A 53,351-nucleotide genomic window follows, 5' to 3' on the forward strand; every position below is an offset into this window, starting at 1 on the left:
ACGCCGAGTGGAGAAGAGAACGCAGAATAGCTGCTGTCATGTCCTCAGATGCATACAGCCTTTACGAAGGTTCTAAAGGTTACATAGGAAAACGACATACTTGGGTTAAGATGTCCAACCCCTCTTTAGAATCAATCGTTCAAGCCTTCTTGGATTGCGAACGAATTTCATTGAGTCCAAATAGTCCTGACGAAGATGTTAGGCACGATAAGTTTGTCTCTCTTTCAATTGAAAACGTTGCCTTCCTAGATGATCAAACAATCCATTTCTCCCCTAATTTAAATTGTATTATCGGAGGTAGAGGTTCGGGAAAATCATCAATTCTTGAATACATCAGGCTCGCAGCATCTCATAAGCAAGATTTAAAAGAAACAGAACAAATTCAAAGAGTACGGAGAACACTGCCTCCATCATCACTAGTAAGACTCACTTGGGAAGGCACAAATGGACTGACGGATACCTTTGAATACGATACTGCATCTCAAACTGCAAGAATTACAAGCAGAGAAGTACAAGACCCTGCAACTGTCTTACGGAACTTGAAAGTTCAAGTATATAGTCAGCGAGAGATATCTGAAATTGCACAAGAACAGAAAAGTTTATCAACATTAATTGACACAATTGCTGGCTCTGAACTTGATAGGTTAAAATCAACTGAAATCGAATTGAAATTGACGATTCAAAGTTTATTTCAAACAAGAAAGATCATTGAGCGACTCAAGAATGAGCGAAATACACTTCTTCAGGAAATAGGCGAGATTCAAAGACAATGGGATGCATTCATATCAGTGCAAGCGGAAAACGAACGCAGGAATAAAGCTATTGTTGCTGAAAACTACATCCGTGAAGTCGTTGAAGAAACTAAGCAGTTCGTTACCTCCTGGAATGAAAATATTAAATCGTTTACGATAGAGCATGCCAATCTTGTAAAACAAGACTGGTTAGATGATCCTTTCTTTGATGATTTAAACATAGGTCTAAGCGCGGCGAAAAAAGAATTAGAAAAGAATGTAGAGGCTGCGTTAATAAAATATTCCGAAACGGTTGATGGACTCACGGAGAAACATGAAAAGTGGGAAACAATATTAAACGCTATTCAGCAAACAAAATCCGATTTTATTGCCGCATGTAATGAGAAAGGTGTACATCCAGATCAACTTGAAGTGATGAAAGGGCTAGAGCAAAGTATTCGAATAAAAGAACAAGATTTGGATGACAGAGAAAAGAAGTTAACCAACTCTTCACAGGAAATTGAAAAACTATTTACAAGTGTAGGAACTCTCCATGATACTTGGTTTGAACAGACAACGTTAAAAACTGCAAAAATTAATTCAATTTTGGCATCTGGATCTATTCCTTATACAAGGCAGGCTTCTCCATTCATATCCGTTGAAATCTTTAAATGTAGAGATCAGGAACATTTCAAGCAGATTTGGAGTACGAATCATAACATTCGCGGGAACACTCGGTTAGGAAGGAATTGGGATACACTTGGCGAGCAACTGTATCAAATATTCGAAGCAAGTGAGGAACTGACACCATGGACAATACTCTCACAGTGGCTAGAGAACCCAGAACTAATGCCTGCTGAGTTAAGAGGACACCATGGGGATCTTAACACGTATCTCACTGGGGAAGGCATTGGATTCTGGGAGACAATGCAAATTACTCGTGTTAATGACAGAATTAATATCACATTATATCGGGATGACGGAACTCGAGCTGGCTCCCTTGATGACGGTGGGCTTTCAGATGGACAAAAGAACACTGCGATCTTAGCGTTGCTGTTTGCTCATGGTACAAATCCAATCCTGATTGACCAACCAGAGGATGAACTGGATTCAGATTTTATTTATAATCAACTGGTTCCATTACTAAGAAGAGTTAAGTACAAGCGTCAAATCATACTTGCCACGCATAACGCCAATATTCCAGTCAACGGAGATTGTGAATTGCTCTATGCATTAAATACAGAAATGGGCAAAGGAATCCTAAAAGCTGAAGGTGGACTGGAAAAACCACTTGTCAAAGAAGCGGTATTAGATATTATGGAAGGATCCAGAGAAGCATTTAAGCGCCGACAAGAGAAATATAACTTCTAGCGACTCCTCTTCATAAGTATGTAAATATACAATCAACCACACGAGAAATGCAGATGTCAGATTAATTTGACATCTGCATTTCCTATTTCCCTGATTTATTTAAGTGATGAAATAAGAGTGATTAGTCCAAAAAACCAATAAAATCAACGCTCCCCCCACTTACAACAAGTTGTATTTCAAACCACATCTCCTTGGAAATGTGGTTTCGAACTGTTTTTTCGCTGATAAATAATAAGCCAGCGATATCACGAGTCGTTTTGTCCTGCACGAGAAGCTCAAAAACTTCGCGCTCACGATGAGTCAACAGAAATTTGCTGTGGTGTTCGTTCCCCTTCAATGGTGTGAACACCGTGTGTTTGTGCGTATTTTATGCTCCCTCACCATCCCCTATAATTCCCTTAAATTAGCGTCAGCAAAGGGGTTATCCTTATTTTAATCCTTCGTAGTTTTTTGGTATCCCTTTAAATATTCTAAAGTTTAGCACCAGAATTAACACCAATTCCATCTCTTTAATAACTAGTTCATTTGGGCTTAAATAATTGATTAACTTTTAAAATGAAGGGGATAGGGAACCTTTGTAGAATTCATTTTTCATAGAATTTTTTATTGATAATTTTCATCACAAATATTATTTATAAAAGAAGGAGAAATTATGGGAATATCATTTGTTTCACAGGAAGTTGAGTATACAGTCCGAAAAATACTAACATTCTGCAAACTACATGAGATTGAAGTTCAATTTTATGATATTGAGGATCTAGAAGCTGAATATGATGAGGAAGTAATAATTACATATGATACCGAAATAGAAATAAGCCTACCTCGTACAGAAGACTTTCATGACCCTCTGTCAATTAAAGAATTAAACAACCTTATAGAAAACTCAATAAATTCAGAACTGATTGATGAATGTAAATTATTAAGTCCTACTTATAACTTGATATCAATAAGTTGTGATAACACTAACATATTTGATGAGAAGCTGTTTGATTATTGTCTGACTCAAAAGTGGAATGGAAAATATATATCAATTAAGTTCTTAAAGGGGTTAAGCAGTTACAATATAAAACTTACAATGGAAAACCTTTATGATAAGTATAACCCTCCGATGGGAGACAGAGATTTATTTATCGAGCTCGCTTCAACTGAACCATTAAGTATTAAGGAATTTGATGACATTTTAGAATCCTTTATTTATGAATGCGCAGCTTCACTCAATTTAAATATCTATGTTTACCCTAGGCCAACAACCTTAATGTATTGGGAAGACAACGATCCAAAACTCCCTGATATACGATTAAGACCATTAATGCAGGGAAGAGGTATTTCGGAAGTTTTGCGCATATATAATTCCTGTAATCAAATTCATGATGCTGAATATCTCATTTTAAATTACACAAAAGTTATTGAATATATATCTCAAACTGTATTACGAAAGGAAATGTTAGAATCTATTTCAAGAAAACTATATAGCCCTAAAACCCTAACCCCAGATGCAAACTACATTTTAGAACTCGAAAGGCTATTTGCCGAACACCGAAATAATCAAAAAGATAACCAGGCAATTAAACTAACAGTTTCGACATGTTGCGATATCATGGATATTGTAGTTTCAGCACCAAATTACTTGAAACGTATAAAGAAGTTAACATTGTCTAGTAGCCGAGAAGAACGAGCTAATTGTTTAGATGACTTAGCCAGTGCAATTTCTGATACTCGAAATATGATAGCTCATGCTAAGACAAACTATAATATAAAAGGCAAAGAGTGTCCCGACGATCAGCTTCATGATTTTGCTGATTGCTTAAAGGTCGTTGCAAGTCAGACAATTAGATGGTTTTCTATGCAACATGAAGACAGCAGAATCGTATAAAAAAAGCAGGGGCTAATTACCCCTGCTTTTCTACATTATCCCCCAAGAACCAATTAACGAATGGCTCCTTTGGGATCTTTATTGACCTTCCAATTTTGACGACGTGGAATTGCCCTGAATTGCATAAATCATAAGCTTGGTTTCTACCAATGGTTAGAAACTTCTGTATATCTTCTACCTTAAGAACTGGAGGCAGATCATCTATATTCAGCGTGCTCATATCATCACCTCAATTTATCATACTCTCAGAAATGGTTGTCTTATGACTTCTCTTTCCTTGAAGTACTCTTTAATCCCGATACTTCTTTAATAACTTGTATATTAAGGTTTAGCGCTAACTTGTAGAACGCCTTCCACTTTAGATGGTAATATGTCGCTTCACTTATTGGTCTTTCAAATGCGTTGTTATAAACGACATAATCGAAATCACAATCAGTATTTAGGTAACGCTCAGTAATCAATATGCGTTCGCGTCTCGGGAGTAACTTCACAGCCTCCTCGATCCTTTTGCAATACGCTCGGCGGGCTGCAGGTTCGTCGACATTGTAGGCAGCTATATTTCCTGTCTGGTCACTTGTCACGCCCGTATTACTCCTGGGAGTAGCAGACCATTCAGCCGTTGTTTTTACTTCTCTCTCTTCGAACAATGTTGACTTATATATCCGGTATTTCTCAAGCGCCGCATCTACTGCTGCCCGCGTTGACTTCCTGTCAAACTCAGGCAGCTCAAATGTCATCTGTGTCACCATATCACCTCAATCTGTGTAAAGAATCCCCCGACCGAAGCCGGGGCGTATATCATCTTAAAACGGCAGATCGTCTTTATTCTCAGGAATTACTGGACCATCTGTATCGTCCAAAGTGACTTGATTAGGGTCATCCAATTCAATCGTGCCGTCTGGATTAACCTTGCCTCGTACGCCTTCTCTTGGCTCTTCATGATCCTCTTCTTCGTCATCACCTCTGAACTCCTCAATGCTCATTTGAGATTCAGCGATTTCCAAGACTACATCTGATCCAGCCTTCCGGTAGAATTCATAGGAGTTTTCAGAGGATGTGTCACCCTTGACGATGAACTCCAGTACTGTCTTCTTGGCATCCTTCGTACTCTTACTGAACTCTGTAGTCAATGCCTGTTCTACGCCGTCAATGTTCAACACAACCACCGATCTCGTCATAGCATTAAGCTCAGGCTTCTTCTCGTCATCACCCTTTACGTGGAACTGTACAAGTTCCTTTTTGGAATCCTTCGTTTGCTTATTGAAATGCGCTGCTATTTGAATTTTCATTTATAATTACTCCTCTCAAATTTGGGTTTTATGAAAAAATAACGACTGCAGCTAGTGCCAGAATCCCTGCAATGCAGATTGCAGCCATATGCATGCTTCTTTCTCTGTTCCAGTCATTTTTGTCTATCGGAAATCCTAAAGATACTATGATTACAATTGCAAAGATGATCTTAATCCACATTGACGTCAGTTCCTTCCTCAATCACTTGATTACATGGACCGCAAAGCCAGATGTTAGCCTGACTCGGATGGGGTATGAGGTTCTGATTGTCACACTTAGGGCAATGAACAATTGAAGCTTCCTCCTTGGGTGCTGAGGTATCTGGGTAAAGGGTGGATAACATTGCGGATAAGTACGTGATAGGTTCTGTATGATCTACAACTTTTTGTGCAGCCTCTTTCAGTTGTTGTTCCCGTGCCTCTGCTGCGTCTGCGCGGTCTTCTGTTGCTGTCAGTTCATCATTGAGACCTCCCATTAAGCTACGAAGTCTTAGCAATTCTCTACCACGTCCCGACACGATCTCTTGGAGTTCTTTGGCTTCTTGGAGCCAGTATTGAAGTACCACAGCAACTGGTTCCCCTCTTAAAGTCTGTTCATTATGGTGGACTAGGTGCTTATTCTTCAGATAGCCTTGTACATCATCCATATCCTTTTGCCAGTCCCTTTGTGTCATTGGGCTTCCTCCCTTGCTGCTTCAAATCCACCACAAGACGTTAAGTCATCTTCTAAATAATCTGTCTTAGGAGGATCTCCTTCCCATACTGGAAAATAAGGTCTCGTTGTACAGCAACGCTTACCATCTTTCGTGTAAAAGAACCTGCAATCTTCGCACTTATCGACATGAGCGTCAGGACCTTCATTGTAGATTTCAGCGCAAGCTTGGCTGTCAGGAAATACAAACATGCAAGAGCTGCCGCTTACCGAACATGTAGAACCGTTAAATGCTGAACATGCCACGTTATATCCTCCTTGTGGGAGAGGAGGGCTATTAACCCTATCTGTCCCTGTATCTTCGTACTGTACAACAATTACTATGACTCTTGATGAAAAAGCTTTATTAAGCTAGCGGGCAGAATAGATATAGTTATGGTAATAACCAAGACCAGCTGCCGCGGATCCATCTGGCAACCTTGGCTAACTAGGGCAGAAGATAGATAGATAGATTGAAATATATGGTATTATAGTGTTTAGAAAAATCTAAAAATAAAAATTCATAATGGAGCGATCTTAATGTTGATCCAATCATTTGAAGACGAAATACTTGAGCGAACCTTGTCCATGTTTGTCGAAAATATCCGAGCCATTCTTAATAGAAAGTTGCGAAGCATTTACCTTTACGGTTCGGCCATCCACAATGATTTATCCCCGGGATACGGGGATTTGGATTTTCTCGTCGTAATTGGTGAGGACCTAAGCCAAAATGAAATCGAACTTTTAAGAAAACAAAGATCCAATTATAGATCATCCCTTCTTAGAAGATCCGTCGATAGACAGATCCCCAACCTCTATACTGATATGCTTGAGGGCGCCTTTCTCACGATTAATATGCTGAGTGGAGAAAAGGGCAGTGGCTTATGGTGGGGAACAAAGCGCGAAACCATCTGGACAGAAAATCAATTAGACCTGTTCACCCTGTACACGATCAAGGAGCAGAGTATCTTGTTGTATGGTGAGTCCCATCTAGACAATATTCCATCTTACTCGAAGGATGAGTTCATTCTCTTTTTTAAAGAATATACCAAGTGCATGCGGAAGTTTGGCAAGGGAAATAGCCTTCATTCCATTGACTGGCTCCTGTTAGCATCCAAATTTATAGCTTGGTGGCAGGAAGGTGTTATCCTGTCTAAAAGCCAAGCAGCAGATTGGGGGCTTTTACATCTTAGTGGCAGATGGAAAGATAATTTGAAGAGATGCAAGGAGCTAAGGAAGAATCCAACCATGGTATCACGTCTAGAGTATTCCGAATGGCTGAGTAATTTGGAGCCAGCCATTATTGAAGCATCACATGATCTAGACAGAGCTCTCGAAACAACTATTCACTAAAGTAGAATCTTTATATTCTTGTAAAAAACAACTTTTTTTTGCTAACGGGAAACGTTGGTTCAACAACTCAGCAGCAGTCTATGACTTTATTTTCTCGTTCAGAGATGCCTTCGTTTAAAAACCGACTCTCCCTTCTACTGCACCGTATTGTCTACTCTTTAGGAGAGGAGGGATACTCCTACTCCCTTAATGATCTGGTACGGCCCCCGCGTTGCTGGGTTTATGCTGTCGGACGATGGCCTTCGGCTCTTAGAACAACGTGAGCTGCATATTCTTCAACCGTTGCGTTCCGTCTGCAGCATGTCGTTTATCACGCTCAATTGCGATATAGTTCCTTCCAGTCCTTGATGCAGCTACAGCCGTTGTACAACTTCCAGCACAATTGTCTAGGACGGTTTCTCCTGGGTTTGTATAGGTCCGTATAAAGTATTCGCACAACTCCACAGGCTTCTGATTTGGATGGATTCGCTCAGGGTCATCGTTGTTAACTACTGGATAGTACAAGACGCTGCGCGGCAATCTCTCAGTCTTTCCAGCCTCGTTTGACCACGGTATGCCATCGCCATAAACAGATGATTTATGGTTGTTAGTCGCTGCATTCATTGGTTTATGTCCCTGACTCATTTGAGCGTTGTAGGTTGGAGGTCTTTTATAAAAGACCAGTATGTTTTCGTGAGCCTGCAGCGGCATCAGACTTTTGTTTAAGTGTCCTGTTGCCTTGTTCTTTTCCCATATCCATTCATATTTGAATAATTTCATATTGCTGGCTGCAAGTGCCTTATCAAATGGGGCTTTAGCAAATAAGACGATTGCTCCGTTATCCTTAATGATCCGTTCATATGCCATCCATAGCTGATCAAACGGCAGGATCGAATCCCAAGGGCTCTGCGTTGTGCCGTAAGGTAGGTCACAGAGGATCATGTCCACGCTGCCTGTCTTGATATTCGGGAATACGTCGAAGCAATCCGCGTTAATAATCTGATTCAGCATGCGTACCTCCTATTCTCGCGCCCCCTGTAGCGTGATATATGCCGCCTCTGCCCTCTCTCTGGGGGTGGCGGTGAGCAAATCACCGATATCTTCAAGATTTATTGATTCCCATCCGTCAATATCTTCAGGTTCTACAGCGTCCTTCCATTTGACAATAGATAGATTCCAAACATACATTTTTGCATCTACCTCTATAGCCTTTGCCTGTACCTCTAGGCTGGCAGCAGGATCAGTTGAAGGATGCCAGTCTGTAACTTTGCCGCGAAACTCATTTGTTTTCCCATCAAGCCACAAGAGCCTTATTCCATCCCATGCGTTTACCCATCCCAGTTGCTCAGCAAGAGCAAAGTCTAATTTTTCATCGATCATATCCTTTACCTGCGTCATAACTGTGCCTCCCCTTCCTCAAGGGTCTTGTCAAGGCATACAATCGCATTGTGGGAAACGATTTTTATGTCTCGCGTATTCGTCAGCAACGCCAATGTTTCAAAAGAGCCCTTCGAATTCTCCAGCGCCTCCCGTTGCCGGGCTATGGTCTGCCTTGCTTCAAATAGCTCCAAGCCCTTCTCTTTTGAGATACCGTCTGCTGCCTTCTGTGCGCTTTCTCTTCTTAATTCCAGTTTCTCTATATGCAGCTGCTTACGGGCTATGGTCTGTTGTGCCTCTCCCAATTCGTCGTTCTTACTAACAAATTCGTCTCGCCATTGCTTCGCTTCTCCTTGCCACTCATTGATTTGTTGTTGTGACTCTTCTAGAGCAGCCAGCAAGTCATGCACGTACTTTATTAACTGTCCTTTCTCTGCCACTCTGTACCAAAATTCAATCTCTTCTATCCGTTCTGGTGTCATACTCATTTGCCCCATACCACCTTATGGCATGACTTGCAAACTTCGAGTTCATTGCCGTTGAACTTATTTTTCATGACCAGTTCTGAATGTTTTTCCTCACAGAGTTGGCAGAGTGTCCGACCACATTCAGGGCATTTCTTGATTTCGGTCATATGACCTTACCTCCATGGCGTTGTGGTCGCGTTGCATTGTAAGCCATCTTTTCCTGAATTGCTTGTTCCAGATCAATTCCATAACGACCACAAGCGTCAAATACACGAATCACAATGTCTGCCAGTTCGGACGGTATACCGCATGGTTTCCAATCAGAGTTACGTTCTTCAGGATTACAGTAAGCTACGCCTGCTTTGGTTTCGTACCATACTTCTCTTGGTGAATGTCCATTCCGGAAATCTTCCAATGCTTCAGAAGCTTCCGAGTGGATAAGAGCAATGATTTCTCCGAAACTCCGTTCCTCATCCCACCAGCCCTTAGCCACTGCGTTATCGTGTGCTTCCTTCACCAATTCGTTAATAGGTTTACTCATACTGGCTATGCCTCCTAATTTATTTTTTCTGAGTGTTATAAACCGTTCCATATGATCTATTGAATTAGCGAAACACAAAAATAACTTTTTGGAGGGATTCTAAATGAATCTTCAATATGGAAAAATTAAACATGATAAATTGGAATATCAGGACCTACTCGATCAATTAGAAGCTTGCTTAACTGCTGCTGTATTAACAAATGAATATAGATACGAAGCTCGCCTAAGAGATCAAATCAAACGACTTGAGAGAAATCGATTATCAGATTAATTTTCTGTACTCACCATCACAATTTCCCAGTGGTAAATGGGGGCACTGCAGAAGCAGTAGCCCTCAGTTATCAACGATGCTCTCTCTCATCTTGGATACACCGCCTTGATTTTGTGATTGACCTTGCTCATATGTCTTTTCCGTCTCCGCTGAATTTCAGCAAGAGCATTGTTTTTGTATATTGGCGCAGCTCCGTCATCGTTAAAGGCAATTTCGTAAAGCTGTCCAAGCGTTGCTTTTTTCCAGTTCACCCCTGCACCTCCCTAAAATAAGAACTGTTGTTCCTTCAGATGAGTGTGACTGCCCGCCGCCGCAGGCTTCCCTGTGCGTTTGGTTGTTTGTGATTTTTCATTGTTTGTTACAGGAGCCTTGGCTTCCGGGCTTATAATGGCTTTAATTATTCGCTGTTGATAAGATGTATATAATTCCAAACTACCGCCATTCTTGACCGCGTAAAGCGCCTGAGCGATCTTAGCAATGATGTAAGCGTCCGTGACGTTGTCACTACTGTGTTCGTATCCGTAATGCTCTAGCACACCTGCAGCCACATGCTTCTTTTTTTCAGAGCTCGTCACCCGTTGGTTCCGGTTCACAAACCCCTTGGTCCGCTGTGGGTTAACATCTACAAATTCAAGTCCTTTGCGGTAAAGCATCGAGCGCAGTCCGCCGTGAATCATTCCCGTGGTCACACCTCTTTGCGTTTTCTTGGCTGACTCTTCTATAGCAACGATATCCCCGGGCTTCAGGAGGTTGTATAGCTTGTTTTCCAGCGACACCAACATGCCGATGCTTATCCCTCCCGGCACTCGTTTGCCCACGCCCTTGACGTCTGTCGCCACAAGGACATTGCCCTCTTCATCCAGTGCAACAAATCCGGTTGTCGTGGCTGGGTCAATACCTACAAAGCGCATATCCTCACTCCTTCCGACTCCAAGGAATCAAGAAACTGATGCTCATATATGTTAATCGTGCAGAATATGCGATTCGCTTTTTATAGTAAAGGTGTGTTTCTTGTCTCACTGCTTCAAAGTGTTCTTGACACAATGGCACTAGCGCCCATGTATGTGTACCTGCTGAATGGCAATTAGGACATCTGCATTCTTCCATCTTCCCTCCCCCCTATTTGAATTCTTGATACGCAACCCCTGCAGCCTTGTATAGCTTGATGCGTTCTGGGTCTGTAAGCAGTATCTGACCGCGCCTATATTCAAGAATGCGCTGCTCAACGAAGTCATAGGTAATCCGCAGCTTTACCTTCTTTGCTAAATCAAGTAAGGGATCTTCCAGATCAATAGAAATTGTAACCATCCATGAGAGCGATTTTTCATAGGCTGCTTCATCTTCGATTTTTTTGTTGCTCATGATGCAAGCCCTTTGTCTTTGCGCTTTTGTTTAATTTTTTCGTCGATATTAAGGAGAGACTGGCATGGCTTATCAAAAACCATACTTACAGTGCCTGTACCAACATTTCTTCCTTTAGCTACAATCAAATCCATCAATCCTTTACGACTGCTATCAGCATTGTAATAATCGTCACGGTACAAGAAAATCACCACATCAGCATCACTCTCAATATTCCCGCAATCTCGTATGTCGGACATAACTGGACGTTTGTCATTGCGTTCATCCACTTTACGGCTTAATGCTGCCAAGCATACAACCGGAATATCAAAATCACGTGCTATTTGCTTCAACTCATAGCTGATATATTTATACATTTCGCGCTCGCTACCAAATGATTTCTCGCTACGTAGATGTTGTAGATAATCAACGTAAAGTGTAAGTTTCGGGAACTTACGAATCAGCTTTGCTACATTTCGGCGGATAGATTCTACTGTTGGGGCTGATGTATCATCAATAAATATCTCTCTTCCTTCGATGATTTCAGCGGCATATCCATAACGTTCCCAATCTCCATTTGTCATCTTCCCAGATTTCATGCGTGCCAATTCTAACCGGCTGGCTGCAGCTATCATCCGTTCTAAGATGTTCATGTCTCCATCTTCACCTGATATAAGCAACGCTGCTGATCCATCCGCTGTAGAAGCAAGAATTTCGTTACAGATATAGGCTGTCTTCCCTACAGATGGCCGTGCACCGACAACAATGAAGTCTCCGTCCTGATGCCCTTTGGTCAGATCATTTAGATCATTCGAGCAGCTTTTTCGTCCTGTAACTCCTCCAGGGTTCTGCGAGCGTTTGATGATAACTGACGTATGCCTTTTAATTAGGTCGGATATTCGTACCAATTCTCCACCGTCAGAAGTTCTAGCTTGAATCTCTTCGATTCGGACTATTTGGCTTTTCATATCATCCAGAGATCCACCTGAATAAATTTCACGCGCTGCCCTCTCTGTTTCTCGCTGGACATGTGCTTCGTTGACTATTCCCATGTAGTGCTTAAACATTGATGCTGATGACTCGGGTACACTCCTTGATATATCTATCAGCGCTATACCTCCGCCGATCTTATTAAGATCTTCCCCCCAATGCTTAATCATGTCAGGGATATAAAAAGGATCTTTTCTATCAGCAAACCTTTTGTAGGCGTTTTGCAATACCTGGAGAATAAGCCCATTGTTCCATTCTGGATTGAAGCTGTCTTCTCTCAGTACACACTCTTCCATGAGAGACTTATCTTTAATGATTGCTCCAAGAACGTTTATTTCAGCTTCATATAGGTAGTTGTAATTATTCAACGTTGTCGTCACCACCTACCAACCGCTTTTTCCCTAATCGCTCCAGCAGTTCATGAATATGGTCCGGCATTGGTATAACCTCGTTGCTCTCGTGGTACTCCAGCAGCGCAAGCTGTTCCTGCTGTCTCTCCTGCGCCTGTATGTCGTAAATGGATAATTGCGGTTTGTTGTTGATGATGTCCGCTATTTTCGGTTCAAATTGACTGGTATCAATGTGCTTATCCAATGCCTGGACAGCTTGCTCAATTGTTATCCCGTTTGCAGACAACCGTTGTTGCCATAACTGAGCGGTTGGAGCGTTAATGACGTTCCCGTAATCATCCTCCTCAAATATGTTAACGAAGGCGGGGTATGCTATTTGGATTCTCGATAGAAGGGCTGCCGTCTGTTCGAGCGTTATTACCAAGCTCAACACCCCCTGTAAATAGTTTTTTCATACCTTTAAAATTGCTGGTTGCCTGCTGCGATTTGTTTTTATATCCGTCCTTTTTCTTGGTAAGGTAATCTACGTATCTTTCCCGAACCCATCCGCCTTTTTTGAAAGTGGCATAATCGCTCAAATACGGCTTTCCGTTTGAAACCTTGTATGAACTAAGCGTTTGAATCATCCACGTTACCGCTTCTTCTCCCAATTCATTCACAATTTTTTCGTACTCAGTTTGTTTAAGCCAGACTTCGTCATCGAATTCAACCTTATCAACCCGGCTTTTTTTAACTTGAGCCTCGGATATTTTAGGCATCTTCTTCCCCCCTATGGGTTTTAAACATTCTTCTTTAATACCTTTTTCTTTCTTTGGTTGCTGTGCTGGTTGCTCTGCTGGTTGATTGGGAAAATCCTGCTGGTTGCTATCGCCCTCAAAGCCTTGCGGGGCAAGGGGTTCTGCTGGTTGCTCAGGAAAATCCTGCTGGTTTCTCTGCTGGTTATTCTGCTGGTTAGTTGAAGGGGTATATTCGAAGGCATAAACAGTGAATTTATTGAACTTTTGAGTCCTCCGAATGAACCCTTCAGCAACCAGTTTTTTAACCAGTGTTTTCAATCTTTGATCTGTAATGTCCAGCCTTCTGCACCAAGCAGGGCGACCAAATATGAATTCTTTTTGATGGATCGTTACCTCAATGCCTTCGATAGTTCGCTTTTCAGGCTTTTCAGCATACCGAGCAAGGAAGTACATTTCACAGAAGACCATCCAATAGTCTTTATCACGCCTTAGCCAGTGGTTTTGCAACTCGCGTCCGATCTGGATGTAACCACTCATACTACCTCACCTGCTTTACTTTAAAAGGGCAGTTTGTCATCCCCGTGCTGCTGAAAGTGGTCAAAAATCCAATCGGTCAAACGTTCAGCGTCGTTTCCCTCATCTGCTACAGGAGGTGTGCCCATCCAGCACTTAATAATTTCAGTTACCTCTGATCGGATATTCGATGGAACATCCTTCTGCGGCTCTGGTTCTTCTACGTATCCATTGACTAGAGCTGATAGAAAAATCATCACTCGAACTTTGCCTGGCTCTGTTCGACCATGCTCCGTCCATTCTAAAAGTTCGCTCACTCCATAGCGTTCTTCGTCCTCATCTGCAGCCGTGAAAAACCTACTCGCTATAGCCGCATATGATATTCCTTTAATGATTAATTCATCAAGTTCAGCAGCCACTTCCCTTGGTAGTTGTACTTTCTTGCTGTTACGCCAAGATCCCAATTCCCACTCTAGCTGTTGAATACGTTCCTTAAGCGCTCCGATATAACGCGGGGCATAATTCACTTCATACTCACCGTTACGAAGCTTTTCATTTTCTTCTTTAACTCGGTTGATCACCTTGTCCTGTTCCTGGATTGTCCGAGCAGCCTCAGCCAATCCCTCAATCATTTTGACATTCTGCCGAAGAACATCGGCTTGAGCTGGTAGGTCACCTATTACAACATAACTCTCATAAGGAACGATTTGCCCTGAGTGAATCCCTTCTATGATCTGTACACTTCGGCATGGATTAAGCGACTGAATGGTACGGTTTTTGTCGTTCAAATACCGAGCAATGTAATTTCCAGCAGGAGCATCCCCGCTGCTTCTTTTGCTTAGAATCTTTATTTCAATTGGCATCTGCTGCACCTCTATTTCATAGTTTTTTGATTCTATATTTCCGATCCTTGCGATCCCTGCCGCTAGTCAGCTCACCATAACAGCGAGGACATACCCGAGTGCGTCCAATGTATTCCTCGCGTTCTGGATTAATCTCTTGACCACATACCTTGCAATCTGGACTAAGGACGTGTATCTCTACTTGTGCGATGGGTTCATTTCTCATAGAGATGATCCCTGAAATCTACCGCCCACTGTTTGCCATCCTTCGTGTAATCAATCCAGTTGTGGCAGGTCCCAGTATTAACACTAGGACCACAGAGCATCGCCACATCCTTCACAGTCGTTTTACCGTCGATCTGCCAGCGCCTGATTAGATGGGCACACTGTAAGCCTTTGATGCTCCCGCAGCGTTCACAGCGTCCACCTGATCGTTCCATAGCTGCGTTGTATACCTCAGATGTAATCTTGCCTCGCTTTTTGGCGGTGGGCTTATTTCGTTTATGATTTGGCTTCTTCACTGGGTGGAAACCAAAGGTACTCATCAGTACAAGTCCAATTCTCGGAAGTGTTTTATATGATTGATTTTTTTAGTTTTCCGGCAATAATCACATACTTCGCACCGCACAGGCTTCTCTTTACCTGACTTGACTGCTATAACCCTATCTAAATGATTGCGGACATTTTGTAATTGCCCCGAGATTGATTCGTAATCGAACCAGAAAATATCATGATCTGGCGGGTCTTGCTTTGTGACCACCACTAGGTGTGGAATGATCCAGTCTTCACGCTTCTTATTAATTCTTTCTACCTCTGCATAGACAGCCATCTGAAGGTCATATCCGTAATTTTCATAAAAAGGAACATACATCTTCTGGTGCTCGTTATATACCTTCTTCATGTCCTTAAGTGCTTTCAAATCCGCTAAGACTCCTGTATCACCGATCTCTGGATGGTAGCTATCAATCATGATTTTCCATTTAATCCCGAACAGTTCAGCAGTTAGAATTACTTCCTTTTCCCCATCCAAAACTTGCATGACTTTTTCATCTGCTTCTAAAATTTCAATCATCTTATTAAGGTGTTTGTAATTGGCTTTCAGTTGCCCTTTTGTTGCCCCTTGGCTGCTGTATATTTCAGGATGATCTGCCTTGTAATCTGCAATCGTACCTTCATTCCAGGCATGAATGTAATGTCCCTCATCAAATGCTCCTTTTTCAGGACGGACATAATCTCCTGACAACTCTGCCACGCTTCGAGCTTCGCAACCTCCGTATGCCGGAACAAAACTCTTGAATTGAGATACTGACATATAAAGGCGGCTGGCTTCGAGAGAAAAGTAATTATCCTTGGTCAACTCCATTAGCGGCGTCCTCCTTAACCTCAGTGAACTCGCCATCAATAACAGTAGACTTCGGATTGAATGGGCTCTCCTGTGCTGGGCGTGGTTCTTTGTTATAATCAAAGTCACCACCATCTTCGAAGGCTTGTTTTGCTTCGATGGTATCAAAGTCGAGTTGAATGTTTTTGCAGAGCCTCCGGAGTACAGTCTTTTTCTGCATTTCCCCAGGACTCTTTGTCCATGACGGACCATTAGCTTGCTTAGAATAGTTCTTTCTGGTTGCTTCAATCTCGTCCACACTCATGGAGTCGCAATCCATCCCACCATCTTTATACAAGACAACAGCATAAGCCCCAATTACCTTGCTATTATTGAATCCCTCTGGAGGACGATGCTGGATAGTGCGCTCCCCGTCTTTAACTTCTTTTAGGAAAAAATCCCCTTCACGCACTAGTTCAGCGTAAATGTTCAGAACCGGACGAACGCTGTATTTTTGAGCAAGCTTAATTTCGCCTTTATAGTCTGTTTGAAATGTGCATTTCCCGCCGTAAATGATGGGATAGCACTCTTTGTTCATGAAATCCAACCCAAGGAAGGCACCCTTCAGTAAGGTTCTTGCAACACTGCTGGCATCGCATTTGTCAATGTTGTCAGTGTCCTGAAGAACAGCCATGCTGTTTTGAATAAAGCGAGTCTTATTGAAATTTTTGGGCATTGCATCTTGTTTGTCCTCGATCATTTTTATTAGCTTGTCATTGATCGCAAGTAACTGAGTGTTTGACATTCCTTATCCCTCCACAATTTCGATATTCAGATCTTTGCCCTCAACCGTGGAGAGCAAGAAGTATTGGTAATCATCGTGTTGAGCGTTCTCCAAAATCGATTGTTGCTTGCTTCCAAGGTTTTGATAACCGTCAATACAGATTACCTTGAGCGGACCTGACTGAGCCTTAGCAAGCTTAAATGCGAAGTCCAGCGCCTCCCCTTCAGATAATCCATCGATAAGTGTTCCATCAATCCGGATACGTCCTTTATCATCTACAGTCAATCCATCCACTGGCAGCGCAGCTGTCTTAAGCAATTCTTTCGGAAGCTCACGCGCCTTCTCAATCTTGGAGGTTAGGTCAGCGGACCGCGCTTCTTTTGGGGATAACTTCTCGCGAATGATATCGTTCATCCGTTCCCACTCTCGAAGATACTCTTTCATCTCAGCAGCTTTATGAGCAGCAGCTTGTAACGGATCAGGGTCAATCCATACAACATCTGCAATCACTTGCTCAGCATCACCTGACTTCGCTTTCTCTGCCAAAATTAGGCTGGCTTCGTGATCTTTGATCTTTTCCAGATCCTTGCGCTCATGCTCCTCGATATTATTAAGTGAAGAAGACTTTTCTGCGATCATTTGGCGGTGCTCGCTGACATATCCCTTATTTAGTTCAACCTCACGTTGGACATCTTCCCGGACGTTGAGCTTTTTCTGTTGATATTGAAGCTTGAGGCGTTCAATCGCCTGCTCCATTTCGTTGTCCAACTGCAGGGACGCATCTGCGATTCGGCGGTCAGCATCGTCGATGATCTTTTGATCCTGCTCGATACGCTCCTCTAACCGCTTGATGCTATCTTGCAGTGTGTCGCGTTGTCTCCGATAACCTAGGACCCTTTCTTCTGTAGCGTTAGCAGATCGCTGTTTTATGTCCTCTATGCGAAGTGTCAACCCATCAATTAATGATTTCGCCTCTTCTAACTTTTTATTGGATTCCTGCGCATCTGACAGTTTGCGGTAAAGCTTCTGCAGGTCTACCCCGCGCCACTCTTCGCCATCATAATTCGGTGGAAGGTCTCGCTTAATCCCTTCGATGTTTGCTCGTAATAGATTGATCTCACGATTGATGCTGGAACGTTCTTCGAAATATGCTGATTCGATCTGCTGCAGGATTTGCAGGATATGAAGCTGATAGTCCGCCTCAGGTAGTTCTCCAAACCATGATTTGATATCTTCAACTGTCCAATCAATCTGCAGCATGTTGAGAATAATTTTGGTCTGCTCTTTAGCATCTTTCTGTACAAATTCAATCGGTCGGAAAATATCACCGTTTATTAGCTTTCGTAAAAATCCTTCCGTGCTGTTTACAGCCTTACTGTCGTGCTTAACCTTGAGATAGTCCGCCTTTTCCGACCGAACCTTGCGGGTGATCTGTAGACCGTCCGTCAGCTCTACAAACAATTCAGCCTCTTCATGTCCGTGGCTAACGACTTCTGTACGCCGACTATTATTGGTCAGTGCCTTTTCCAGCGCCTCTATCAAACTTGTTTTTCCGGCGCCTGAGTCACCATCAACTTTATTTATTTTGCCGGGAGATACTTCTAGTTCGCTGATCCCTAGCCAATCCGTGATTTTAATCCGTTTGATATGCAGCATCTTTACAGCCTCCTGATTTTTGTGTTATAGTGACCGTGAATTTTTGAATAAGTGTTTGACTAACGTCCCCGGTTGCAGCCAGGGGCGTTATTTGTTATTTTCACCGTTGAGACCACCCAGAACGCCTTGCGTGGCAACGATGTGAAGTGCCTGCGACTCCGAGAAGCCTGCTTTAACAAGTTCCAAGAAGTAAGCTCTGTGAGCCTTTGCTACTGCTCCATAAGCTCCTAGTAATGCTGGTAAAGCCTTCGTCAGCGAATCAGCAGCCAATTCGAACTCCATTCTTTCATGTGGTTTCATTTAACAAGTCCCTCCTTATAGTGCAGCCAGTTCTTCCTCAAGCTGCTGGATTTCTTCGTTGATTGCCTCGACAGCGAATGTTTTGATATTCGCAACCACTCTGGCTGATGCACGGCGACCACTGTACCCCACAGAATCCAAGGTCACTCCGTTATCTCTCCACGAGAATTTGATCTCTTCGGCATTAATTAGTCGCTCAGCTTGCTTGCTTAATTCATCGATCTTGTTGACAATTACAGTGGCTTTCTTAGTGCGATCGGTCATGTACTCCAGTGTTTTTCTGTCCATCGTTTTGCCCCGCTTTCTCCTGTTTTTGGGCACAAAACCCCATTTTTGGCAAAAAAATAATAGGCCTTCGAGATTTCGCCGTTTTTAAGACCTGCCGATTAACCTTGTTCACCTCCCTTTACGTCTACTTGATCTCCTATCTTTCGCAAATGTAGAATCACTAGGGTAACCTATGTTCACCTTCTGAGCTGGAACATGACCTTCCAGATTCTTGTCTACGGCTTTAGGATCGTAACCGATTTTTTGCGGTTTACCGAATCTCCCGATCAGTTCTTTGCGCTCCATGCTATGAGCTTTAGTACAATGATTGTTAGTGATTACGTCGGCTGTATAACAGCAATTGGGATAAGGGCATCTAACTGTGGTATTGAAGATTACTGTCATACGCACACCGCCAGTTGTTCCACAGGCGTTGCCCATAAAGTTAGTACAGCATCACGATGTTTGCGGCGTTCCTTGATAGCAAACTGTTCAGTTTCAGCATCGCCTCGCCATTGAGCGTCTTTCTGAACACTTAGCCAGTAAGCCATTTCTTGGCGGTGAAATCTGAGAGCGTCTTTTTTCTCATTCATGCCATTCCCCCCAGTTCTAATTGCAATGACTCAACCGCCACTAACATTCCTGCATTCCCAGACCAATATCTCCGTGCTCTGTCGATAAAACCCTGCATTTGCTCTCTAGTGCATCCCCGTCGTTTGCAATCCTGTAAAACATTTGATAAATCAGTTGATGCGCTCATTTCAGTTGTGCCTCCCATTCAATCAATTTATCAGTGAAGTGCTGCGCCAGATCCATGTTTCCTGTACAATGCGCCGCTAATGTCGCTTCTTTAATGCCGTCCACTTGCTGGACGATGTTCAAGTTATCCATGAGTAAGGGCATAATCAGTGCTAGTTCTGCTTCTCCGATGATAAGCTCGCCTTTAATGTTGCTATTCATGTAAGTAATGCGAGCTAAAGCGCGATGTGTAGGATGGATGAATACTGCCATTTGCAGGACCTCCATTCGTACTCAGATTAAATTCAACTTTGAGTTGTTCTCGTAATAGGCACGAGCTTTAGACAGTATCCGTGAAATATATGAGGGAGTGTACCCCATCTCTTCAGCAGCTTCCCGCTGTGAAAAACCTCTAAACAGAAGTGATACCAATTGTCTTTGTTTGGCTGGCATTTGCTCCAAAACTACTGAATCGATCTCCAGATAAGATGTATCAGGTTCCCAGTGACCAACCAAATTCCACCAGTCAGGGATTGCATCCAAGCTCAGATACCGACTACTAATGCGCCGAGTTTTACGAAGATAACCCAACATTTCATTGGTGATGCAATGGCTGGCGTAAGTTGCAAATTTATATCCTTTGGTTTCGTCGAAGGAACGAGCTGCCTTGATAAGACCAATAGATCCTTCCTGAAAGAGTTCCAGATACTCCACACCTGTTGTCTTGTTGATTTTATGAGCGATTGATCCAACCAGTCCCATGTTGTTTTGAATCAATTCGTCCGCCGTCAGTTGTCGTTCAGGTATTGCGGTTGCGCTCATTGGGATGCCCCTCCTCCAGTTCTTCGAAATCAAAGGTCAAAGCTTCGTCTGATTGATTCACAATTTTTTCAATACGATCCGCTGCCTTTTTAATCAACTTATCCGATCCGTCCCGATTCTTGGACATGTTACGTATTTGTTTCTCGAGAACTTCGACATCGTTACAGATATCAATCATCTGATAAACCATCCGGCGCTGTTCACCCTCGGGTGAATCGTTATAAGCAGCTAGCCGCCGGACACCTTCACTGTCCTTAAAACTGCGAAGTAATTGACGTCCCTTATCGTTCCAGGCATCATCAATTGCCTTCTTTTCATCCAGTACAATCCGTTCTTTCAGAAAGGCTACCGCATCAGCAAGAGTTATTTTTTTGTGAAGATGCCCCAAAACGAAATCCGTCCGATCCTCCCGAACCAATCTGTACTTAGCCACGACCTTTCACCACCTTTCGAGGACCCTTCAGTGCATCTTTCATTTTGGAATGAAGCCGCTGAAGTTCTTCAATACCGCGCTGAACTTGACTTGCCGAAACATCAATAACGATTCGGTCAGTTTGTAACTCTATCCACGATAGCCAACGCTCCTCCGTTACTGCACCCGACATTCTTCCAGCGGCATCAATGATGTTGTCCACAACCCGTTTTTGTTTGTACTGCTCATCAATCAGTTGCTGGTGGAGTGCCGAACGTTTCTCTTCAGCAGCGATGTTCTCCAGCGTTTTCTGAGCGACTTCAGGCGGTGCGCTCCGTAACTTCTCAGCTCCTTGAATAACCACATCTGCTGGAAGCTTTGCCTCCCCAAGGATTGGAAACTCATTCACTGCCTTCTGGTAAAGCTCTACCTTGTCTGGGTCTTTAGCGGTTTTAATGGCTTCCTTTTTTCCTAGAGATTCAAGTGCCGGGAATTGTTCGACAGCTGCAACATGGCTTCTTGCTTGACTGAGTGTAGGCTGTGGTACGCCTATAAGTTCAGCAACCTTTTCCTCAGAATCCGGCTTTTGTGGTCTGCCCATCGACTTTTCATTACTGAGCAATGAAAAGTCGTCTTTTAAGACTTCCTTTGCGGCATCCGCGAGTTCAACGAGATTTTTCGAAGCCTCGAACTCCGTTAGTGCCTTGCGCTTCGTGTTCTCCTCCAACTCAATCAACCGCTTTTCTTTGTCAGTAAGATCAGATATTGTCTTGGTCTCAACTTCCTCCCGACCCAGCAACTTGTGAGCTTCCAAGCGGCGATGTCCAGCAATCAGGTTGCCTGACTCATCAATAACTATGGGATGCAATAAACCGCGAGCTCGAATACTCTCTGCCAGCCCCGCTATGTCTCCCATATCCTCCCGAATGCGACTACCAATGTTGATTTTGTGTATTGGCGTAATCATGTGTTCGTCATCCTTTCTTACTAAATCGTATGAACATATATTGTGTGTACTGTGTGCTGTACGATGTTACTACGAATTATTGGGTGTTTTTTTGATTTTCTAGCGGGATGCCAGCATTATATCGTGTCTCCTGGAGACACCCCGCCTCATAAAAATTTTCGATTGGAATCTGAAAGAGTTGACTCAATTTAAAAACCTCATCAACATAGAATCGCACATGACCATTTTCTTTTCTCGAATATGTGGTTATCGATAGACCTAACTCTTTCGCAGCTTCTTTAGCTTGAATTCCTGAGTTCACCCTTGCTGCCTTAACGCTGATCTTAAGCATTCGTTCACCTCCTATTTCAGTACATCGTGTCTTCTGAAGACACCCCTAGATTAGCACCTGTTTTAGACATCGTCAACCCCTAAAAGACACATAAATATATTTTACTTGTATAAAGTGTCTTTTAAAGGTTATACTAAAAATCAAACAATAGATGAAGGAGATTTTCAAATGACTGGTGTAGAAGATAAAAAAAATTTTTATATCGTAGTTGGTAAAAACATCAAAAAATACCGAGACATTAGAAATTACAGCCTTCAGATATTAGCTGAAAAAGTTGGGATTACCAAAAAGACTGTCCAACGCTATGAGCACGGTGAACATAAATTTGATATGGACCGCCTTAAAGCTTTAGCGCTAGCTCTTGATGTAACTGTTAATCAACTGACAGAGGGCGCCTATACATATATGGGGGAAGAACAAACTGAACCAGAAAACATAAATTTGCCAATTGTAGGTAAAATCTCTTGCGGAAATGGAGTTTTAGCGTATGAATCCATAGAGGGATATGAAACAACACCTCGTTCTTGGATCAACGGTGGTGAATACTTTTACTTAAGAGCTCGGGGAAACAGCATGAACGGAGCCCGAATTTTTGAAGGTGATCTACTATTAATCAGAAAACAAGAGGAAGTTGAAGATGGAGAAATAGCAGCCGTCCTTATTGATGACGAAGCAGTATTAAAGAAAGTGTATAGACAAGGAAATACACTTGTGTTGCAATCGGCTAACCCAGACTATCCACCTATTATTTGTGGCGATTCAGGTTCTAATATTCGTATAATCGGGAAACTTAAAAAAGTTGTTATTAATTTTTAATTGTAATAATAAAAGAACATTCCTTCTAATAATGGCGGGATGTTCTTTTATTCGTCCAGATGAGTTATTTTAATAATTATAATAAACATGCAAACATTGTAGAGATTCATAGTGACTATTTCCTTATTCTATTAGACTTACCTTTTAAATTATTATTAAACATAGGGTGATCACAAAGCTCAAGTAGTCTATGAACTAATAACATTTTGGGGTGCAGTTCATTTTATATAGTACCAAATAAAAAAAACCGCACCTCTTATTGGATCGCGGACCTTCTTACTTTTCATCTATTTTATGAACTTATGCTTAAAAAAGATCGCACATTGATCTGCTGTTATATTAGTACCTCCTTCCTGAAAATACATTAAGTTATCTGGATTCTTGTTGTGCCCCTTATCATTTGGAGCTGGATCTGGATCACTAAAATTACTTAGAATATGACCAACTTCATGAGCCAAAGTATACGGACCTGCTTTTTCTGTAATTAGAACCAGTGCACATGGATTTTCTCCATTATCTACAAAAGATTTTCCTATTCGTTTACTATTCGAATCTTCATTTAATGAAATGTAATCACCTCTAAGATACCAAACCAAAATATCTGTTTCAGGAAAATAAGCCTTTTCTTTATTCCTCTCATCCAAAATTGTTTTGGCCTTAGTTAAGTCTAATGGAATTTCCTCCGCTTTCAAAAATTTCGTACTGGATGTCCCTACCATATTCCAGCTACTCCAAACCATTCTGAGTTTAAGCCTCTTTCCACATTGTGAAGCGAATAACGATTCAAATGCATTTAAATGATCTATAACTCTTTTTTTTATTTCCTCTGGTAAATTGCTCGGATCAGGAAATGGTTTGGGGTCAGGATGGGAAGCTAATAAAAATACATTTATGTACTTACAATCAGGTATTGGAGACCTAGGGTGCCTGCCATTAACAACCTGCGGTTTTACTTGAGGTAAACTAAATCCTATATCACTCATATTTTTCAACTCCCTTTTTTTTGTTATGATTACCTAACTACATAAATTCTATGCAAAAACAAGCCCACCGACCGTTAAGGTTAGTGAGCTTGTTTTGTTACTTGGACATAGAAATATGTGTCCTAAATTCATGCGCTGTCCGAGTATAGTATGTATCAGCAATCTTAACAAAATCAGGCGTATACTTTTGTATTACTCCTCCGTAATCTATGATGCTATCAGGGGCGTCCTCGCCAACTTGCACAACATAAACCCTCACTTGCGCCAATGCTGCAGCAAGTAAGTCTGCATCGCTGGTAATAACCTTATATTTAGCACTCAAACGATCACTCCTACAAAAAAAGCATCTAAAAATTATCCACCTTATGTTTCTCCATCAATTTATTTATCGTTAGATATTTTTCGTCTAATACTTTTCTTTCCTCTATATTTCTATGGAATAAATCTTTAAAGACAAAATTTTGGACATTAGTATTTACGTCCATTAAACATGCAAAAAAATCTAGAAGTCGATCATGTGTAATTGCAATAGAATTAACAAGTCCCGCCCGCTGTTCCTCTTTAAATTCTATCCCTTCATTTAGGGAATAATGGAATGCATTGTATCCCATATAGCAATTATTAATAATCATGATCATTTCTTTAAATTCTTCCTGTAGAGCATATCTTTGTTTTACAAGTGGAATAAATACAATTTCATATTGTTCCCATGCATAAGAAAACTCTAAGTACGAACTACTCGCAATGTTTTTAAGGTTTTCAAACTCTCTCTCCTTATATGATCTTAGTAAATAGTTCATATCAGCTTGGTATAATATTGATTCCACTTGTAAGCTTTCTAGATGTCTCCTCGTAATATCAAGATACGTACAAAAATCAGAATTTTTTCTAATAGCATTATAAAGTGGATCCTTTATGAAATTGAAGGCACTAATATATGTAGTGATTCGCTTATCTCTAATTACATTTTTCTGACCCAATTTATATACATAAATCCAACCAGTTACTGTTACGGTCATTGGTATAATAACTCCTAATAACCATTTAATATTATCTCCAGTTATATACCCCAGCATCTCTGTATTCCCAACCTTCCCTAATGCAGATTATTCATTTGTATAATCTGAATATAATAGTTATGGAACATTCTGTAAACGGTAAAAAACAAACGCTCTAAGTCATGGGCTTTTTGCTCCCTCACTAAATAGTACGTGTTTTTTATACGTTGACACGTATTATAAATACGTATATAATATAAGTATAAGGAGGGTTGAGATGAAGTCATATAGTTCAAGGGAAATCATTAAAATTCTCGAAGTAGATGGATGGTACATAGTAGGAGTACATGGCAGCCACCATTACTTCAAACATCCAAGCAAGCCGGGGAAAATAACAGTACCACATCCTAGAGCAAGCTTTCCTCCCAAAACACAAAAGAGTATCCTAAAATCAGCAGGGTTGTAGGGGCGCAAGCCCCTCTCCCCCAAGGAGGTTAATATAAATGAGTAAGAAAGATGTTTATCGCTACTGGGCGCTGCTAGACACAGCAGACGAAGGAATCTCTGTTCGTTTTCCCGATCTGCCCGGATGTCTGACTTCCAGTGATACAGCTGAAGAAGCACACGCCGCAGCACGTGAAGCTCTTGAGGGGTTTATGTATGTGATGGAGCAAGACAATGACCCTATTCCTTCACCATCTGTACTCGGTGATATCTTGAAGCAAGCAGATCCGACAGAGGCCGCCTGTGAAGTTCAGGTCTATATGCCAACTGTTAGGGATGCAATGGAAGCTAAAGCTGTAAAAAAAACACTGACGGTGCCGAAGTGGTTAAACGATGAGGCTGAAAAACAGCATCTGAACTTTAGCCAAGTATTGCAAGAGGGATTGAAACGAAGTCTTGGAATCGAAAAGCAACGCATTTAATTAGATACCTCCTTGCACATATTCCTATAATATAGGATATAGGATGATTCGCAGGACTACCTAATACACCGCCTGATGATGACCGGATGGGCATCGGTCGAAACCATTTTGCGCTACGGCGCAGGATGGTCGCGGGAACCCAACTGGCTTCGCAAAGTTCTTCTTCACATATATTGATCTTTGTAAATTACATAGATTACCATCCCTTTATCTGGTAAACTGTTTTTGTCATTTATTATCAAAATTAGGGGGAACATCATGAAGAAGCCGATTTATAAGAAATGGTGGTTTTGGTTAGTACTGATCCTTGTAATTGGATGGATAGGAAGCTTGGGTGGAGATAAAGAACCTACTACTCTTGCAGACCCTGAACCTACCGTCCAAGCCGAAACTGTTATCACCAAAGAAACAGAAAAACCAGCTGCGACACCAACCGAAGAAGATAAAAAAGTTAAAGAAGCTGCTGAAAAAGCAGATGCCGAGAAAAAGGCTAAGGAAGAAGCAGCAGCTAAAGCTGAGGCTGAAGCCAAGGCAAAAGAGGAAAGTGTCCCTAGAGAATATAAAGCGGCATTAAAAAAAGCAGGATCATATGCAGAAACTTTGAATATGTCAAAGGCAGGCATTTACGATCAGTTGACTTCTGAATATGGAGCAAATTTTCCTCCAGAAGCCGCTCAATATGCCATCGACAACATTGTAGTTGACTGGAAAGAAAATGCATTGAAATCTGCACAATCATACGCAGAAACGTTGGATATGTCAGATTCCGCCATTTATGATCAATTGATTTCAGACTATGGTGCGCAATTCACTGCAGAAGAAGCGCAATACGCGATAGATAATTTAAAATAAACAAAGCCCTACCGACCATATATAGGTTAGTAGGGCTTTGTTATAATTCATTTGGGGTTTCACTATATATTTGCGCTGACAACATCCTCTAAATTAATCCAATCCCAATAATCACCTTGACGAAACTTTATCTGATTAAGCTGCTGATCTACTCTCATAACTATTCCATGTATCTGCATATCCTCATACTCTTTAAACACCGTTAACGTGATCGGGCTACAATCTTCTAATGATTGAGCTAACACCTGAGAAATCTCAACCATCGCCTGAGGATCTAAATCGGGCTTTTTACGTGTCTCCTCATTCAACGCATCGTCCAGAATCCTGATTTTATGCTCAGGCATAATCATCCGACTTCCCTCCCAAAGTCCATTACCTTCAAGTTTCTTACGCTGTTGTGGTTTCATTGTCATAGTCGACTCCCTTAATAACTCTCAACGCTCGTGGCATGTTCTTACCTCTCTGTATGTACCCCTTAATCTCTAGGCGTTCCATGTGCGCATGTATTACCGCTGTAGATGACAATCCTACCTCCTTAGCGAGTTCACGTAACGTTGGTGGATAGTGATTGATTTCGATCATCTTAATTAATGATCTGAGTATTTCTTTTTCTTTATCCGTTAATGGCTTCATGCAATTGCTCCTTTATCACTTGCCTGCCAAGCTAATATACTTTCCGCTAGAAATACTCTTGGCGCTCCTGTATTTAAGCATGTTGCGCGAATCTTCCCGTCCTTTATGCCTTTAATATCAATTTTACGCTGAGTAATCTTGCCGACTTTATCTAAGTAAACAATTTCAACGGTTTGACCAATCTGCATTTGCATGTTGATAGCCCCCAAAATAAGAACGTTTGTTTGTATTATAACCAAACATATGCTCTATAATCAAGACATAACACATTCATTATATGGAATTTAAAGTAAAATAATCTATGAATTCAAATCATTTTATTACAGATATAGGGTTTAATGTTTAGACATAACACTCTATTATAGTTACAATTCAGAAGATATTGGAAAAAATACATAATTTATAAGGGAGAGCTTTAAATGAAAAAGATAAAAATTATTATGATGTTTTTGCTTATCTTCACGATTATACCGATTACTGGAGTGTCAGCAGAAGATGGTGGATTGCTTAACGGAAAGGCCTTAACTTATGGTTCAGTCGCTTCGATGGGAACCATTAAATTTACAGAAGCCACTGACGGCGACCTTAACACTGTGGCAAAAATAGGATATAGTAGCACTCCAGATCGACGTGTATATTATAAATTTGATACTCCAACAACGATCGACAGTTACAGTTATTATGGCGATCTGTATGTTGTTCTACAGTACAAAAAATTCGGGTCCAATACTTGGTTCTTTTTTGATGATGGTATACCTGTTAGCCGAGGTTTAATGTTACAAGGTAGCAAAATTAAAACGCCTAAACAAATTACTGATGTTGAATATATTATGATGGTTTCATATGATGGTAATTACAAGTATGTTAAAGAATTTGATCTGTTTTCACCAGAAGTCACGCCAACACCGCAACCAACTGCAACAGTAGAACCAACCGCTACACCATCACCATCACCATCACCATCACCAACACTTACACCAACGGCTACTCCAGTTCCTACAAGTACCCCTAGCCCAACTGTTGAACCAACACCTACGCCAACGGCTACTCCAGTTCCTACAAGTACCCCTAGCCCAACTGTTGAACCAACACCTACGCCAACGGCTACTCCTAAACCTACAGAGCAACCTTCAGGAGATCGTGCTATCCTTACTGTCACATTGATTAACGGAAGTGAAAAAGAATATGATCTACCTATGTCCGAAGTGGAAGCATTCATTAATTGGTACGATGCTCGTGATGCAGGAAGAGGCCCGGGTTTATATGGAATAGATAAGCATACAAACAATAAAGGTCCGTTCAGCAAACGTAAAGACTACGTTGTATTCGATAAAATACTTACCTTTGAAGTTAGTGAATATACCTTAACAAAATAGCTTTTCCCATCACTTACCTCCTCTATCCTTTGTAGCCACGAACTATAATTGGATGAAGGAGGTTTTATATGTTTATATCACCTATGTTGTTACAAACTGCTACTGGACCATTTAGTCACAGCGATTTCATATATGAACCAAAGATAGACGGCCATCGTCTTATTTATTCTCAAGAGTCCGGTAAGATCCGGTTATATACACGGCATGATAATGATTGCACTCGGCAGTATCCTGAATTACATCTCCCCTTTATGGACGATGTTATTTTGGACGGCGAGGTCGCCTGCGTCGATCCAGGGACTGGTGTATCTGATTTTGAATCTGTAATGAGCCGATTTCAGACGAGGCGAGCAGATAAGATATTACAACTCACAGGGACTCTTCCCGCGTATTATGCCATCTTTGATATCTTGATGTACAAAGGCAAGGATCTACGCGGAGTGCCCCTAATGAGACGTAAGGAGATGCTGGCAGGGTTAACTCTACCCTCTAATAACTTTGGATTAGTACCTCATGTGGAAGGTGCTGGAGAGGCTTTATTTGAACAGATCGAAACTCGTGGTATGGAAGGCGTAGTAGGTAAGCGTAAAAACAGCGTATACGAGACTGGCCGCCGCTCTCATGCATGGCAAAAGGTCATCAATTGGACTTATGCAGAAGTATTTATTACAGGTTATCGCAAACAGGAATTTGGGTGGCTGGCTGCTGTTCCATCCGGTACGTCCGGAAAGCTACGTCCTGCAGGAATTATTGAACTTGGCGCGTCACCGATCCATAAGCAGGCATTCAGGGGCGTTGCCCAGCAGCTAGTAAAGGGCGAGGATAAGGAGTTTGTATACTTGGTACCTCGATTAAGAGCGAAGGTGCGAATGAGGAACTGGACCAAATCTGGCATGCTACGAAGTCCAGTTTTTACGGAGTTTGTAATATAATCAAAAATACCCCGCCGACCAGTTAAGGTTGACGGGGTATTTGTTATACACACTTATGCCAAAACCATCCTAAACTCAAATTCACTTCTCATGTAATAAGCATCCGCGACTTTCACACTAACCGGACTCCATTTCTGAACTGGACCTCCGCAATCAATTACACAGTCCTCCAGGTCACCGTGACGTTCAAGTATATCCACTTGAGATTGTCTTAAGGCTGCAGTCAGAAATTCAGAGTCTGTCTTTAGGACTTTGTAAACATTGCTCAAAATGATCACTCCTTTTTATTGGCCTGATGATAACATACTGTTTACCTTACTATATGTTTCATCCGTTTTCTTTCGGCCGATCCAGTACCACCATTTTGCAACGACTGTTGGCTCTGTTCTGCTCATGTATATATGATTCTGAAATTCTCTTAAAATAAAATCATCTGTGTAATTTTTATTATTCTGGTTTTGAATAAATGTCTCATAAACTTCTTTTTCAATTTTTTCAGCGCGTAATGCTCTATGTAAGTGAGATCTGGAATTCTCAATACCATATACAATTGCAGAAAGTGAAGGTATAGCCAAAGATACTAAAAAATCCTCCACAGTCATGCTTTTAAAAAGTGCAAAAACAACCATTGAAAAAAAAGAACCCCAAGTGATAAAAGCGACGAATCGGGAATAGCCTTTACGAAGGTTTTGATCCCATACAAGATTGGTCCGCTGTGCTAAAAGAGCATTAAGATTAGAGTTTTCACATTTCAGCCCTCGATACCAGTCCACCATTTTTTCTCTATTTTTCTTAAACTCACTTGCAGCATTTATGATTACCTCAGGTTTCACCCTATCCCCTACTGTAACTTTATTCCACTTTATACCAAGCAACTCAGTATCAAATTGCTCTTGAATAGTGGCAGCTATTTTTGTAAAACTTTTTTCCTTTTCTTGTAGGATAAATCTTGAAGTAAGCATCCAAACTGCACCAATGACCGCTAGCATTTCTTTTATTTGTGGAAGCAATAAAATGGATAAGACAGATCCTATCGGGAGAATAATGCTTATAGTTGTTCTAAAACGGCGATAAAATCTGGCTTTATCATAATAAATACTTTGTGCATAAAGATAGTTTAAAAATTTTTCTTGATTCTGCTTTTCTTCTATTTTCATTTAGGCACCCCTAGTTACAATATTCTGGGAACCCGTCCCCAAATACCTTCCGCCATTCATTTATTGCTCTTTTATGATCTCCGTCTACCCCATACTTAATAGCATTTGTTGCATTATCAGCTGCATTACGAGCAGTAGCTGATATTTTAAGTTTCTCATCCATACTCAATCCATTAAGATTCCCCTGAATTCCTTTAGGATCCATGCATGGTGAATTGACTTGAGTTTCCAAATTATAAAGAAGGTTTTTAAACGCAAAGACTTGGCTTGTTATCTTAGGGGCATACTCAAAATAATTTATTGCCATATTTTCCAACAGATAAGAACCCATTTTAGGATGAGTAGGTCTTTTATTCCAATACTTTATCAATCGAATTATATCTAATAAATCGCCATCGTGACGTTGGTTTATTTCCGTTAATCTTTTTGCATCAATTCTCGGGTCTGTTTTTTTCCAATTTCCATTCCCATCAGGTATTAAATAATATGAATTCCCAAGTACGTCATTAGAAGTTAGAAAACATGGTACAATATCAAAATTCCATGTATATGATTTTAGTTTTAAAGTAACTGCTTCTTTATTCCAACGCAAACTATTTTCAACGGCATATTCATATTGAGGTACTAAAGAAAGTGAGCTTTTAATTTTGCTCAAGATTTTACGAGAATTTAATTTTCCATTATCACAATACTTTCTAAGTGTTGTAGCAGTTTCTGGAACATCTATTGTTATGTATGAATAATCTTCATTATATGTAGAAGATTTTCCTGCAAAAACTATCAAAAAGTCTATGTCGTCCAATTCTCTGATCTTTGTTCTACGACTGAAGGAGCCCATTTGCACATCATTTTCAAGTTTAAAAATTTCAGGAAAGTCTATTGCTTTCTCAGGAAAACCATCTATTTGTTTTACTAGAAATTCTCTACTGCTACGTGCCCTTTTTACAATGTCAGGATCCAAATTTACTTTATTTTCAAGAAAAGAGTTCCATGCAGCATAGACGTTGTTATACATAAAATACCCCCTTAATAGAAAACTATTATATTTTTCCAGTAATTATACATCATTTGTAAATAGTCTGGAAGTATGAATTTTTGAATCCTATTTTCTATTCTTACATCAATTATATAAAACCTCTTCCATCATTTACCGTAATATATGGTAATATGAAATTAAAGGAGCTGAGTATCTTGAAGAAAGCAATCATCGGATTAGTGGTCGGCATGTTAATCGGTTCGGCAGGAATGGCCGCAGCTGCAACCACTCAAACTGTTCAGGCTGCCCTTGCAAAATTTGCGTTTTCAGTCGATGGTCAGAAGCAAACACTTAAGAATGATCCACTTGTATATAAAGGCACTACATATCTACCAGTACGCGAAGTAGCTGAGATAACAGGTTACGGGCTGGAGTATGACAATACGAAAAAATCCATTGATCTTAAGTCGAAAGGAGGAAATACAGTGAGCACTCAAACGTGGATGCCTGCACGTGATGTTAATCAAGAGTATGGCGTTTCAGTCACAATTGATAAAACAACAATTGTTACTTACGGAGATATGACAGTGGAATTCCCACTTTCAATGTATGACCAATCCACCAATGATGAACGCGTCATCACAAATACAGAGAAAACCGCCTCACTCATGGTAAAAAACGGTTCTCTATATTTTGGGGCTGATACTTTGAAAGTATTAGGTATCGGTCAATAGTTGCCTCCACCACGGCTTTGCACGAATAACTGAGTTACTACATTAGCTACAATCCGCCCCAAACTATTTGGGGCTATTTTTATTTCATGGAACTGTCCCCGCTGCACTCTCCCGCTACCATCTTTACTGAGATAAGGAACGATATCAATATCCTCTCCACTCGTTTCGGTAAACGGAACAAGATTCCCATCCACTTCAATTACTAAAGCAGTTGGCGTCGGTCCTGAATATATCCCGTATTCAATGCCATGTGTATGATTAGGAATATTAATTACATGCTGATGATTTGGCAAGTTAATACTGTGAGAGTGATTCGGTAAATCAATCCCGTGAGTGTGGTTCGGCAAATCCACTGTATGGTCATGTCCTGGTATTGTTACTGAATGATTGTGTCCCGGTATGGTCACGTTGTGGCGGTGGTCAGAAGTTAATATATGAGAATGTCCACCTGAAGGCGAGAACGATACGGTCCCTCCGCCTTGAGTCATAAGGATGGTCCCTGATGGTATTCCGTGGTTATGATCCCCAACGACATTAACAGCATCTGGCACTGTTATTGCAAACTGCTGCCATGAGTTAGATGTGGTTGCTGACTCCACTGATGTTGCTTTCGTCGTAGTTGTGGGAGCTTGTTCAGGAGTCGATGATGTTGTCTGAACACTAGAACCTCCACTAGAAGTTGTGGTTGCCAATCCTCCACCTGATGCTGTAGTGGTTGCCAGCGCACCACCTGCTGCCGTGGAAGTCGTAACGGCTCCCCCGCCCTCTATTGCCTTACTATAAGCCCGAAACGCCTCCACCTGAAACGACAACATGACCTTGTTAATCCGCGCCGTTTCCTCTGGAACATAGAACTTTAGGATGGCTGGGTGCGTAGGATCCGCATTATCTGCAAAGTCCCGTGTATCAAGATTTGTAGCCCCTTGAGCATAAGAATCATTAATGTGCTGCCTGTTCTGTAAGTCTGCAATGCTTCCAGCTATATCCTCTGTTCGGTTGGCGATCTCGATCTGAACATCACCCGGAACTCCGATCATATCCCCTTTACCAACATTAACAACCCGAGCAATAAAGTCCTCTCCAAGCTCGTCATCCTTCACTCTGATTCTCGCACCAGTTTTAAACTTATATATTTGCTGACCAGTCAGACGATGGATTTCAGAAGCTCCAACACTGTAGGATATGCGTGGAACCTTCAGCTCATTGAGCAACGTCTGACAGCGTGCAAGCAGTGTCTCCGCATATTCAAAGCGTCTATCTACAAAGATGGATGAAAGTATACCGTGCTCAGCTTGAGCTGCTGCATCTTCTATATAAGGTAACCCGCCGTTGATATCTGCGAATGTCAGTTGATTAACCCCCTCGCCGAAGCCAAGACCATATAGCCGAGTGCATAGGTTAGTTGGATCCACTACCTTCTCAATCTCAGTCATATTAACCCCGTACCGGATATAAGCCGTAACCTCTTCGTTTGGTTCCACAAGATTCAAAGTCCATGGAAATGATGTGGTGTCCCAAGTCCATTGATATTCAGAGTCGAAAGGCTTCGGCACTGAGAACAAAGCCCCGAGCAGTGTATCGTTTTCCCAGTTGTATTCGAACTGTCTTCTGAATCCGACCGTTCCGAGTTTCCATCGTGGCACCACTTGTTTCGAAAGAATATATTGAATTACTTGGTCCGTATAAACGCCAAGGTTGCCGACTGTATGTGACTGAAATAGAACATCATTCAGCAAGGTAGCAAGCACATGTTCACACTCGTATTTGATGACTGGCCCACTCTGGTTCCGATTCATGGTATTTGGAACGATGCGGAATAACTCGACTCGCTCGTTATTGTCATATAGTTCTACGAAGTAAAACGGCTTACACTCTGCGTTTTTGGGATCGTCTCCCGGCAAGCTGAAAGCCGCTGTCCATAACGAGTTAAGTGGCATGCTGTATTCGATGTTAAACGCATTCTCAAGCAAAGCCACACGCCGCATTTGTGCATCATAAATTGTTACTGGTGCTTTAGGCATCTAGATTCCCCCTATATAAATTTATCCCGGTGTGTAATCCGGATTAATATCTCACGGCCAGTAGCCGGGTCTGTGTAAACAATGTTGTTATTGCCAAGGTTAAGGTCGAAGAAATCTCCGTCCATCATGTGCAGGGCGTTCTGTCCGTTTTTGGTAAACGTGAGATTTTTAGAATCAATAACTATGCGATCACCAGGAGCAAATGATCCGGTGAATATGATTTCATCCATGTGGTACCGGCTTCCGTTTGCGGTTAGCGTACCAATACCGTGCATGATGGCTTGGTGTAGACGTTCCCGGATAAACGTAGCTTTCATGCCGCCCTCTCCGGTCATCTTTGCAGCGAAACTAATCTCCCGTACAAATGTCGCTTTCAATCCTCCCTCACCATGTAGAGCCGCTGATCCAGTTGCAATGATGTTTGCTCCAGCTTTCAGATTGCCATCACCACGCAAGACAGCACTTCCGAACACAAATACTGAAAATTCACGGTTAAAGGCAATGCGGTTAAATGATCCTCTATTAAACATAGACACGCTCCTTTCCCTGAAAATAAAATAAGCCCCACCATTCAGGCAGGGCGTACTAATTGCTAAGTCATTATTTAGTTGTTCCATCCCTCTTACTAAAAGCCAGCTCAAATAATCCAGTTGCGGATAGTCCAGCAATTCCACCCGCCCACAAACGAAGCACTAAATCTAGCTCTGTGAATTTATAGCCAGCTGCACCGATCAACAATCCAATAGCAAGCCCCATGAACGGGATCAGATTTTTAGGCATTGCGATATTGTTCTTGACCAGTTGCACTAAAGCCAGCACAAATACGGCCAACACCGAAGCGTAAGCCAATACATCCGTTAAGTTTTGATTGTCCATTATTTATCCTCCAATCTCGTAATCAAAAGTCCAGCGCGGGCAAGTACCGTTATTACTCGGTAGAAGTCCAGACTGCCACCTGTAGGCGTGTCAATCAAACCCGCATCAAAAGCAGCTTGTACAGCATCATTTGCCCAAGCAGGTATTTCAGTTAGTCTCGCCTTACCCTCCAGCTTATCCACCCTACATAAAACTTTAGCGATACTCAATCCTTGCTCTGTTGCAGCTTGTTTAAGTACATCTTTGCTATTGGTCAATCCAGATACTACTTTCGCTAGTTCCTTCACTTGTTCTTCAAGTTCTGCAATTCTACTCATATCTTCTTCTGCCTCCCCTTTTAGTCGATCTATAATAGCTGATGCTTTTGCCATTGCTGTTTCAGATGGCTTGCTACCTGCTCGCAGCTGAGTGAGTGTTAAGCCAAAAACCATTTGGAAATGAGGGTAATCCTTAAATGATGTCCAGTCACCGCCCCAATCAAAGCCGAGCTTCTTAGCCTCTTCCACCACTTCTATCCAGTCTTTGATGTTGTTTCCGTTGTAGTCTCGGTTCATATCCCATGAAACACTCGACCCATTAGGCAGCAGTAAAGCAAAGTCAACAGCCAAACCAAAATTGTGGTAACTATAACCGCCCTTTGCGTTGGTCACGATAGATCCGGGTTTTGTACGCCCTTGTGCGTAGAGAGCGTCTTGTTCCGCAATAGTTCGTAATCCTTGAGTAATAACAATAGGCACTCCCCGAGCGTAACAGCGTTCAATTAAAACTGTCGCAGCAGCCAATACGACCGGATGCAGACCAACCAGGCGTTTAGATGATTTACTCTTTACTTGATCTAAGGTTAGCATTACGCCCCTCCTTTAAATAAAAAAGCGATAATTGCGAAGATAGTACCGGCCAGAACGTATTTAAGTAGATCGATAAACACTTTCCGTTCGCTCTTACTATCCGTTTGCGATTGTTGTAATAACTGAAACACACGAGAATCCAATGTATCCCACCGCCGCATAATCTCGTTGAATTGGATCTTCATTTCGATTGTGGATTCTTTGATTTGTTTTACATCTTCCTCATGTCTAGACTGCTTCTCTTTTAGCAATCGCAGCTCAGTGCTAAATGTGGCATGTTCTGCGCCGAAGCGCATCAACTCGTCGGACATTCCGGACAAACGATTTTCAACATCATCCATACGATTCTCCAAGGCTACACCTCCGGTCCCTCCTCCTGGATTGACTCCCCCAACTGACATATAACAACTCCCCTCTCTATCTATTGTTCAATATAAATAGCCCCCGGAGATCCGAGGGCATAAGAAAAAACACGCCCGTTATAGGCGTGTCCTATTGCGTAGTAGTCTCCAAAACGGAATTAACCTAGTTTAATAGCTAGGGTAAAAAATTACAGATCTCTTGTTTTGTATTTGTACATAAAATAACCTAAAAAAATCATTGCACAAGTAAACAGGCCAGCATATAGTATCCACTTAATCTCATGTGAGGCTAGATACACTGGTAAAAAAAACGTTAGTAATCCAACTGTTAATAGGGGCAAAAGAGAAAGTGGAATTACTAGTCGTAATCTAGCCTTCAAGCTATTTTTCATCGCTTTCTCTCTAGCTTTCAATAAGTCTTTCGATAATTCTAATTCGTCCATTTCATTTTCCTCCTGCCATAATCTCTGTCTTAACTTACTCATTTTGACATGGAAGAAGATGTTACTGCAACCTCTTATCCTACACTGCCTCATCTAATAATTCTTGCACTGTACTTTTCCAGCGCAACGGTACATCATCAATTGTCTTCAAGTCTTTTTGGATCAAATCAAAATATACTTTAGCCACATTACTCACCTCCAATCAAACCAGCGATTTCAGCGAGTGCTAGTTGCATCTCTGTTTTATCAGCTTCTTGAGCTTCAGCAAGTTCCGTTAGAGCAAGCTTGAGTTCTGTATTCTCGGCACGTAGTTGTTCGAGCTCCGTCTGATCCCCGGGCTTCGTCAACTCCGCAATCTCTTCTGGTGTTAATCCCTCGATCCATAGGTTATCAGGCTGTGCAGGAGGTGTATAAACTGGCTCAGGACCTTGTTCCACGCCCTCCGCCCATTGTTCCCTCCAATCATGTAGCTCGTCGGCATAATCGCTTTGTGCCTCTAGTACAGCGTCCTGATATGCATCCCATGTGACCAAATCAAATCGCGGATGATACAACCCGGTCGGCAACGGAATGCCTACGAGATAACCGATGATCTCTCTTGGCTGTTCTGGTTCTTCGGATACGTCCGCCTCATCTTCGATCTCACTGTCTTCCGGCAGATCTGGCGCTTCTTCTGGCTCTGGCTGGGCATAAATAGGGACGACCCCAATAAAGGAATCGTCCTCTAATACGTCTTCTATATACAAGCCTTTAAGGTCTACTTTAGGTACTGCTTTGCTCATGATTTCCCTCCTTTATTCGACTCTGAACGTTGGAAGCCCATCCAGAAAAATAGCATCGCCACCCATACCGCTTAATACGTATACTTCGCCCGTTGGCATAATCTCCAACCCGCCAAATACACGATTCGCGCCACTTCCTGATAAAACACCAAAGTCCAGTTGATCCTTTGGTCTGCACCCTTCCGGCAACCGAAATATAACAAGGTTGGCATTAACCGTTGACGAGGTGAATTTTAGCGCTCCTGTAAACTCAACAACCCCGTTAACTTTACGATAGGATGGGACTCGCGAACTGAACAGCGCAGTAAATCCGTTCAGTAACGTTGGAGCAATCCATCCTGGCGCGTCCTTCTCCGATTTCTTAGCAGCTAACGTGCTGACCGCTGAACCTATTTCTATCACTGCGTCTGTTAAATCATGCAACTGTGCCTTCTCAGTGGCAGCGTAGAATCCTGTAACTGAAGGTACTGGTGATTTATCCAGTTTGATGTAAGAGGCGCTATATGGTGCGTTCAGATTATAATTGATCCCTTCAATATGGGCATCTTGCAGTCCAAACGCTACAGACTCGTTTTTAAGGACAACGCCGCGTGCTGGCAAATTAGCCTCGTAAATCCCGAGTATTTTCTGCACGGGATCTCGAAATTTGCTCGCAGAAACGGTAGGTTCTGCGTTGTTAAAATGGTAAAAGGAGGAACCTCCTACGATTGTCATTACAGGATTAGCACGTTCTCGGCTGACATATCCGCTACCCACCTCGATAAAGTTATCACCCTCTATGAGAGATAAAGCACCGTCTTCTTGTACTGTCTCAATAACAGTATTTGCAAGGCGGTATAGAAGTTGATACGGCTGCCATCCTGCATAGCCTGGATTAAGTGTTGTAGGCAAGGTGCTCGTTCCTGTTGAGGGGTCTCCCGTTACAAAGCGCCATGCTTTTGTACCACTGATATACGGAGTAGTAAACGTCGCCCCTGACACACTGCCCATTTGGTATCCGTTAAAATAAGCCTTTATCTCGTCAGTACTCGGTGTATAGGAGTCTCCCCAACCGGAGTCAGTAGAGGAAACAGTGACTGTTGTATTTCCGGATGCTGAGGTACGATAAACGTCTGCTGCCGCCGAAGATGGAACATCACTGAATGTTTGAGTTAACACCTTTCCATCAAATTTCACTAACGCCGACATAGAAGAATCCGAAAGTGTTGGCGCTATTCCCAATGATCTTAAGCGTTTATATCCAGTATGTGTGCTGAGCACTGTCCAATCTTGCAATCCTGATAGCGTGATCTCACGCCATAACTTCGTTACCTCATACCGTCCGATAACCTCACGCAGTATATCCGGTTCGCTGCCATCCGTAGGGTTAGCGTGTAACTCTACTCCGCTAAAGGCGATAAGAGAGTCTTCGCGTGGCTGAAATGTTTCCGCCGTGCTCCCAATTTTCAGGAACCAATCCTTGAATGTAAAAGTCCCAGCAACCGTCCCGAACAGATTAAACCTCAAAGCAACACATGAGGCAGGAGTATTAAAAGTTCTGCTGAGGACTGCATTGTTTACTTCGGCTACATAAGTCATCGCTCCATTAGCATCCACTGAAAAGATATTTAACGTTGCTGCCCCGGTGGAGGCAGTAAACGCTCCGGATATGAAATACGCTGTGTTTGGCTGGGCTGGCATTGTGATAAGGGACGATTGAGAATTAGCTGTAGCAACCAACGTCATATCATACGGACCATTCATCTTGGCATTGGCATGTAATGTATCCGGTACACTAGGTAGTAAATTCTTCCCATACCGTCTTACCCATAACCCATCTACTCCATTAATACCTGGAGGTACAAAAGGCCAACGCTGTGAAATCTGATTAGGTGTCATAGAATCAATTGCAGCATATTCCGCAGCACTTACTTCAAAAATTCTTAGACCGTCAAATTGCACCCACCCAACTGTACCCAAAGAATTTCTATTCTCAATACGAATCTCCTCAAAACTACCGCTTTCTGTAGGAGAAAATTTCGTATATAACAACTTATTCGTTGTTGTCCATGCTTGAGCAGTAGCATTTGTAGGTGTGCCATGTACCGCCCTTAAGCCAGCAATTGAGGTGCCATCTGTAATCACATCAACAAGAGCAATATAGTTTTTACCGACCGTCCATTTTGTGGCTTTGCCTAGGAATCTATCTGTTCCAGAATCATTGGCTGTTGTAGTGATCCTCTGTGCTTTAAGACCGTAAATAGCATTAACCGTAGACAAAGTGGGGATTGCACCGCGCAATGATTGCGAAAAGCCATCTGCAATTCCGTCCCCATTACTATCAACCTCAAAGTTGCCCGCTCCACCAAGTAAATCTGTTAACGTCCTACCCTGTACCTTTAATCCTTGTAGTCTAGCGTTCTTTGTGGCATTTAGAATTTGCTGTCCCGCAGCTAGGATGACATCGGTTGTAGATTCCGAAGTTACTCCGGAAAGATCCGTTAAGTTTTTGCGAAATGCTTCGTGATCGTAGGCGGTGTAGTAACGGGCAACCTTCGAGCCGATAGCCCAAGCCTTTGGCGTCGTTCCATCAAATCCCCGCGTACACCCTGTTAGAGAATTCCCTGACTTTCCCGTATAAAGAATAGTCTCTGAACTCTCATCAGTGCCGATTGTAAACACGTTTGGGGCTGCTGGTAGCTTTGTTGCAGCTACCACAGCTATTGTTGTAGCTGCTGTCGTGAGTGCCACTGATAGCTCAGTTCCCGGCGAATTGGCTATCGCTGGATACATAGTTTGTTGTGCCAATAGATTGCCCTCCTTAGCTTAAATCAATTGAGACTTGACCAACCGAAAATTTAAAAATATCGTTTGTTAAAATACTTTTAGGATCAGTTAAGGCTCCGTAATACAATAAGTTTCCATCTGTTACCGCATCACGAATTCCTAAATGCGTGAGTTGCCCCCATGTAGCGGTTGCCACTGGATACGGAATTTCTGCACTATTCTTAATTGTATACACCCCATTAACAGCAGCAGGAGGTGTAAACACCACTGCCTGTCGAGCGTAAGCACCACCGGTTACCTCTTGCCCGGTATCTGCTGCAGTTGGGTTGCTGGTATAGAGAGCAATATATAAGGTTGTCGGGCGTGTGTAATTCGTATTTCTAAACACCTGATTCAACAGTGCAATTGCTAAATAATTTGATACGTTCAAATCTTTCGCCTCCTATTCGAGTTTGTATTCATTTGTGATTCTGAAATTCGATAAAGTATTAGACCCATTATTGGTCAAGATAATAACTGCTTCTGAATGGATATTACCGCCTGATTGAATGACCAGAGTTGTTGGTGAACTGGTGATTACTTGCTCGGTGATATGCTCTTGAACCGAATAAGCGAAAGGATCAAAAGCAACCAATTCCAATTCGAACATACCAATGCTGTTATATATCAACCTCTCCAATGAAGCCGATCCAGCATATCTGACCAGATAGAACTTATCCGGTTCAAAAGCACGTCTTAGTTCCATTGTTCTGGGTCTACCATTAGCATCAGTCAGATGCCTTGCAAGAGCCCTTACCCGTTGCTGCAAACCTGCTGCACTTGGCAAATCGTAATTAGTACCATCCGCAACAAAAGCACAAGAAAAAGAAAAGACGCGTTCCGTTAGGTCCGCGCCAAAGTCATATTGCCCGTGTTTACCAGCTATTTCTACATTCATATCTCGGGTGCTAGGGAGTAAGGGGTCTTTGGTCTCTTCAAGCACTCGAAACCCTAGATCTACGTCCCGAATACCTCCGAGAGTAATACTACTTGTCATGTCAATCCTAGCCCCCTTGTTGCCACAGTGAGTGAGCTCATTTGACGGCGAGATACGTTTTTCTCTATCTGCTTGCCGTCCAGATAGATGTTATTGTGCAAGACCATATCCCTCTCACCCAGCAAACCGCCTTGCGTTCCACTAGAAGCTCTAGCATCATTCGCCAACGGTTGAATACGGTTGTCAATTCCACTGAGGCTTGGCGAGCTGAGATCCATAGCGGCGGCATCTGCCATGTCCTGCGCAGCACCTTCGACCGCTGACATCTGCCGTTCCATTCCTAACGCTAATCCTTTGCCGATAAACTCACCAATAGCTATCATTACGCGACTTGGAGACTTGATCTTTAGCGTGTCCTTTATGCCATCTGTTGCCGCTTGAGCCGTGGCTGCTGCCGCGTTGTTGATTGCCGCGGTGCCTGACTGCATGCCTTTAATAACACCATTGACGATCTGTAGACTGTAATCTTTGGCTTGAGCTTCCGCCCATTTCTTTTGTGCGGCCGTACCGTTAGCCAACAAGCTATTAAGATAGGCTACCTCATTAGACATGTTCGTCGATGATGTTGCCGCCTTTGCTGTTTTCCCCACCGTAGCGAGGATCTCATCCACCGCTGCCTTAATGCTATTCTTGGTGCTGTTAAGACCACTCAATAAGCTCTCTCCGAAGGATTGCCCAGCATCCTGCCATTTCGGATTATATTCCGCTAGTAGGTCGATCAGCTCCTGATTGTTACTGTCGAGCATCAAACGCCGTACCTCAGCTTGTAAAGCCTCTTCGGTGTTGAGCGCAGTGTAATGAGTCTTAGTAGAATCCATCTGAGCAGTAAGGCTGTCAGTGGTCGCTTGGGCCTTCTTCTCTTCTGTGCTCTTCTTAGTCTCATATTCCTGTTTCAGAAGCTCGGCTTTTTGCTCGCCCTGTGTCTTAATCCGAGTCATTTCAGACTTCAGATCATCAATCTGAACCTGGCGCTGTTCCAGAAGGTGTTTCCTCTCCCTCTCGGCGAGCATATCATTAAGCTCTTCCTGTATCTTCGCTCTTGATTCAGCAGTATCGGCATCAGTTAATTCTTTCTGTTTATCAGCCAGTTTCTTTTGATAGGCAGCTTCTTCTGAGGCTTTGTCCTCAGCTTTAGTCAGACCCTCGATGCTGTCGATCTGATCTTGCAAGCCCAGTAACTGTGCCTGAGTCTGAGCGTCAAGTGTCTTAATCATCGCTTGATATTCAGCGTCATATCCAGCAATGATGGCGTCTGATACTGCCTTGTGCTGGTCAATGCGCTTTTGTAAGGCCTCTGTAGCGACCTTTTCCTCTGCTGAATACCGAGCCTTTAGTGCAGTTACGGCAGCTGTGCTAAGCGTTTCAATTGATTTGACCTGCTCGTCATATAGCTTCTTTGCTTCTGCCGCTGCTTCTTTGGCAAGATCAGTCCGGATCTTATTGACCTGCTTATCAATAGCGATGCGCTCAGCGGTGCCAACCTTATAGCGAGTTTGAAGCTTCTCCCATGCCGCAAGCTCCTGCTCAATGGATATCTCATTGGCCTGTTTCTTAGCCTCGATGTACGTCTTGGAGGCTTCAAACTGTTTCTTGGCCTCAGCAGCAGCTTCCTTGGCGATCTGGTCATTCGCCTTTTTAATTGCAAGATTAATCGTCTGAATTTGGGCACTGGTCTTTGTGTATGCAGATTTGACCTTTTCGAGAGAGGCGATATAAGCCGTTTCATCAAACTCACCCATTTTGTACTTATATTGAGCCGTATCTAAGGCCGCATTGAATGCTTTGTTTGCTTCCGTTGCTGCTTTGGTCGCTGCCGCCGCTGCTGCTTTCTGCGCTTTGGTTGCAGCTGCCGCAGCAGCCTTTTGAGCTTTTTCAGATGCTTTATTTGCGTCCTTAGTTACTTTCTCCGCGGCTTTGGCAGCTGCCGCTCCAGTCTCACCAGTTAGCTGTTCGATTGCCGCTTTAGCCTTACCCTTAGAATTGTTTATCCCTACAGCAAGACCCTCAGATATGTTTTCTCCGTAGCCGGTTGTTAGCCGGGAAGGCGAATGAATACCAAAGAAGTTTTTAATCGAGTCACTGATCTTGGTCGCTACTTCTTTGGTTTTATCAACCACAGCACTCGCCATACTGCCGATACCATTGACCAGCCCTTGCATGATTTGTTTACCGATTTTAGCGAGGTCGATACCTTTGAAGAAAGACATGACCTTGCCCCATATACTCTCAATGACTCCTTGAATCGTGCCGAAGATATTTTTAACGCTACTGAGCATTCCTTGAAAGTTAGCAGTTATGCTATTCCATATGCCCTTTGCAACTCCAACAACCGCTTGGGATAACGACTCCCATATAGATGCACCCAATGTTCGGAGTCTGGTAAAAATACCAATTCCCTCAGTGAACATATTTTTAAAGAAATTGATAACTCCACTGACCATTTTAGAAATTAGGCTATTCGCAGATGACTGTAATCCCTTGAAAGCATTAACTATACCTTCGCCCATGCTCTTCATTAAGCCAACACCAGATTTTAATAGGTTGGTGAAGAGCGTCTTCAGTCCACCAAGAAAGTTGAGTGTCATTAAACCCACGATAAAATCAATCGCACCACCGAGCAGCTGCTTAATACCTTCCCACATCTTGCTCCAGTCCCCTGTAAAGAGTCCGGTGAAGATCTTAATGAGACCCATTATGATGTCTAAAGCACCGCTGATAACATTCTTGATGGCTGTCCATGCCATGTCGATGATGAACAGGATGGCTGGCATAATGAATTCGATAACTTTTTTTATTGCATTAAAAGCGTTTGTCACTGCTTGCAGAATCTGTGTGCCGTTTTCGTCCCAGAACTTTTTTATCTTATCAATCTGACCCATGATGAACTCGCTGATTACTCCCCATACAGAAAGGGCTACACTTTTAATCGATTCCCACGCCGAATTTATAGCATTTCGCACGGTTTCGTTTGTGTTATAAAGATAAGTGAGTCCAGCCGCCAACCCTGCAACACCTGCGATTATCAGCCCGACCGGACCCGTTAGTGCTGCAAATACTGGCATTAGAGCAGAAACCGAACTAACAACATGCCCTAAGATAACAAGCAACGGACCAATAGCAGCAGCGATTGCCGCTATCGTGATAATCAACTTTTGCGATTCTGGACTAAGCGAACCGAATTTCTCAGCAATACTAGCAATCTTATCGATCAGTGGTTGCATGGAATTGACTGCTTCTAGCACCACAGGCATGATAGCATCCCCGATAGTTATAGCGATATCGCTCAGTTTGTTCTTAAGAATCTGCATTTGACTGGCAAATGTTTTATAACGTTGCTCTGCTTCATGGGTTAGTGCCGAATTTTCATCCCATGCTTTATTTGATAGATCAACAGCCCCTGCGAACAACTCACTAGCATTACCTGCACGCAGTAAGCTGTCCCGAAGGCGGATTTCAGAGATGCCCATTTCCTCCAGCATGTTAATAGCGGAGGTTCCTGCTGAATCTGCATCACCTAGTCCGTTAATAAATGCACCAAGAGCACCGACAGCATCATCTTTGAATGCTTTATTGAATTGCTCTGATGTCATTCCCGCAATCTTACCGAAGTTCTGTAAATCGACTCCACCGTCAACGATGTTACCCATTTGAGTTTGAGTCATGCCTAAAGCATCCGCCAAGGCTTTAAATTCCTTGCTGTTATTGTCTGCAAGTAATTGCAGATCTCGGAGTGACATGCCAGTCGCTTGTGTGAGAGCATCCATTTTGTTCATTCCTGATGCAGCTACCTGCATACGGACCATAACCCGAGAGATTGCCGAACCGCCCATTTCTGCCTCAATACCTACGGATGATAGAGCAGCCGCTAAACCTAAGATATCAGCCTCAGACATACCAACCTGCGAGCCGGCACCAGCCAGCCGTAAAGCCATATCTGTGATTTCAGATTCTGTAGTAGCGAAGTTATTACCTAACGCAACTATTGAGCTGCCCAGTCGGTCAAATTGATCTTGCGGCATCTTAGTGATGTTCGCCAACCGCGCCAAGGCACTGGCAGCTTCGTCACTGGTCATATTAGTTGCAACGCCTAAGTCAACCATCGTCTTAGTAAATCCAAGGATCGCGCTAGTTTTGATACCCAACTGTCCAGCCGCTTCGGCTACTCTTGCGATGTCAGATGCAGATTGAGGCATCTCTTTCGCCATATTGCGGACCCCATCACGCAACTGAGCAAACTCAGCCTCCGTAGCATCAACCGTCTTTCTCACGCCTGCAAAGGCAGATTCAAAGTCAGATGCAACCTTAAGTGAAGCACCGCCGACCGCAACGAGAGGAACCGTCACGAGTGACGTCAAAGATTTACCCACATCAGCCATGCCCTTGCCGAACTTATCTACTGACTTCTGCGCTTGTTTCATTGCATCATCTAAGCCAGTGTTATTCCCCAAGATGTTAATGACTAGATTGCCAAGTAAACTCATGATTCCCCTCCTTCCGGCCGCTTGATGCGGCTACCATACTTCTCACGGAATGCCGCTCGATCTGGCGTTTGATTGCCATCTCCCCGAACTCGGCGTTCCTTCTTCGGCTGTTCTTTCGCACCAAAAAGGCCGACCCCAATGCGGCCGACCAAGATGTTCGATTTATTCTCTTCATGCTCCATCCCGTAATCGTAGTACATCATGATCTGGGGAAAGGACATGTGATCTAACATGTATTCAGGTGTTGCCCAGGAGTACATTGCGCCCATTCGCGCAAAAATACGCCCCAGCTCTATAGGCTGGGGCTCCCCTCGTTTTTTCCTGATTCGCCGCCTGCCCGATCTTTAAGCGGAGCTAGGACGAACTCGATCAATTGCATCAACTGATCGAAATCAACGTTATCTCCAAGCCACTCCTCTGTAATATCCGGGAATGAAGGCTTGCAGATACTGATGACTTGCTTAAGAATTTCTGAGAAACTGTCATCACCACCGCCTTTTAACTTGTCTTGGTTCTTAGTAATGTTGAGCATTACACGGGAGGGAATGCGGGAAACGTCAATATGCTTTCCGCCAAGAATTACAATACGTTCGGCAGGGACAACTTCATCTAAGTTAAGAATTGTTGGTTGTTTTGACATTTTCATTACACTCCCTGTTCATCGTAGATTTCGAATAGTTGTTCACCCACAGCGCGATTTGCATCTAAGGTACCATTCATGCGAATTGGTGTAATTGCAGGATCTTCTGCATCGGCTTCAGGGAACGTGATATTTAGACCGCTTTCCGGTGTGGCTTTGTAAATAGTAATTTGAAATCTTTTTCCTTGGTCATCATAGTTCGTGATACGTGCAACTCTTGGCTGGAAGGTACCAATACCTCCAGATAGGAACCGTTTTGCTGACAAGGGAGTATAGGTGTAGTTGACCGTTACAGCGTCACCTGACGTAATACCGCCGCCCTCTACCCTAGCAATGACAGAAAAACCCGCGCTATCTACGGCTAAGATGTAATCTGTTCCAGCCACCAATGTAGTTGCACCCTTCTTTACAGTGACGGCCGTAACGACTGTACCAGCTCCGTTCTTATTCAAAAGACGCTTCTGTGTTTGTCCGGTTAAGGTCAACGCCTCATTAGTCACGGTTTTTGGGGTGCCAGCAATGTTCTCAATCTTATCGATGCCGCCACGGATTGTAGCCAGAGTAGCGAGATTGATTTCCATCAGATCCCCCTCAATGCCAGCGACGTGATTGCTCATTCCTGTCTTGATTACCCCGGCGTTGTCGCTAGTCACGGTCATTTCATCCCACGTTTCCTCGAATACGATACTGTTCATCGCTCCGAGGTCAATAAGACTGTTAATATCTGGCCCAACCTCGAATTTTGCAGAGCCAAACCGGATAGTATTCCCTGCTTGCACTGTCGTCATATTACGTCCCATATTTGTTATTCCTCCCTGTAAATGATTTTGAAATCTGTTGCTATGTGATAGAGTTTTGTGTCACTCTCGTACATGTCCCTGCTGCCTTCCCATACGCCTTGCAACACCCTAACCCCGCCCATGTTCCCCTTGTAACGTTGGAGGGCACTTCGTATCTCCTCTGCTAATTCCTTCGCCTCACTATATTTTGTTGAGAATACAGAGAATTGAAATCTGGGATAAGCTACCGGGATATTATGATGGGCTACTCCCGATATTTGGAGATAAGCGATGGCTGGATAAGTTGGTTTCTCAGGCAGCCAGCCGGGATAAATTCTATTGCCGACAACCGATTGAATCTCTTTGATGGACAGCAAGTAATCTCTCAATTTTGTTTCTATAGCCATTAAGCACCTACTCTCTCAACCACAGCCTTGACGCCCTCTATGAGCAGCTTTCGAACCTTTGCCCTGCTCTTATCCAATGAGGGTCTCATAAACGGGCGTGGTGGCTGGTGACTGCTTCCATACTCGTAAAAGGTAACGTAAAAAGGGGCAGACGCAGAGATATCTCCATTGCGTGCCCCTACAGATACATTTGCGTAATAGTTACCTTTTTTCGATATCCCTATGTTCATCTGCAGCGAGAAGCGAGTTTTGCCAGTCTCACCGATTGGAACTCTTGAATCAGCCTCACGAAATACTATCTCAGCCGCCTTTGATATAAGGTCTCGAATCTCTTTTGTGATCTCAGCATTAGCTCGCTTGAGCTGCCGAATCACTTCATCTGCACCATCCACACGAATATTTGACCTTGAACTCCGACGTACCATCACTGATGCTCCTTACACATGAGTTGTAGTTCTTGCATATTGAAAGATGGATGGATGATGTAAAGGATCTCGAACTCAATGCTTTTGTAGCGAACAACCATCGTCCGATCAATTCCTTCACGGTACCTTACACGGATGCGGGTAGTAACATCAGCGGTAACCTGTGCTGCAGCAGCTCGGTCCTGCCCTCTAAGAGGTTCTATGCCAGCCCATAGCTTTGCTACTTCAATCCAATTGTCTGTTGGTTGCCCCCAGTCATCTACATCGTCTGCACCAGGAGGGCGAAAGATGGCCACTCGCTTATCAAGTCGATTGACTAGGACGGTCATGCTTCATCATTTCCCTTGTCATTCTTCTCAGGGGATCGCGAAGTGTTACGGGCAGTACGCTTAGTGGATTTTTCATCATCGTTTTTACCGATAAATCCACGCCTCTGTAAATCAGCAGCTCTGTCAGTTTCTGCTTCGTACTTCGATCCAACCTCATAAATATCACCTGAACCCTTATCCCTGAACTTCTTCAATACGGGATATTCCATGCCATATCACCCCGTTTTCAGTTGTAAAATCAAGCTTTCCAGCGAGAAATTGAATTTCTCAATCTTCTCAGATGGATCTCGATGTTCGTAGTTAATTGAACAGTAGAGCATCACGGCCAGTTTATATCTGGCCGTTTCATGCTTGTCCTCTGGTACACCAGCTTCAGCGAGATATTCCTTTGCTGCTGCAACAAAAAGAGCGAGGGTAACATCCTCCTCGCTCCCATCTATTCGCAAATATTCCTTCAATTCATCAAGCTGTAACTCAAGCATAACGGGCTCCTTTCCGCCCTATACGGTCGGCACCCAATCCAAAACGGCAGTATATACCGTTCCAGCGGTTGTTTTTACTTCGAAATTGTACTGTCCAGCTACATTATCGTCGCTAAACCACATCGTCTCTTGATCATCCGGAGTTAGGGTTACTCCATTCTTCTTGATGTAAGTGACCGCCCCGGCTTTGAGGGAAATCCTCACTCCATCACCATCCAACAGTTCGAACTCGGTATGATTCACACCTTCATGTTCACCCTCTTGGCCTGTTGGCTTGAATGTTGCTGGTGAAGGAGTTAAGACTTTTTTGCGATGCGGAATGCAGACTTAAGTTTGATTTTATGGTCCAACCAAGCGGTCAACACGAACAATTCAACACCTGTTTTAACGTCCTTGTCGCGGTCATACAGCACTGTTGGGTCATAGTTGAAGTGTGAGTAACGGAAATCACCTACAATTGGTTTAACTGCCGCATCGCAGAAAACAACAGGCTTTCCAAGAACTTGTTCAGGCTGTGCACTGTACAGAGTTGCACTTCCATTAGCCAGAACCTCGATGATATCAAGATAGTCAGCGTATCTCATCACGATTTTTGCATTGTCTCGGTAGTCTTCATGCAGAGCAGCCAATGCGGCTTTAATTGCCTTATAAAGATCAGTCCCTGTCACCTCAGTGATACCGTTTTGAGTGGAATAGAAAGACATGTGTTCTTCACCTACTTTAGGCGTTGCAGCGAATGCTACTTTCTTTTCCTTGGCTGCTAGGCCACTTTCTAACGCCTGATCCACAGTTTGAACAAGATTAGTGTCAGTAGCAGCGAGAACGGTCTCGGAAACTGGAACAAACACTTTGAATTTATGGCGGCCGAATGTCACCACATCCCCCTCTGTTTCCAATTCTTTTGCCGTTTCGGTGTCACCTATAAAGTCATCATCGTCCAGGGTGAATGTTACCTTTGGAATTTCGAGATTCGTTACACTGGTTACAGTCGACACTTCACGCAAAGGATTTTTTACGAACGGCTCATGCAGCAATTCATTGGTCATTGTAGACGGTAGAATCTTTTCCCCGCCTGTACTGTTATTATCGCCCAGCGCAGCCTTGATTTCAGCAGGAACACTTTTCCCACCTACTACTGCACGGATTAAGCCTGCCTTTGCAGCATTAAATTTCGCCTTTGGATCAGCAAGATCAGATCCTGGCGCAGGAGTTTTGGCAGCCAGCGCAGCCGCTTGAGCAGACTCCATTTCATCATGCTCCCGTTGAAGGATGTCGAATCGCGTTTTCAGATTAGCTTCCTTAGTTTCCAAAGCCTTGATATTTTCGATACTGGCATCCGGCTTAGAAGCTTCAACCAGTTTTTCTTGCTTTGCTGCAGCATAGGCAGCTCCGATAGTTACCAAGTCGTTTTTTACGTCAAACAGTGTTTTAGCCATTAATAATACCTCCCAGGTATGATTGCAAATTTTGTAATTCTAGACTTGCGTTTCTTGCGATTTCCTTACGTTTTTCCTCAGAGAACCCATTTTCAGGAGTAGGAGGTTCTTCTTTTTGAGTGATATCATTAGGGACATTCCTGTATTTAGCAAGTAATTTCGTATCGGCCAACGCAGCTATTTGTTTCGCACTAGTAACCACATCACAAAGCCCATAATCCAGCGCTTCTTGAGCAGTCAACCAAGACTCTACATCCAGCAGATTAGTAAGGGTTTCTTCATCAAGTTTATCGCCAGCTCTGAGCAGAAAATCCTGCCTCATAGATAGGCCTACTTTATCCAACATGTCAGCAGCTTCACGCAACTCCTTGGCGTTTCCGCTAGTGTTCATCCAAGCGTTGTGGATCATGAGCATGGCATTGTTAGGCATAATCAGCTCGTCAGCTGCCATCGCGATATATGCAGCAATTGATGCAGCTAAACCGTCAATATGCACCCTTATGAAGGCTTTGTGCCTCTTAAGCATGTTATAGATAGCCCTACCCTCGAACACATCACCGCCAGGAGAGTTAATATAAACATTAATCGTTGAGATCTCTCCTAAGGCATCAAGTTCAGCCTTGAAACTCTTTGCGGAGTGAGCTGCATAGCCACCACCCCATGATGCAATCTCAAGATAGAGGTATAGGTCAGCTTCGTTATTCGCTTGATTTTTGAACGTCCAGTATTTTTTTTTACTCATTCTTTGTACTCACCCCCTTCCTTTGCTCAACTGGCGTATCCATTGGATAAAGATCGCCACTTATATAAAGCTTGTCTCCACCATCTTCTGGTGGTAGCTCTTCCCAAGCACGTGCCTCGTTTGGCTTAAACACGCCTGACCGGATCATCTTAAAATAGAACTCTCCTCTAGTTGTCATATCTCCACGCAAAAGAGCGCCGACAGTGAACTTGAAGTACAGTCCCTGTTGACGCTGCTCTGCTGTAAGCAGCTTTCTATTAAATTCTTGCTCATATTGACGGACAATAGGTAGTAGCGTGTAAGTAACAAATTCAAGACTCATTTGCTCCATGCTGCTGTAACTAGCACCATCAGTTTCGCCAAGCATTGTCACTGGCATATTAAGAACAGTGGCGACCCGAGAACGGGTGATCTTCTCGACTTCGAATACCTTGGAGTCGATAAAATTTCTGTTAATCTCCTTGATTTCCACTCCAGGTTCCTGGATAATCACGCCACCATTCTCTTGATAGAACTTTGCAAAATTCGCCCAAATCTCTTTTTTCTTTTCTTCCCCTACATGAGCAGCCAATTTCAGGATGAATGACGCTTTAATTGATGTATCCAGTTGGTCAAGAGTGAACTTCCTGACTGCACCATCAAAATCAATTGTGTTTCTCAGAACGTCTATCGGACTTATGCCTTTGTAACCGTTTTGTGTGGTCTGAATATGACTTACATGCACCATGTCCATGTTATGGACGTAGTACGTTCCTTTGTCACCTCTGACCATGTACCACAGTTCATTAGTGTCTTGTTCAACAACAGGATCAACGCTTGTCGGATCAAGAACAACAAGTGACTCGACGTTGTAGAATCGGTCATACATCTTAAGAGCATAGCCGTTACCATACACATTTCGATGTGTCTCCAGAAGACGAATAAAACCAAACGATGTCATGTTTCTGTTTGGAGCATTCGCCACCAAGTCGTTCAAATCAGAATAAACCGGGTCAAACTCTTGATATAGTTTGATAGGTAGCACTGCTAAAGAATTAGATAACCGTGATACTCCCGAAAAAATTGTTTCGTTGTTGGCAAGCTCTCCCCCAGCTTTCCCACGGAAGATTGATAAGCCATTGCGGAACCAGTTTGAAAAGTTCTCAGTCCCAGTCGGTGCCTTGTTTCTAACCACATTCCAAGCCAGCTTCATTCGTTGCCCTAAGTTCATTTTTTATCATCACCCCCTTAACAGCTCACTGATTGAAACAAAGGATACTTCACCAGTTGGTGGAGCTACGGCAAGTTGTTTCATTACCTCTACGTGGGCATTCAAAAAGGCCGCAAACCCGTCAATTTTACGGTAGCGACCTTGTTTAGTAGGTATTTTATTCCGGTTTCTATCCTCAACCAGTTTGACGTTGTTGATATACCATCTGAATAATCGGTTGTTGTTGTAAATTACTTTTCCGTCAATAAACAGTTCCTTCAAATCATCCATAGCCGGCCCTAATGTAAGGTGTCCTTGTCGAACAACTTCACATTCGAATCCATAGGCTTTCAGCGCCTCTACAAGCCCAAATGCCTTGGCTGGGTCATACATAATCTTTTCAATACCAAAGCGCTTAGATTGTTCCACAAACCAATCAAAAATGTACTCTTTTTTTACATATTCGCCCGGAATAATAGTTAAAAGTCCCATTTCTTCGTATTCTTTGTATGGTAAATCCTCATTGGCTTGCTTCACTTTTTCAGCTGGAATCCACGAATGTGAGATAGTGAACACCTCGCCCGTTTCAGGGATCGGAAACTCCAGACAA

At 42.8% G+C, this 53,351-nt stretch carries 78 protein-coding genes (2 of these 78 cut by a window edge); 11 read left to right on the forward strand and 67 right to left on the reverse strand.

What is annotated here, in order from left to right; genetic code table 11:
• Positions 1-2,102, forward strand: partial view of a TrlF family AAA-like ATPase gene (locus MHH86_RS25265; protein ID WP_076316872.1) — the 3' portion only. Its footprint begins 670 nt before the window's first position; 2,102 of the gene's 2,772 nt are visible here — the last part of the coding sequence; the start codon falls outside the window, past its left edge; the stop codon is at positions 2,100-2,102.
• A gap of 121 nt (positions 2,103-2,223) precedes the next feature.
• Here MHH86_RS25265 and MHH86_RS25270 read toward each other — a convergent pair whose 3' ends face one another.
• Entirely contained in the window at positions 2,224-2,439 is a 216-nt protein-coding gene (locus MHH86_RS25270; RefSeq protein WP_076316873.1) for a helix-turn-helix transcriptional regulator, read from the reverse strand.
• Between the two features lie 315 nt (positions 2,440-2,754).
• Between MHH86_RS25270 and MHH86_RS25275 the strand changes: the two genes are divergently transcribed.
• Positions 2,755-3,975: a hypothetical protein gene (locus MHH86_RS25275; protein ID WP_342479477.1), complete on the forward strand. Its 1,221-nt coding sequence runs from the start codon at positions 2,755-2,757 to the stop codon at positions 3,973-3,975.
• A gap of 16 nt (positions 3,976-3,991) precedes the next feature.
• On the opposite strand, the gene MHH86_RS25280 is transcribed toward MHH86_RS25275, so the two are convergent.
• The 6 genes from MHH86_RS25280 to MHH86_RS25305 all read right to left on the reverse strand — a co-directional run bounded on the left by MHH86_RS25280 (position 3,992) and on the right by MHH86_RS25305 (position 6,222).
• Positions 3,992-4,195: a helix-turn-helix domain-containing protein gene (locus tag MHH86_RS25280; RefSeq protein WP_342479478.1), complete on the reverse strand. Its 204-nt coding sequence runs from the start codon at positions 4,193-4,195 to the stop codon at positions 3,992-3,994.
• 40 nt (positions 4,196-4,235) lie between these two features.
• A complete protein-coding gene (locus MHH86_RS25285; protein ID WP_342479479.1) occupies positions 4,236-4,712 on the reverse strand; it encodes an ArpU family phage packaging/lysis transcriptional regulator in 477 nt (158 codons plus the stop codon).
• 66 nt (positions 4,713-4,778) lie between these two features.
• A complete protein-coding gene (locus MHH86_RS25290; RefSeq protein WP_342479480.1) occupies positions 4,779-5,264 on the reverse strand; it encodes a hypothetical protein in 486 nt (161 codons plus the stop codon).
• A gap of 28 nt (positions 5,265-5,292) precedes the next feature.
• A complete protein-coding gene (locus tag MHH86_RS25295) occupies positions 5,293-5,445 on the reverse strand; it encodes a hypothetical protein (RefSeq protein ID WP_155986620.1) in 153 nt (50 codons plus the stop codon).
• On the reverse strand, positions 5,435-5,938 hold the full coding sequence (locus tag MHH86_RS25300; RefSeq protein WP_342479481.1) for a hypothetical protein: 504 nt from the start codon (positions 5,936-5,938) through the stop codon (positions 5,435-5,437). The genes MHH86_RS25295 and MHH86_RS25300 overlap by 11 nt, the downstream gene beginning before the upstream one ends.
• Positions 5,935-6,222 carry a hypothetical protein gene (locus MHH86_RS25305; RefSeq protein WP_234540636.1) on the reverse strand — a complete coding sequence of 96 codons (288 nt, stop codon included), beginning with the start codon at positions 6,220-6,222 and terminating at the stop codon, positions 5,935-5,937. The genes MHH86_RS25300 and MHH86_RS25305 overlap by 4 nt, the downstream gene beginning before the upstream one ends.
• Before the next feature lie 273 nt (positions 6,223-6,495).
• Between MHH86_RS25305 and MHH86_RS25310 the strand changes: the two genes are divergently transcribed.
• Positions 6,496-7,308: a nucleotidyltransferase domain-containing protein gene (locus MHH86_RS25310; RefSeq protein ID WP_076277314.1), complete on the forward strand. Its 813-nt coding sequence runs from the start codon at positions 6,496-6,498 to the stop codon at positions 7,306-7,308.
• Between the two features lie 249 nt (positions 7,309-7,557).
• Here the strand turns inward: MHH86_RS25310 and MHH86_RS25315 are convergent, their stop codons facing one another.
• The 4 genes from MHH86_RS25315 to MHH86_RS25330 form a co-directional block, all read right to left on the reverse strand.
• On the reverse strand, positions 7,558-8,298 hold the full coding sequence (locus MHH86_RS25315) for a site-specific DNA-methyltransferase (protein WP_036684279.1): 741 nt from the start codon (positions 8,296-8,298) through the stop codon (positions 7,558-7,560).
• A 9-nt stretch (positions 8,299-8,307) separates the two neighbouring features.
• The gene (locus tag MHH86_RS25320) at positions 8,308-8,685 is read right to left on the reverse strand and encodes a hypothetical protein (protein ID WP_342479482.1); all 378 of its coding nucleotides are present in this window, start codon (positions 8,683-8,685) and stop codon (positions 8,308-8,310) included.
• On the reverse strand, positions 8,682-9,152 hold the full coding sequence (locus MHH86_RS25325; protein ID WP_342479483.1) for a hypothetical protein: 471 nt from the start codon (positions 9,150-9,152) through the stop codon (positions 8,682-8,684). The genes MHH86_RS25320 and MHH86_RS25325 overlap by 4 nt, the downstream gene beginning before the upstream one ends.
• 142 nt (positions 9,153-9,294) lie before the next feature.
• Positions 9,295-9,672 carry a hypothetical protein gene (locus MHH86_RS25330; protein WP_342479484.1) on the reverse strand — a complete coding sequence of 126 codons (378 nt, stop codon included), beginning with the start codon at positions 9,670-9,672 and terminating at the stop codon, positions 9,295-9,297.
• A 103-nt stretch (positions 9,673-9,775) separates the two neighbouring features.
• Here MHH86_RS25330 and MHH86_RS25335 point away from each other — a divergent pair, with 103 nt between their 5' ends.
• On the forward strand, positions 9,776-9,943 hold the full coding sequence (locus MHH86_RS25335) for a hypothetical protein (protein ID WP_342479485.1): 168 nt from the start codon (positions 9,776-9,778) through the stop codon (positions 9,941-9,943).
• A gap of 86 nt (positions 9,944-10,029) precedes the next feature.
• On the opposite strand, the gene MHH86_RS25340 is transcribed toward MHH86_RS25335, so the two are convergent.
• From MHH86_RS25340 to MHH86_RS25445, 22 genes are all read right to left on the reverse strand, one after another.
• Positions 10,030-10,194, reverse strand: a complete 165-nt coding sequence (locus MHH86_RS25340) for a hypothetical protein (protein ID WP_342479486.1) — start codon at positions 10,192-10,194, stop codon at positions 10,030-10,032.
• Positions 10,195-10,206: 12 nt separating this feature from the next.
• Positions 10,207-10,854, reverse strand: a complete 648-nt coding sequence (locus MHH86_RS25345) for a hypothetical protein (RefSeq protein ID WP_342479487.1) — start codon at positions 10,852-10,854, stop codon at positions 10,207-10,209.
• A 208-nt stretch (positions 10,855-11,062) separates the two neighbouring features.
• The gene (locus tag MHH86_RS25350) at positions 11,063-11,305 is read right to left on the reverse strand and encodes a hypothetical protein (RefSeq protein WP_342479488.1); all 243 of its coding nucleotides are present in this window, start codon (positions 11,303-11,305) and stop codon (positions 11,063-11,065) included.
• A complete protein-coding gene (locus MHH86_RS25355) occupies positions 11,302-12,642 on the reverse strand; it encodes a DnaB-like helicase C-terminal domain-containing protein (protein WP_342479489.1) in 1,341 nt (446 codons plus the stop codon). Before MHH86_RS25355 ends, MHH86_RS25350 begins: the two co-directional genes overlap by 4 nt.
• Positions 12,635-13,048, reverse strand: a complete 414-nt coding sequence (locus tag MHH86_RS25360; RefSeq protein WP_342479490.1) for a hypothetical protein — start codon at positions 13,046-13,048, stop codon at positions 12,635-12,637. Before MHH86_RS25360 ends, MHH86_RS25355 begins: the two co-directional genes overlap by 8 nt.
• Positions 12,978-13,898 (reverse strand): hypothetical protein, encoded by a 921-nt coding sequence (locus MHH86_RS25365; protein ID WP_342479491.1) that lies wholly within the window; start codon positions 13,896-13,898, stop codon positions 12,978-12,980. Before MHH86_RS25365 ends, MHH86_RS25360 begins: the two co-directional genes overlap by 71 nt.
• Before the next feature lie 20 nt (positions 13,899-13,918).
• Positions 13,919-14,737, reverse strand: coding sequence for a hypothetical protein (locus tag MHH86_RS25370; RefSeq protein WP_342479492.1), 819 nt, complete (start codon positions 14,735-14,737; stop codon positions 13,919-13,921).
• Between the two features lie 16 nt (positions 14,738-14,753).
• Positions 14,754-14,942 carry a TraR/DksA C4-type zinc finger protein gene (locus MHH86_RS25375; protein ID WP_342479493.1) on the reverse strand — a complete coding sequence of 63 codons (189 nt, stop codon included), beginning with the start codon at positions 14,940-14,942 and terminating at the stop codon, positions 14,754-14,756.
• Positions 14,932-15,237: a hypothetical protein gene (locus MHH86_RS25380; protein ID WP_342479494.1), complete on the reverse strand. Its 306-nt coding sequence runs from the start codon at positions 15,235-15,237 to the stop codon at positions 14,932-14,934. The genes MHH86_RS25375 and MHH86_RS25380 overlap by 11 nt, the downstream gene beginning before the upstream one ends.
• Before the next feature lie 23 nt (positions 15,238-15,260).
• The gene (locus MHH86_RS25385; protein WP_342479495.1) at positions 15,261-16,079 is read right to left on the reverse strand and encodes a PD-(D/E)XK nuclease-like domain-containing protein; all 819 of its coding nucleotides are present in this window, start codon (positions 16,077-16,079) and stop codon (positions 15,261-15,263) included.
• Positions 16,060-16,842, reverse strand: a complete 783-nt coding sequence (locus MHH86_RS25390) for a RecT family recombinase (protein WP_342479496.1) — start codon at positions 16,840-16,842, stop codon at positions 16,060-16,062. The genes MHH86_RS25385 and MHH86_RS25390 overlap by 20 nt, the downstream gene beginning before the upstream one ends.
• 3 nt (positions 16,843-16,845) lie before the next feature.
• Positions 16,846-18,477, reverse strand: coding sequence for an AAA family ATPase (locus tag MHH86_RS25395; RefSeq protein ID WP_342479497.1), 1,632 nt, complete (start codon positions 18,475-18,477; stop codon positions 16,846-16,848).
• An 87-nt stretch (positions 18,478-18,564) separates the two neighbouring features.
• On the reverse strand, positions 18,565-18,777 hold the full coding sequence (locus MHH86_RS25400) for a hypothetical protein (protein ID WP_076218643.1): 213 nt from the start codon (positions 18,775-18,777) through the stop codon (positions 18,565-18,567).
• A 15-nt stretch (positions 18,778-18,792) separates the two neighbouring features.
• Positions 18,793-19,065 (reverse strand): hypothetical protein, encoded by a 273-nt coding sequence (locus MHH86_RS25405; protein WP_076218644.1) that lies wholly within the window; start codon positions 19,063-19,065, stop codon positions 18,793-18,795.
• Between the two features lie 108 nt (positions 19,066-19,173).
• Complete coding sequence (locus tag MHH86_RS25410) at positions 19,174-19,350, reverse strand: hypothetical protein (RefSeq protein ID WP_342479498.1); 177 nt, start codon at positions 19,348-19,350, stop codon at positions 19,174-19,176.
• Positions 19,351-19,445: 95 nt separating this feature from the next.
• A complete protein-coding gene (locus MHH86_RS25415) occupies positions 19,446-19,637 on the reverse strand; it encodes a hypothetical protein (protein ID WP_076275493.1) in 192 nt (63 codons plus the stop codon).
• Positions 19,634-19,804: a hypothetical protein gene (locus MHH86_RS25420; protein ID WP_179086921.1), complete on the reverse strand. Its 171-nt coding sequence runs from the start codon at positions 19,802-19,804 to the stop codon at positions 19,634-19,636. Before MHH86_RS25420 ends, MHH86_RS25415 begins: the two co-directional genes overlap by 4 nt.
• Positions 19,801-20,055 carry a hypothetical protein gene (locus tag MHH86_RS25425; RefSeq protein WP_036687892.1) on the reverse strand — a complete coding sequence of 85 codons (255 nt, stop codon included), beginning with the start codon at positions 20,053-20,055 and terminating at the stop codon, positions 19,801-19,803. Before MHH86_RS25425 ends, MHH86_RS25420 begins: the two co-directional genes overlap by 4 nt.
• A gap of 21 nt (positions 20,056-20,076) precedes the next feature.
• The gene (locus MHH86_RS25430; protein ID WP_342479499.1) at positions 20,077-20,604 is read right to left on the reverse strand and encodes a sigma-70 family RNA polymerase sigma factor; all 528 of its coding nucleotides are present in this window, start codon (positions 20,602-20,604) and stop codon (positions 20,077-20,079) included.
• Complete coding sequence (locus MHH86_RS25435; RefSeq protein ID WP_341163958.1) at positions 20,582-21,037, reverse strand: hypothetical protein; 456 nt, start codon at positions 21,035-21,037, stop codon at positions 20,582-20,584. Before MHH86_RS25435 ends, MHH86_RS25430 begins: the two co-directional genes overlap by 23 nt.
• Entirely contained in the window at positions 21,030-21,983 is a 954-nt protein-coding gene (locus MHH86_RS25440; RefSeq protein ID WP_342479500.1) for a ParB N-terminal domain-containing protein, read from the reverse strand. The genes MHH86_RS25435 and MHH86_RS25440 overlap by 8 nt, the downstream gene beginning before the upstream one ends.
• A gap of 76 nt (positions 21,984-22,059) precedes the next feature.
• Entirely contained in the window at positions 22,060-22,314 is a 255-nt protein-coding gene (locus tag MHH86_RS25445; protein ID WP_341163960.1) for a helix-turn-helix transcriptional regulator, read from the reverse strand.
• 114 nt (positions 22,315-22,428) lie between these two features.
• Between MHH86_RS25445 and MHH86_RS25450 the strand changes: the two genes are divergently transcribed.
• Entirely contained in the window at positions 22,429-23,130 is a 702-nt protein-coding gene (locus tag MHH86_RS25450; RefSeq protein WP_342479501.1) for an XRE family transcriptional regulator, read from the forward strand.
• 287 nt (positions 23,131-23,417) lie between these two features.
• On the opposite strand, the gene MHH86_RS25455 is transcribed toward MHH86_RS25450, so the two are convergent.
• The 3 genes from MHH86_RS25455 to MHH86_RS25465 all read right to left on the reverse strand — a co-directional run bounded on the left by MHH86_RS25455 (position 23,418) and on the right by MHH86_RS25465 (position 25,132).
• The gene (locus tag MHH86_RS25455) at positions 23,418-24,113 is read right to left on the reverse strand and encodes a hypothetical protein (RefSeq protein ID WP_341163962.1); all 696 of its coding nucleotides are present in this window, start codon (positions 24,111-24,113) and stop codon (positions 23,418-23,420) included.
• Positions 24,114-24,210: 97 nt separating this feature from the next.
• A complete protein-coding gene (locus tag MHH86_RS25460; RefSeq protein WP_341163963.1) occupies positions 24,211-24,435 on the reverse strand; it encodes a hypothetical protein in 225 nt (74 codons plus the stop codon).
• 25 nt (positions 24,436-24,460) lie between these two features.
• Positions 24,461-25,132, reverse strand: coding sequence for a hypothetical protein (locus tag MHH86_RS25465; RefSeq protein WP_341163964.1), 672 nt, complete (start codon positions 25,130-25,132; stop codon positions 24,461-24,463).
• A gap of 256 nt (positions 25,133-25,388) precedes the next feature.
• Between MHH86_RS25465 and MHH86_RS25470 the strand changes: the two genes are divergently transcribed.
• From MHH86_RS25470 to MHH86_RS25480, 3 genes are all read left to right on the forward strand, one after another.
• Positions 25,389-25,577, forward strand: coding sequence for a type II toxin-antitoxin system HicA family toxin (locus tag MHH86_RS25470; RefSeq protein WP_341163965.1), 189 nt, complete (start codon positions 25,389-25,391; stop codon positions 25,575-25,577).
• 37 nt (positions 25,578-25,614) lie between these two features.
• The gene (locus MHH86_RS25475; RefSeq protein ID WP_342409784.1) at positions 25,615-26,037 is read left to right on the forward strand and encodes a type II toxin-antitoxin system HicB family antitoxin; all 423 of its coding nucleotides are present in this window, start codon (positions 25,615-25,617) and stop codon (positions 26,035-26,037) included.
• A gap of 258 nt (positions 26,038-26,295) precedes the next feature.
• Positions 26,296-26,889, forward strand: a complete 594-nt coding sequence (locus MHH86_RS25480) for an Ltp family lipoprotein (protein ID WP_341163967.1) — start codon at positions 26,296-26,298, stop codon at positions 26,887-26,889.
• Positions 26,890-26,951: 62 nt separating this feature from the next.
• Here the strand turns inward: MHH86_RS25480 and MHH86_RS25485 are convergent, their stop codons facing one another.
• Genes MHH86_RS25485 through MHH86_RS25495 form a run of 3 tightly spaced genes read right to left on the reverse strand, consistent with a single transcriptional unit; the run spans position 26,952 to position 27,716 of the window.
• Positions 26,952-27,296 carry a YolD-like family protein gene (locus MHH86_RS25485; protein ID WP_342479502.1) on the reverse strand — a complete coding sequence of 115 codons (345 nt, stop codon included), beginning with the start codon at positions 27,294-27,296 and terminating at the stop codon, positions 26,952-26,954.
• Entirely contained in the window at positions 27,277-27,522 is a 246-nt protein-coding gene (locus tag MHH86_RS25490) for a winged helix-turn-helix transcriptional regulator (RefSeq protein WP_342479503.1), read from the reverse strand. Before MHH86_RS25490 ends, MHH86_RS25485 begins: the two co-directional genes overlap by 20 nt.
• The gene (locus tag MHH86_RS25495) at positions 27,519-27,716 is read right to left on the reverse strand and encodes a hypothetical protein (protein WP_340918418.1); all 198 of its coding nucleotides are present in this window, start codon (positions 27,714-27,716) and stop codon (positions 27,519-27,521) included. Before MHH86_RS25495 ends, MHH86_RS25490 begins: the two co-directional genes overlap by 4 nt.
• A 288-nt stretch (positions 27,717-28,004) precedes the next feature.
• Here MHH86_RS25495 and MHH86_RS25500 point away from each other — a divergent pair, with 288 nt between their 5' ends.
• Positions 28,005-28,898: a hypothetical protein gene (locus MHH86_RS25500; RefSeq protein ID WP_342479504.1), complete on the forward strand. Its 894-nt coding sequence runs from the start codon at positions 28,005-28,007 to the stop codon at positions 28,896-28,898.
• Positions 28,899-28,966: 68 nt separating this feature from the next.
• A complete protein-coding gene (locus MHH86_RS25505) occupies positions 28,967-29,830 on the forward strand; it encodes an ATP-dependent DNA ligase (protein ID WP_342479505.1) in 864 nt (287 codons plus the stop codon).
• A gap of 53 nt (positions 29,831-29,883) precedes the next feature.
• Here the strand turns inward: MHH86_RS25505 and MHH86_RS25510 are convergent, their stop codons facing one another.
• From MHH86_RS25510 to MHH86_RS25520, 3 genes are read right to left on the reverse strand one after another with little or no spacing between them, the layout of a single operon-like run.
• The gene (locus MHH86_RS25510) at positions 29,884-30,099 is read right to left on the reverse strand and encodes a hypothetical protein (protein WP_342479506.1); all 216 of its coding nucleotides are present in this window, start codon (positions 30,097-30,099) and stop codon (positions 29,884-29,886) included.
• A gap of 15 nt (positions 30,100-30,114) precedes the next feature.
• The gene (locus tag MHH86_RS25515; protein WP_342479507.1) at positions 30,115-30,987 is read right to left on the reverse strand and encodes an S-4TM family putative pore-forming effector; all 873 of its coding nucleotides are present in this window, start codon (positions 30,985-30,987) and stop codon (positions 30,115-30,117) included.
• A 10-nt stretch (positions 30,988-30,997) separates the two neighbouring features.
• Positions 30,998-32,002: a hypothetical protein gene (locus MHH86_RS25520; RefSeq protein WP_342479508.1), complete on the reverse strand. Its 1,005-nt coding sequence runs from the start codon at positions 32,000-32,002 to the stop codon at positions 30,998-31,000.
• A 176-nt stretch (positions 32,003-32,178) separates the two neighbouring features.
• Between MHH86_RS25520 and MHH86_RS25525 the strand changes: the two genes are divergently transcribed.
• Entirely contained in the window at positions 32,179-32,697 is a 519-nt protein-coding gene (locus tag MHH86_RS25525) for a stalk domain-containing protein (protein WP_342479509.1), read from the forward strand.
• On the opposite strand, the gene MHH86_RS25530 is transcribed toward MHH86_RS25525, so the two are convergent.
• The 25 genes from MHH86_RS25530 to MHH86_RS25650 form a co-directional block, all read right to left on the reverse strand.
• On the reverse strand, positions 32,691-34,718 hold the full coding sequence (locus tag MHH86_RS25530) for a phage tail spike protein (protein ID WP_342479510.1): 2,028 nt from the start codon (positions 34,716-34,718) through the stop codon (positions 32,691-32,693). The two genes, MHH86_RS25525 and MHH86_RS25530, sit on opposite strands and share 7 nt — an antisense overlap.
• 11 nt (positions 34,719-34,729) lie before the next feature.
• Positions 34,730-35,248, reverse strand: coding sequence for a hypothetical protein (locus tag MHH86_RS25535; RefSeq protein WP_341003882.1), 519 nt, complete (start codon positions 35,246-35,248; stop codon positions 34,730-34,732).
• A gap of 70 nt (positions 35,249-35,318) precedes the next feature.
• Positions 35,319-35,594 (reverse strand): holin, encoded by a 276-nt coding sequence (locus MHH86_RS25540; RefSeq protein WP_076316340.1) that lies wholly within the window; start codon positions 35,592-35,594, stop codon positions 35,319-35,321.
• Positions 35,594-36,442 carry a M15 family metallopeptidase gene (locus tag MHH86_RS25545; RefSeq protein ID WP_342479511.1) on the reverse strand — a complete coding sequence of 283 codons (849 nt, stop codon included), beginning with the start codon at positions 36,440-36,442 and terminating at the stop codon, positions 35,594-35,596. The genes MHH86_RS25540 and MHH86_RS25545 overlap by 1 nt, the downstream gene beginning before the upstream one ends.
• Complete coding sequence (locus tag MHH86_RS25550; protein WP_342479512.1) at positions 36,442-36,843, reverse strand: hypothetical protein; 402 nt, start codon at positions 36,841-36,843, stop codon at positions 36,442-36,444. The genes MHH86_RS25545 and MHH86_RS25550 overlap by 1 nt, the downstream gene beginning before the upstream one ends.
• 149 nt (positions 36,844-36,992) lie before the next feature.
• Positions 36,993-37,247 carry a hypothetical protein gene (locus MHH86_RS25555; protein WP_342479513.1) on the reverse strand — a complete coding sequence of 85 codons (255 nt, stop codon included), beginning with the start codon at positions 37,245-37,247 and terminating at the stop codon, positions 36,993-36,995.
• Between the two features lie 79 nt (positions 37,248-37,326).
• Positions 37,327-37,434, reverse strand: coding sequence for a CD1375 family protein (locus MHH86_RS25560; protein ID WP_256719044.1), 108 nt, complete (start codon positions 37,432-37,434; stop codon positions 37,327-37,329).
• Between the two features lies 1 nt (position 37,435).
• Complete coding sequence (locus MHH86_RS25565; RefSeq protein WP_342479514.1) at positions 37,436-38,029, reverse strand: hypothetical protein; 594 nt, start codon at positions 38,027-38,029, stop codon at positions 37,436-37,438.
• 12 nt (positions 38,030-38,041) lie between these two features.
• Entirely contained in the window at positions 38,042-40,816 is a 2,775-nt protein-coding gene (locus tag MHH86_RS25570; RefSeq protein ID WP_342479515.1) for a hypothetical protein, read from the reverse strand.
• Positions 40,817-40,829: 13 nt separating this feature from the next.
• A complete protein-coding gene (locus MHH86_RS25575; protein WP_342479516.1) occupies positions 40,830-41,225 on the reverse strand; it encodes a hypothetical protein in 396 nt (131 codons plus the stop codon).
• 12 nt (positions 41,226-41,237) lie between these two features.
• A complete protein-coding gene (locus tag MHH86_RS25580) occupies positions 41,238-41,831 on the reverse strand; it encodes a phage tail domain-containing protein (RefSeq protein WP_076277283.1) in 594 nt (197 codons plus the stop codon).
• Positions 41,828-46,312, reverse strand: a complete 4,485-nt coding sequence (locus MHH86_RS25585; protein WP_342479517.1) for a phage tail tape measure protein — start codon at positions 46,310-46,312, stop codon at positions 41,828-41,830. Before MHH86_RS25585 ends, MHH86_RS25580 begins: the two co-directional genes overlap by 4 nt.
• On the reverse strand, positions 46,309-46,581 hold the full coding sequence (locus MHH86_RS25590; RefSeq protein ID WP_076219195.1) for a hypothetical protein: 273 nt from the start codon (positions 46,579-46,581) through the stop codon (positions 46,309-46,311). Before MHH86_RS25590 ends, MHH86_RS25585 begins: the two co-directional genes overlap by 4 nt.
• 23 nt (positions 46,582-46,604) lie before the next feature.
• Positions 46,605-46,952 (reverse strand): hypothetical protein, encoded by a 348-nt coding sequence (locus MHH86_RS25595; RefSeq protein WP_342479518.1) that lies wholly within the window; start codon positions 46,950-46,952, stop codon positions 46,605-46,607.
• Positions 46,953-46,957: 5 nt separating this feature from the next.
• Positions 46,958-47,752: a hypothetical protein gene (locus MHH86_RS25600; RefSeq protein ID WP_341163987.1), complete on the reverse strand. Its 795-nt coding sequence runs from the start codon at positions 47,750-47,752 to the stop codon at positions 46,958-46,960.
• Between the two features lie 5 nt (positions 47,753-47,757).
• On the reverse strand, positions 47,758-48,138 hold the full coding sequence (locus tag MHH86_RS25605; protein ID WP_341163988.1) for a DUF3168 domain-containing protein: 381 nt from the start codon (positions 48,136-48,138) through the stop codon (positions 47,758-47,760).
• Positions 48,138-48,563, reverse strand: a complete 426-nt coding sequence (locus tag MHH86_RS25610; RefSeq protein ID WP_076275390.1) for an HK97-gp10 family putative phage morphogenesis protein — start codon at positions 48,561-48,563, stop codon at positions 48,138-48,140. The genes MHH86_RS25605 and MHH86_RS25610 overlap by 1 nt, the downstream gene beginning before the upstream one ends.
• Positions 48,563-48,892: a phage head closure protein gene (locus MHH86_RS25615; protein ID WP_342479519.1), complete on the reverse strand. Its 330-nt coding sequence runs from the start codon at positions 48,890-48,892 to the stop codon at positions 48,563-48,565. The genes MHH86_RS25610 and MHH86_RS25615 overlap by 1 nt, the downstream gene beginning before the upstream one ends.
• The gene (locus MHH86_RS25620) at positions 48,889-49,101 is read right to left on the reverse strand and encodes a hypothetical protein (protein ID WP_342479520.1); all 213 of its coding nucleotides are present in this window, start codon (positions 49,099-49,101) and stop codon (positions 48,889-48,891) included. The genes MHH86_RS25615 and MHH86_RS25620 overlap by 4 nt, the downstream gene beginning before the upstream one ends.
• A 6-nt stretch (positions 49,102-49,107) precedes the next feature.
• On the reverse strand, positions 49,108-49,374 hold the full coding sequence (locus MHH86_RS25625; protein ID WP_076219188.1) for a head-tail connector protein: 267 nt from the start codon (positions 49,372-49,374) through the stop codon (positions 49,108-49,110).
• Between the two features lie 18 nt (positions 49,375-49,392).
• Positions 49,393-49,617: a hypothetical protein gene (locus MHH86_RS25630; RefSeq protein WP_342479521.1), complete on the reverse strand. Its 225-nt coding sequence runs from the start codon at positions 49,615-49,617 to the stop codon at positions 49,393-49,395.
• A gap of 53 nt (positions 49,618-49,670) precedes the next feature.
• Complete coding sequence (locus MHH86_RS25635; RefSeq protein ID WP_342479522.1) at positions 49,671-50,810, reverse strand: phage major capsid protein; 1,140 nt, start codon at positions 50,808-50,810, stop codon at positions 49,671-49,673.
• On the reverse strand, positions 50,803-51,552 hold the full coding sequence (locus MHH86_RS25640; RefSeq protein ID WP_342479523.1) for a head maturation protease, ClpP-related: 750 nt from the start codon (positions 51,550-51,552) through the stop codon (positions 50,803-50,805). Before MHH86_RS25640 ends, MHH86_RS25635 begins: the two co-directional genes overlap by 8 nt.
• Positions 51,545-52,762 carry a phage portal protein gene (locus MHH86_RS25645; RefSeq protein ID WP_342479524.1) on the reverse strand — a complete coding sequence of 406 codons (1,218 nt, stop codon included), beginning with the start codon at positions 52,760-52,762 and terminating at the stop codon, positions 51,545-51,547. The genes MHH86_RS25640 and MHH86_RS25645 overlap by 8 nt, the downstream gene beginning before the upstream one ends.
• Positions 52,763-52,771: 9 nt before the next feature.
• On the reverse strand, positions 52,772-53,351 hold the 3' portion of the coding sequence (locus tag MHH86_RS25650; protein WP_342479791.1) for a terminase large subunit. Its footprint extends 1,133 nt past the window's final position; the window shows 580 of its 1,713 coding nt (coding positions 1,134-1,713); its start codon lies off the right edge, out of view; the stop codon is at positions 52,772-52,774.

The sequence above is a fragment of the Paenibacillus sp. FSL F4-0097 genome (assembly GCF_038593125.1).
GTDB classification, from domain to species: domain Bacteria; phylum Bacillota; class Bacilli; order Paenibacillales; family Paenibacillaceae; genus Paenibacillus_AQ; species Paenibacillus_AQ odorifer.

Bases quoted from the DNA above. Each gene is read 5' to 3' on its own strand.
- MHH86_RS25420 (WP_179086921.1), bottom strand. From the start codon at position 19,804: ATGAGCGCATCAACTGATTTATCAAATGTTTTACAGGATTGCAAACGA.
- MHH86_RS25470 (WP_341163965.1), top strand. From the start codon at position 25,389: ATGAAGTCATATAGTTCAAGGGAAATCATTAAAATTCTCGAAGTAGAT.
- MHH86_RS25405 (WP_076218644.1), bottom strand. From the start codon at position 19,065: ATGGACAGAAAAACACTGGAGTACATGACCGATCGCACTAAGAAAGCC.
- MHH86_RS25475 (WP_342409784.1), top strand. From the start codon at position 25,615: ATGAGTAAGAAAGATGTTTATCGCTACTGGGCGCTGCTAGACACAGCA.
- MHH86_RS25565 (WP_342479514.1), bottom strand. From the start codon at position 38,029: ATGAGCAAAGCAGTACCTAAAGTAGACCTTAAAGGCTTGTATATAGAA.
- MHH86_RS25515 (WP_342479507.1), bottom strand. From the start codon at position 30,987: ATGAAAATAGAAGAAAAGCAGAATCAAGAAAAATTTTTAAACTATCTT.
- MHH86_RS25310 (WP_076277314.1), top strand. From the start codon at position 6,496: ATGTTGATCCAATCATTTGAAGACGAAATACTTGAGCGAACCTTGTCC.
- MHH86_RS25610 (WP_076275390.1), bottom strand. From the start codon at position 48,563: ATGGTACGTCGGAGTTCAAGGTCAAATATTCGTGTGGATGGTGCAGAT.
- MHH86_RS25280 (WP_342479478.1), bottom strand. From the start codon at position 4,195: ATGAGCACGCTGAATATAGATGATCTGCCTCCAGTTCTTAAGGTAGAA.
- MHH86_RS25410 (WP_342479498.1), bottom strand. From the start codon at position 19,350: ATGGAGCGCAAAGAACTGATCGGGAGATTCGGTAAACCGCAAAAAATC.
- MHH86_RS25275 (WP_342479477.1), top strand. From the start codon at position 2,755: ATGGGAATATCATTTGTTTCACAGGAAGTTGAGTATACAGTCCGAAAA.
- MHH86_RS25485 (WP_342479502.1), bottom strand. From the start codon at position 27,296: ATGAAACCACAACAGCGTAAGAAACTTGAAGGTAATGGACTTTGGGAG.
- MHH86_RS25375 (WP_342479493.1), bottom strand. From the start codon at position 14,942: ATGAGAAATGAACCCATCGCACAAGTAGAGATACACGTCCTTAGTCCA.
- MHH86_RS25345 (WP_342479487.1), bottom strand. From the start codon at position 10,854: ATGCGCTTTGTAGGTATTGACCCAGCCACGACAACCGGATTTGTTGCA.
- MHH86_RS25530 (WP_342479510.1), bottom strand. From the start codon at position 34,718: ATGCCTAAAGCACCAGTAACAATTTATGATGCACAAATGCGGCGTGTG.
- MHH86_RS25285 (WP_342479479.1), bottom strand. From the start codon at position 4,712: ATGACATTTGAGCTGCCTGAGTTTGACAGGAAGTCAACGCGGGCAGCA.
- MHH86_RS25350 (WP_342479488.1), bottom strand. From the start codon at position 11,305: ATGAGCAACAAAAAAATCGAAGATGAAGCAGCCTATGAAAAATCGCTC.
- MHH86_RS25495 (WP_340918418.1), bottom strand. From the start codon at position 27,716: ATGCAAATGCAGATTGGTCAAACCGTTGAAATTGTTTACTTAGATAAA.
- MHH86_RS25445 (WP_341163960.1), bottom strand. From the start codon at position 22,314: ATGCTTAAGATCAGCGTTAAGGCAGCAAGGGTGAACTCAGGAATTCAA.
- MHH86_RS25580 (WP_076277283.1), bottom strand. From the start codon at position 41,831: ATGACAAGTAGTATTACTCTCGGAGGTATTCGGGACGTAGATCTAGGG.
- MHH86_RS25640 (WP_342479523.1), bottom strand. From the start codon at position 51,552: ATGAGTAAAAAAAAATACTGGACGTTCAAAAATCAAGCGAATAACGAA.
- MHH86_RS25595 (WP_342479518.1), bottom strand. From the start codon at position 46,952: ATGTCAAAACAACCAACAATTCTTAACTTAGATGAAGTTGTCCCTGCC.
- MHH86_RS25365 (WP_342479491.1), bottom strand. From the start codon at position 13,898: ATGAGTGGTTACATCCAGATCGGACGCGAGTTGCAAAACCACTGGCTA.
- MHH86_RS25455 (WP_341163962.1), bottom strand. From the start codon at position 24,113: ATGAGTGATATAGGATTTAGTTTACCTCAAGTAAAACCGCAGGTTGTT.
- MHH86_RS25295 (WP_155986620.1), bottom strand. From the start codon at position 5,445: ATGTGGATTAAGATCATCTTTGCAATTGTAATCATAGTATCTTTAGGA.
- MHH86_RS25550 (WP_342479512.1), bottom strand. From the start codon at position 36,843: ATGTCAGTTGGGGGAGTCAATCCAGGAGGAGGGACCGGAGGTGTAGCC.
- MHH86_RS25330 (WP_342479484.1), bottom strand. From the start codon at position 9,672: ATGAGTAAACCTATTAACGAATTGGTGAAGGAAGCACACGATAACGCA.
- MHH86_RS25320 (WP_342479482.1), bottom strand. From the start codon at position 8,685: ATGACGCAGGTAAAGGATATGATCGATGAAAAATTAGACTTTGCTCTT.
- MHH86_RS25520 (WP_342479508.1), bottom strand. From the start codon at position 32,002: ATGTATAACAACGTCTATGCTGCATGGAACTCTTTTCTTGAAAATAAA.
- MHH86_RS25395 (WP_342479497.1), bottom strand. From the start codon at position 18,477: ATGCTGCATATCAAACGGATTAAAATCACGGATTGGCTAGGGATCAGC.
- MHH86_RS25540 (WP_076316340.1), bottom strand. From the start codon at position 35,594: ATGGACAATCAAAACTTAACGGATGTATTGGCTTACGCTTCGGTGTTG.
- MHH86_RS25605 (WP_341163988.1), bottom strand. From the start codon at position 48,138: ATGGCTATAGAAACAAAATTGAGAGATTACTTGCTGTCCATCAAAGAG.
- MHH86_RS25585 (WP_342479517.1), bottom strand. From the start codon at position 46,312: ATGAGTTTACTTGGCAATCTAGTCATTAACATCTTGGGGAATAACACT.
- MHH86_RS25415 (WP_076275493.1), bottom strand. From the start codon at position 19,637: ATGAATGAGAAAAAAGACGCTCTCAGATTTCACCGCCAAGAAATGGCT.
- MHH86_RS25335 (WP_342479485.1), top strand. From the start codon at position 9,776: ATGAATCTTCAATATGGAAAAATTAAACATGATAAATTGGAATATCAG.
- MHH86_RS25600 (WP_341163987.1), bottom strand. From the start codon at position 47,752: ATGGGACGTAATATGACGACAGTGCAAGCAGGGAATACTATCCGGTTT.
- MHH86_RS25645 (WP_342479524.1), bottom strand. From the start codon at position 52,762: ATGAACTTAGGGCAACGAATGAAGCTGGCTTGGAATGTGGTTAGAAAC.
- MHH86_RS25615 (WP_342479519.1), bottom strand. From the start codon at position 48,892: ATGACCGTCCTAGTCAATCGACTTGATAAGCGAGTGGCCATCTTTCGC.
- MHH86_RS25625 (WP_076219188.1), bottom strand. From the start codon at position 49,374: ATGCTTGAGTTACAGCTTGATGAATTGAAGGAATATTTGCGAATAGAT.
- MHH86_RS25505 (WP_342479505.1), top strand. From the start codon at position 28,967: ATGTTTATATCACCTATGTTGTTACAAACTGCTACTGGACCATTTAGT.
- MHH86_RS25425 (WP_036687892.1), bottom strand. From the start codon at position 20,055: ATGGCAGTATTCATCCATCCTACACATCGCGCTTTAGCTCGCATTACT.
- MHH86_RS25535 (WP_341003882.1), bottom strand. From the start codon at position 35,248: ATGTTTAATAGAGGATCATTTAACCGCATTGCCTTTAACCGTGAATTT.
- MHH86_RS25430 (WP_342479499.1), bottom strand. From the start codon at position 20,604: ATGAGCGCAACCGCAATACCTGAACGACAACTGACGGCGGACGAATTG.
- MHH86_RS25370 (WP_342479492.1), bottom strand. From the start codon at position 14,737: ATGCCAATTGAAATAAAGATTCTAAGCAAAAGAAGCAGCGGGGATGCT.
- MHH86_RS25635 (WP_342479522.1), bottom strand. From the start codon at position 50,810: ATGGCTAAAACACTGTTTGACGTAAAAAACGACTTGGTAACTATCGGA.
- MHH86_RS25400 (WP_076218643.1), bottom strand. From the start codon at position 18,777: ATGAAACCACATGAAAGAATGGAGTTCGAATTGGCTGCTGATTCGCTG.
- MHH86_RS25555 (WP_342479513.1), bottom strand. From the start codon at position 37,247: ATGGACGAATTAGAATTATCGAAAGACTTATTGAAAGCTAGAGAGAAA.
- MHH86_RS25325 (WP_342479483.1), bottom strand. From the start codon at position 9,152: ATGAGTATGACACCAGAACGGATAGAAGAGATTGAATTTTGGTACAGA.
- MHH86_RS25390 (WP_342479496.1), bottom strand. From the start codon at position 16,842: ATGTCAAACACTCAGTTACTTGCGATCAATGACAAGCTAATAAAAATG.
- MHH86_RS25465 (WP_341163964.1), bottom strand. From the start codon at position 25,132: ATGACCGTAACAGTAACTGGTTGGATTTATGTATATAAATTGGGTCAG.
- MHH86_RS25545 (WP_342479511.1), bottom strand. From the start codon at position 36,442: ATGCTAACCTTAGATCAAGTAAAGAGTAAATCATCTAAACGCCTGGTT.
- MHH86_RS25590 (WP_076219195.1), bottom strand. From the start codon at position 46,581: ATGGGCGCAATGTACTCCTGGGCAACACCTGAATACATGTTAGATCAC.
- MHH86_RS25385 (WP_342479495.1), bottom strand. From the start codon at position 16,079: ATGGAGTTGACCAAGGATAATTACTTTTCTCTCGAAGCCAGCCGCCTT.
- MHH86_RS25315 (WP_036684279.1), bottom strand. From the start codon at position 8,298: ATGCTGAATCAGATTATTAACGCGGATTGCTTCGACGTATTCCCGAAT.
- MHH86_RS25620 (WP_342479520.1), bottom strand. From the start codon at position 49,101: ATGGAATATCCCGTATTGAAGAAGTTCAGGGATAAGGGTTCAGGTGAT.
- MHH86_RS25290 (WP_342479480.1), bottom strand. From the start codon at position 5,264: ATGAAAATTCAAATAGCAGCGCATTTCAATAAGCAAACGAAGGATTCC.
- MHH86_RS25300 (WP_342479481.1), bottom strand. From the start codon at position 5,938: ATGACACAAAGGGACTGGCAAAAGGATATGGATGATGTACAAGGCTAT.
- MHH86_RS25490 (WP_342479503.1), bottom strand. From the start codon at position 27,522: ATGAAGCCATTAACGGATAAAGAAAAAGAAATACTCAGATCATTAATT.
- MHH86_RS25480 (WP_341163967.1), top strand. From the start codon at position 26,296: ATGAAGAAGCCGATTTATAAGAAATGGTGGTTTTGGTTAGTACTGATC.
- MHH86_RS25440 (WP_342479500.1), bottom strand. From the start codon at position 21,983: ATGATTACGCCAATACACAAAATCAACATTGGTAGTCGCATTCGGGAG.